Annotated in this window: 50 protein-coding genes and 1 tRNA gene (1 of these 51 cut by a window edge); 26 read left to right on the top strand and 25 right to left on the bottom strand. The window is 71.6% G+C overall.

Translation table 11 applies throughout. The features are described from left to right. On the bottom strand, window positions 1-531 hold the 5' portion of the coding sequence (locus D466_RS0109460) for a helix-turn-helix transcriptional regulator (RefSeq protein WP_026285087.1). Its footprint begins 426 nt before the window's first position; 531 of the gene's 957 nt are visible here — the first part of the coding sequence; the start codon lies at window positions 529-531; the stop codon falls past the left edge of the window. Window positions 532-608: 77 nt separating this feature from the next. Between D466_RS0109460 and D466_RS0109455 the strand changes: the two genes are divergently transcribed. From D466_RS0109455 to D466_RS0109445, 3 genes are all read left to right on the top strand, one after another. Continuing rightward, entirely contained in the window at window positions 609-1079 is a 471-nt protein-coding gene (locus D466_RS0109455) for a DUF4863 family protein (RefSeq protein WP_018913475.1), read from the top strand. 63 nt (window positions 1080-1142) lie between these two features. Continuing rightward, complete coding sequence (locus D466_RS0109450; protein WP_018913474.1) at window positions 1143-1631, top strand: DUF2844 domain-containing protein; 489 nt, start codon at window positions 1143-1145, stop codon at window positions 1629-1631. Continuing rightward, window positions 1628-2845: a DUF3443 family protein gene (locus D466_RS0109445; RefSeq protein WP_018913473.1), complete on the top strand. Its 1218-nt coding sequence runs from the start codon at window positions 1628-1630 to the stop codon at window positions 2843-2845. Before D466_RS0109450 ends, D466_RS0109445 begins: the two co-directional genes overlap by 4 nt. Here D466_RS0109445 and D466_RS22780 read toward each other — a convergent pair. Further along, entirely contained in the window at window positions 2818-3369 is a 552-nt protein-coding gene (locus tag D466_RS22780) for an SEL1-like repeat protein (protein WP_231385686.1), read from the bottom strand. The genes D466_RS0109445 and D466_RS22780 overlap by 28 nt on opposite strands. Before the next feature lie 314 nt (window positions 3370-3683). Here D466_RS22780 and D466_RS0109435 point away from each other — a divergent pair, with 314 nt between their 5' ends. Together D466_RS0109435 and D466_RS0109430 are read left to right on the top strand one after the other, a co-directional pair. Further along, window positions 3684-4127, top strand: coding sequence for a pilin (locus D466_RS0109435; protein WP_018913471.1), 444 nt, complete (start codon window positions 3684-3686; stop codon window positions 4125-4127). Window positions 4128-4218: 91 nt separating this feature from the next. Beyond that, window positions 4219-4647: a pilin gene (locus tag D466_RS0109430; RefSeq protein ID WP_018913470.1), complete on the top strand. Its 429-nt coding sequence runs from the start codon at window positions 4219-4221 to the stop codon at window positions 4645-4647. Window positions 4648-4660: 13 nt separating this feature from the next. On the opposite strand, the gene D466_RS0109425 is transcribed toward D466_RS0109430, so the two are convergent. The 3 genes from D466_RS0109425 to D466_RS21280 all read right to left on the bottom strand — a co-directional run bounded on the left by D466_RS0109425 (window position 4661) and on the right by D466_RS21280 (window position 12990). After that, window positions 4661-6490 carry a bifunctional diguanylate cyclase/phosphodiesterase gene (locus tag D466_RS0109425; protein ID WP_018913469.1) on the bottom strand — a complete coding sequence of 610 codons (1830 nt, stop codon included), beginning with the start codon at window positions 6488-6490 and terminating at the stop codon, window positions 4661-4663. Between the two features lie 31 nt (window positions 6491-6521). Next, window positions 6522-8915, bottom strand: coding sequence for an EAL domain-containing protein (locus D466_RS0109420; protein WP_018913468.1), 2394 nt, complete (start codon window positions 8913-8915; stop codon window positions 6522-6524). Between the two features lie 103 nt (window positions 8916-9018). Beyond that, window positions 9019-12990 (bottom strand): EAL domain-containing protein, encoded by a 3972-nt coding sequence (locus D466_RS21280; RefSeq protein WP_018913467.1) that lies wholly within the window; start codon window positions 12988-12990, stop codon window positions 9019-9021. 364 nt (window positions 12991-13354) lie between these two features. Between D466_RS21280 and D466_RS22775 the strand changes: the two genes are divergently transcribed. Further along, window positions 13355-15676, top strand: a complete 2322-nt coding sequence (locus D466_RS22775; protein WP_018913466.1) for a diguanylate cyclase domain-containing protein — start codon at window positions 13355-13357, stop codon at window positions 15674-15676. Window positions 15677-15706: 30 nt separating this feature from the next. Here D466_RS22775 and dinB read toward each other — a convergent pair whose 3' ends face one another. Beyond that, the gene (dinB, locus tag D466_RS0109405; protein ID WP_038165875.1) at window positions 15707-16879 is read right to left on the bottom strand and encodes a DNA polymerase IV; all 1173 of its coding nucleotides are present in this window, start codon (window positions 16877-16879) and stop codon (window positions 15707-15709) included. Window positions 16880-17153: 274 nt separating this feature from the next. Between dinB and D466_RS0109400 the strand changes: the two genes are divergently transcribed. After that, on the top strand, window positions 17154-17591 hold the full coding sequence (locus D466_RS0109400; RefSeq protein WP_018913464.1) for an organic hydroperoxide resistance protein: 438 nt from the start codon (window positions 17154-17156) through the stop codon (window positions 17589-17591). A 6-nt stretch (window positions 17592-17597) separates the two neighbouring features. Here D466_RS0109400 and D466_RS21270 read toward each other — a convergent pair whose 3' ends face one another. Continuing rightward, complete coding sequence (locus D466_RS21270; RefSeq protein WP_018913463.1) at window positions 17598-19703, bottom strand: tetratricopeptide repeat protein; 2106 nt, start codon at window positions 19701-19703, stop codon at window positions 17598-17600. Between the two features lie 16 nt (window positions 19704-19719). After that, entirely contained in the window at window positions 19720-20025 is a 306-nt protein-coding gene (locus D466_RS0109390; RefSeq protein ID WP_018913462.1) for a hypothetical protein, read from the bottom strand. A 123-nt stretch (window positions 20026-20148) separates the two neighbouring features. On the opposite strand from D466_RS0109390, the gene D466_RS0109385 reads away from it, so the two are divergent. The 4 genes from D466_RS0109385 (at window position 20149) to D466_RS0109370 (ending at window position 24862) form a co-directional block, all read left to right on the top strand. After that, window positions 20149-21252: a M14 family metallopeptidase gene (locus D466_RS0109385; RefSeq protein ID WP_018913461.1), complete on the top strand. Its 1104-nt coding sequence runs from the start codon at window positions 20149-20151 to the stop codon at window positions 21250-21252. A gap of 87 nt (window positions 21253-21339) precedes the next feature. Further along, window positions 21340-22641, top strand: coding sequence for an MFS transporter (locus tag D466_RS0109380; protein WP_018913460.1), 1302 nt, complete (start codon window positions 21340-21342; stop codon window positions 22639-22641). A gap of 38 nt (window positions 22642-22679) precedes the next feature. Continuing rightward, a complete protein-coding gene (locus D466_RS22770) occupies window positions 22680-23498 on the top strand; it encodes a hypothetical protein (RefSeq protein WP_018913459.1) in 819 nt (272 codons plus the stop codon). Between the two features lie 146 nt (window positions 23499-23644). Further along, complete coding sequence (locus D466_RS0109370; protein WP_196803457.1) at window positions 23645-24862, top strand: O-antigen ligase family protein; 1218 nt, start codon at window positions 23645-23647, stop codon at window positions 24860-24862. A gap of 99 nt (window positions 24863-24961) precedes the next feature. On the opposite strand, the gene D466_RS0109365 is transcribed toward D466_RS0109370, so the two are convergent. Then, window positions 24962-25052, bottom strand: a tRNA-Ser gene (locus D466_RS0109365). Window positions 25053-25176: 124 nt separating this feature from the next. Between D466_RS0109365 and D466_RS0109360 the strand changes: the two genes are divergently transcribed. After that, window positions 25177-26022, top strand: coding sequence for a TatD family hydrolase (locus D466_RS0109360; RefSeq protein WP_018913457.1), 846 nt, complete (start codon window positions 25177-25179; stop codon window positions 26020-26022). Between the two features lie 130 nt (window positions 26023-26152). Then, the gene (htpG, locus tag D466_RS0109355; RefSeq protein ID WP_018913456.1) at window positions 26153-28123 is read left to right on the top strand and encodes a molecular chaperone HtpG; all 1971 of its coding nucleotides are present in this window, start codon (window positions 26153-26155) and stop codon (window positions 28121-28123) included. A 42-nt stretch (window positions 28124-28165) separates the two neighbouring features. On the opposite strand, the gene D466_RS0109350 is transcribed toward htpG, so the two are convergent. From D466_RS0109350 to D466_RS0109300, 11 genes are all read right to left on the bottom strand, one after another. Further along, window positions 28166-29137 carry a CobD/CbiB family protein gene (locus D466_RS0109350; RefSeq protein ID WP_018913455.1) on the bottom strand — a complete coding sequence of 324 codons (972 nt, stop codon included), beginning with the start codon at window positions 29135-29137 and terminating at the stop codon, window positions 28166-28168. A gap of 9 nt (window positions 29138-29146) precedes the next feature. Beyond that, window positions 29147-29899: a CoA pyrophosphatase gene (locus D466_RS0109345; protein ID WP_018913454.1), complete on the bottom strand. Its 753-nt coding sequence runs from the start codon at window positions 29897-29899 to the stop codon at window positions 29147-29149. Between the two features lie 97 nt (window positions 29900-29996). Then, window positions 29997-30362, bottom strand: a complete 366-nt coding sequence (gene rplS, locus D466_RS0109340) for a 50S ribosomal protein L19 (protein ID WP_018913453.1) — start codon at window positions 30360-30362, stop codon at window positions 29997-29999. Between the two features lie 119 nt (window positions 30363-30481). Then, on the bottom strand, window positions 30482-31267 hold the full coding sequence (trmD, locus tag D466_RS0109335) for a tRNA (guanosine(37)-N1)-methyltransferase TrmD (protein ID WP_018913452.1): 786 nt from the start codon (window positions 31265-31267) through the stop codon (window positions 30482-30484). Between the two features lie 10 nt (window positions 31268-31277). Beyond that, a complete protein-coding gene (gene rimM, locus D466_RS0109330; protein WP_018913451.1) occupies window positions 31278-31904 on the bottom strand; it encodes a ribosome maturation factor RimM in 627 nt (208 codons plus the stop codon). Window positions 31905-31952: 48 nt separating this feature from the next. After that, a complete protein-coding gene (rpsP, locus tag D466_RS0109325) occupies window positions 31953-32228 on the bottom strand; it encodes a 30S ribosomal protein S16 (protein WP_018913450.1) in 276 nt (91 codons plus the stop codon). 196 nt (window positions 32229-32424) lie between these two features. After that, the gene (folK, locus tag D466_RS0109320) at window positions 32425-32958 is read right to left on the bottom strand and encodes a 2-amino-4-hydroxy-6-hydroxymethyldihydropteridine diphosphokinase (protein WP_018913449.1); all 534 of its coding nucleotides are present in this window, start codon (window positions 32956-32958) and stop codon (window positions 32425-32427) included. Further along, complete coding sequence (pcnB, locus tag D466_RS0109315) at window positions 32955-34436, bottom strand: polynucleotide adenylyltransferase PcnB (protein ID WP_018913448.1); 1482 nt, start codon at window positions 34434-34436, stop codon at window positions 32955-32957. The genes folK and pcnB overlap by 4 nt, the downstream gene beginning before the upstream one ends. Continuing rightward, the gene (locus D466_RS0109310) at window positions 34433-35110 is read right to left on the bottom strand and encodes an HAD family phosphatase (protein ID WP_018913447.1); all 678 of its coding nucleotides are present in this window, start codon (window positions 35108-35110) and stop codon (window positions 34433-34435) included. Before D466_RS0109310 ends, pcnB begins: the two co-directional genes overlap by 4 nt. 12 nt (window positions 35111-35122) lie before the next feature. After that, entirely contained in the window at window positions 35123-35896 is a 774-nt protein-coding gene (hda, locus tag D466_RS21260; protein WP_018913446.1) for a DnaA regulatory inactivator Hda, read from the bottom strand. Between the two features lie 8 nt (window positions 35897-35904). After that, entirely contained in the window at window positions 35905-36966 is a 1062-nt protein-coding gene (locus D466_RS0109300; protein ID WP_018913445.1) for an AI-2E family transporter, read from the bottom strand. A 151-nt stretch (window positions 36967-37117) separates the two neighbouring features. Here D466_RS0109300 and purM point away from each other — a divergent pair, with 151 nt between their 5' ends. Continuing rightward, window positions 37118-38170: a phosphoribosylformylglycinamidine cyclo-ligase gene (gene purM / locus D466_RS0109295; protein ID WP_018913444.1), complete on the top strand. Its 1053-nt coding sequence runs from the start codon at window positions 37118-37120 to the stop codon at window positions 38168-38170. A gap of 19 nt (window positions 38171-38189) precedes the next feature. Here the strand turns inward: purM and D466_RS21255 are convergent, their stop codons facing one another. Then, window positions 38190-38558 (bottom strand): TraR/DksA family transcriptional regulator, encoded by a 369-nt coding sequence (locus D466_RS21255; protein ID WP_018913443.1) that lies wholly within the window; start codon window positions 38556-38558, stop codon window positions 38190-38192. 105 nt (window positions 38559-38663) lie between these two features. Next, window positions 38664-40211 carry a murein biosynthesis integral membrane protein MurJ gene (gene murJ / locus D466_RS0109285; protein ID WP_018913442.1) on the bottom strand — a complete coding sequence of 516 codons (1548 nt, stop codon included), beginning with the start codon at window positions 40209-40211 and terminating at the stop codon, window positions 38664-38666. A 123-nt stretch (window positions 40212-40334) separates the two neighbouring features. Between murJ and rpsT the strand changes: the two genes are divergently transcribed. The 4 genes from rpsT (at window position 40335) to argF (ending at window position 43540) form a co-directional block, all read left to right on the top strand. After that, complete coding sequence (rpsT, locus tag D466_RS0109280) at window positions 40335-40631, top strand: 30S ribosomal protein S20 (protein WP_018913441.1); 297 nt, start codon at window positions 40335-40337, stop codon at window positions 40629-40631. Window positions 40632-41121: 490 nt separating this feature from the next. Continuing rightward, the gene (locus D466_RS24775; protein WP_018913440.1) at window positions 41122-41241 is read left to right on the top strand and encodes an EAL domain-containing protein; all 120 of its coding nucleotides are present in this window, start codon (window positions 41122-41124) and stop codon (window positions 41239-41241) included. 166 nt (window positions 41242-41407) lie between these two features. Continuing rightward, the gene (locus D466_RS0109270; protein WP_018913439.1) at window positions 41408-42586 is read left to right on the top strand and encodes an aspartate aminotransferase family protein; all 1179 of its coding nucleotides are present in this window, start codon (window positions 41408-41410) and stop codon (window positions 42584-42586) included. A gap of 12 nt (window positions 42587-42598) precedes the next feature. Further along, on the top strand, window positions 42599-43540 hold the full coding sequence (gene argF, locus D466_RS0109265; RefSeq protein WP_018913438.1) for an ornithine carbamoyltransferase: 942 nt from the start codon (window positions 42599-42601) through the stop codon (window positions 43538-43540). Between the two features lie 29 nt (window positions 43541-43569). Here the strand turns inward: argF and rsgA are convergent, their stop codons facing one another. Both rsgA and D466_RS0109255 read right to left on the bottom strand, forming a co-directional pair. Then, window positions 43570-44508: a ribosome small subunit-dependent GTPase A gene (gene rsgA / locus D466_RS0109260; RefSeq protein WP_018913437.1), complete on the bottom strand. Its 939-nt coding sequence runs from the start codon at window positions 44506-44508 to the stop codon at window positions 43570-43572. A gap of 8 nt (window positions 44509-44516) precedes the next feature. Then, window positions 44517-45803, bottom strand: a complete 1287-nt coding sequence (locus tag D466_RS0109255) for a M48 family metallopeptidase (protein ID WP_018913436.1) — start codon at window positions 45801-45803, stop codon at window positions 44517-44519. 161 nt (window positions 45804-45964) lie between these two features. On the opposite strand from D466_RS0109255, the gene orn reads away from it, so the two are divergent. Further along, window positions 45965-46570, top strand: coding sequence for an oligoribonuclease (gene orn / locus D466_RS0109250; RefSeq protein ID WP_018913435.1), 606 nt, complete (start codon window positions 45965-45967; stop codon window positions 46568-46570). Window positions 46571-46637: 67 nt separating this feature from the next. On the opposite strand, the gene trxB is transcribed toward orn, so the two are convergent. After that, window positions 46638-47588, bottom strand: a complete 951-nt coding sequence (trxB, locus tag D466_RS0109245; protein WP_018913434.1) for a thioredoxin-disulfide reductase — start codon at window positions 47586-47588, stop codon at window positions 46638-46640. A 163-nt stretch (window positions 47589-47751) separates the two neighbouring features. Between trxB and D466_RS0109240 the strand changes: the two genes are divergently transcribed. The 7 genes from D466_RS0109240 to D466_RS0109210 form a co-directional block, all read left to right on the top strand. Then, window positions 47752-48423 (top strand): Crp/Fnr family transcriptional regulator, encoded by a 672-nt coding sequence (locus tag D466_RS0109240; RefSeq protein ID WP_026285080.1) that lies wholly within the window; start codon window positions 47752-47754, stop codon window positions 48421-48423. A 43-nt stretch (window positions 48424-48466) separates the two neighbouring features. Next, the gene (locus D466_RS0109235; protein WP_018913432.1) at window positions 48467-50800 is read left to right on the top strand and encodes a DNA translocase FtsK 4TM domain-containing protein; all 2334 of its coding nucleotides are present in this window, start codon (window positions 48467-48469) and stop codon (window positions 50798-50800) included. 81 nt (window positions 50801-50881) lie between these two features. After that, complete coding sequence (gene lolA, locus D466_RS0109230) at window positions 50882-51556, top strand: outer membrane lipoprotein chaperone LolA (protein ID WP_018913431.1); 675 nt, start codon at window positions 50882-50884, stop codon at window positions 51554-51556. Between the two features lie 19 nt (window positions 51557-51575). Then, a complete protein-coding gene (locus tag D466_RS0109225) occupies window positions 51576-53018 on the top strand; it encodes a replication-associated recombination protein A (protein ID WP_018913430.1) in 1443 nt (480 codons plus the stop codon). Window positions 53019-53402: 384 nt separating this feature from the next. Further along, a complete protein-coding gene (locus D466_RS0109220) occupies window positions 53403-54332 on the top strand; it encodes a branched-chain amino acid ABC transporter permease (RefSeq protein WP_026285078.1) in 930 nt (309 codons plus the stop codon). A gap of 13 nt (window positions 54333-54345) precedes the next feature. Next, window positions 54346-55503, top strand: coding sequence for an ABC transporter ATP-binding protein (locus tag D466_RS0109215; RefSeq protein ID WP_018913428.1), 1158 nt, complete (start codon window positions 54346-54348; stop codon window positions 55501-55503). Continuing rightward, on the top strand, window positions 55500-56224 hold a 725-nt coding region (locus tag D466_RS0109210; protein WP_018913427.1), incomplete at its 3' end, for an ABC transporter ATP-binding protein. The genes D466_RS0109215 and D466_RS0109210, both read left to right, overlap by 4 nt.

The following is a 56224-nucleotide window of genomic DNA, read 5'->3' as shown; positions in this document are numbered from 1 at the left end:
GCTGAGTTCGACGAAGGCGAAACCCAGGTCCTCGGCGAGCATGCGCCCCAGCGTGGACTTGCCGGCGCCGCGCAGGCCCACCAGCGCGATGCGCGAACTGCGCGCCGCGTTGTCGCCGCCGGTGCCCAGCATCTCGCCGATGGCCGCGCGCACACGCTGCAGCGTGGCTTCGTCGCGGTGCTCCAGCAGTTCGCGGATCAGCACCCACTCGGGCGAGGATGCGGTGACGTCGCCCAGCAACTCGGCCAGCGAGCACTGCAGCGCCTGCGCCACCTGCAGCAGCACCAGCACCGAGGCATTGCCCACGCCGCTCTCCAGGTTCGCCAGGTGGCGCTCGGAGACCTCCGAGGCCTGCGCCACGGCCTTGCGCGTCAGCCCGCGGCGCGCGCGCAGCGCGCGCACCCGCTCGCCAAGCGCGACCAGGAAGGGGTTGCGCCCCGGCGCGCCAGCGCGCAGCGCGCGCGCTCCCTCGTCCGGCGCGGTCGCGCCGGCCTCGGAAACCGGAGAATCATGCAATATAGTGCTTGACATCGAGCGGGCGGAATTTTAGATTGACGGCAAGCACAATACTGCATATCGACCCGTCCCACAACCACGGAACCCGCGCGATGTCCTGCTTGTCCGATCTGCATCAAGCCGTGGCCGAATTGACCGCGGCCATTGCCAGCCAAGCCCTGGACGAGGCGCTGCAGGCGCGGCTCAACCATGAATTCCCCGCTGACAGTCCGCTGATGCAGCGCATTCGCGCGGCCTGCGACCAGGGCGTGGCCGAAGGCCTGATGTGCCAGCGCGAGGCCGGGGGCATTCGCTACGGCAGGCTGTTCAAGCCCGAAGAGGCCCTGCAGGGCTTTTCGGTGGACCTGGTCGACATGCAAGACATTGCAGGTCCGCAGCATGTGCATCCGCTGGGGGAGATCGACCTGCTCATGCCCCTGGACCCCGAGGCGAGCTTCGACGGCCACGCCACGCCCTGGGTGGTCTACGGCCCCGGCAGCGCGCACCGGCCCACGGTGCGCGGAGGGCGCGCGCGCGTGCTGTATCTGCTCCCGCAGGGCCTGATCGAGTTCGCACGCGCCTGAACGCCGCGCAGCCGCGGCTATAGTGTTTCGCGATCGGCGCAGGATGCGCCCCGGAAACACACCATGACATCGAGCTGGAAATCTTTCGCCCGCCTGGGCGCGGGCGCGTGCGCGCTGCTGGCCGCCGGCGCCGCGCCGGCGCTGGCCGCCCTGGGTGCGCCGTTGGCCGGCGCCGGGGCCGACGGCAGCGTCACCGTATCGGCGCACAGCCTGCGCGCCGGGGCCGCGCCCGGGCTGAGCCACGCCACCGTGCTCACGGCCTCGGGCGTCACCGTGCAGGAATACGCGGGCGCCGACGGCGTGGTGTTCGCGCTGAGCTGGTCGGGCCCCACGCTGCCCGACCTGCAGCGGCTCTACGGCAGCTACTTCCCCAGCTACGCCGCGGCACGCGACGCCCGCGCGCCCGGCGCCTACCGGGCCCCGGTGCGCCTGCGCGGCGCGCAACTGGTGGCCCACGCCTGGGGGCACATGCGCGACTATGCCGGTTCGGCCTACGTCCCCGCGCTGCTGCCGCCCGGCGTGGACCTGGCCTCGCTGGGGGTGCAGCCATGAGCCGCCGCGGCTGGGGCCGTGCGCTGCGCGCGGCCGGCGCGGCGCTGGGCGTCGGCTTGCTCGGGCTGCTGGACGGCTGCGGCGGGGGAGGGGGCAGTTCCGGCACGGCCCCGGTGGTGCCGGCGGTGGGGGCCAACCAGATGCTGGTGAGCATCGAGCAGAATCCGGCCCTGGCCGGTTCGGTGCCCACCGTGAACATTCCCTACGTCACGGTCACCGTGTGCGATGCCGGGGGCCGCTGCGTCGTGGTGGACCACGTGGTGCTGGACACCGGCTCCTACGGACTGCGCGTGCTGGAGTCGGCGCTGGGCGGGCTGAGCCTGCCCCCGGACACGGCCTCCGGCGGGACCCAACTGGCCGAGTGCGCGCGTTTCCTGAGCGGCTACATCTGGGGCGGGGTGAGCCACGCGAGCCTGCAACTGGGCGGCCAGGGCACGAGCGCGCTGCCCATCCAGGTCATCGGCGCCACCACGCTGCCGGCCGCCCCCAGCGGCTGCACCAACGCGGGTTCCGACATCGGCACCCTGCAGGCCCTGGGGGGCAACGGCCTGCTCGGCGTGGGGCAGTTCGTCGCCGACGGGCAGCCCTACTACGCCTGCGGCGGCGGCAGCTGTACCGAACTCACGACGCCGCCGCCGGACAGCGCGCAGGTGTCCAACCCGGTCCCCTACCTGAACAGCAGCGACACCAACGGCGTGGTGCTGCAGATGCCGGCGATCCCCACCGGGGGCGCCGGCACCACCTACGGGGTGCTCAGCCTGGGCGTGGGCACGCAGGCGGACAACGCGGTGACCGGCTACACGGCGCTGAAGGCCGACAGCGGCGGCAACATCACGGTGACGGTGCAGGGCCTGTCCTATCCGGGCTCCTTCCTGGACAGCGGATCGAACTTCAACTTCGCCTGGCTCAACGGCGTGCCCGCCGATTCCAGCGGCAACTACACGCCGGCCTCGCTGCTGAACCTGCCGATCACCCTGAGCACCTCGTCGCTCGTGACACCCCCGGGCTCGCTGAACGCCCAGATGTACGTGGGCGACTACTCGAGCATGGATTTCGCGCACGACACGGCCTTCAACGACCTTGCCGCGCAGGTGGCGTCCAGCAGCAGCCCGGTGGACCTGGGCCTGCCCTTTTTCTACGGCCGCGGCGTGGCCTACGTGATCCAGGGCATGAACAGCCCGCTGGGCTACGGCCCGATGTACGCGCTACGCTGATCCGGCGCCGCGCCGGGCGCGCGCAGCGACAGCCGGCGCAGCGCGCGCGCCTGCGCACGCGCCAGCACGTGGCCCTGCGCGGCCGCGCGGTGCAGCCACATCAGCGCCAGGTCGGGGTCGCGCGCCACGCCCAGGCCGCGCAGGTGGCAGTGGCACAGCCAGTGCATGGCGTCGGCGTGCTGCAGTTGCGCGGCCTCCTGCAGCAGGCTCACGGCGCCGGCGGCGCGGCCTTCGTGCAGCAGCTGGGTGCCCAGGCCGGCCAGCGCGTCGGCGTCGCCGGCGTCGGCGTCCAGCACCAGGCGCATCCATTCGCCGCGCGGCAACTGCGCCTCGCCGCCGCAGGGGGCCAGCGCTCCCAGGCCGTCGAGCATGTCCAGCACCTGTTCCAGCGCCACCAGCGCGCGCCCGGCGGCGTCGCTGCCCACCAGGCGCAGCGTGCCCTCGTCGCACCAGCGCCGCACCGTGCGCTCGCTCCTGCCCAGCACCACCGAGGCCATGCGCCGGCTGCATGCATTGATGTCCAAGCTCCCTCCCCCTGGCGCCGCCGCGGGCGCCGTGTCCAGCTATTTTGCCCTGACACGGCCGCCCGTGGCCAGCCCGCAGCCTGGACACGGTGCCGGCGCTGGCCGCTCGGGGGCCTGGACATCCTCCGCAAAGGCTTCGAAATGGCTCCGAAATCCCGTCCAGGGGCCTGGATCGGGCCTGGCACGCCGCTTGCTTCCTGTACATCGCCCCGGCAGGGGTTGACGTCGACCCGGCAGCGGCCGGTTTCGTACACCGGTGATGCACGCGAGGCCAGCCGCAGGCCCGGCAAGTTTCAACAACCAAGGATCCGCATATGAAAAAGCAATTGCAACAAGGCTTCACGCTGATCGAACTGATGATCGTCGTGGCGATCATCGGCATCCTGGCCGCGATCGCGATCCCCGCCTACCAGAACTACACCATCCGCGCGCAAGTGACTGAAGGCCTGTCGCTGGCCGATGCGGCGAAGACCGGCATCGCCGAGTTCTACACGGACCGAGGCCTCTACCCGACGGCGAATGGTTCCGCTGGTCTGGCGAGTGCTGGTTCGATCACCGGTAATTATGTCTCGAGCGTGGACATCGGCACGACGAAAGGCGTGATCACCATCACTTACGGCAACAAAGCCAACGCCAAGATCAGCGGCGCCACCCTCCTGCTGTCGGCGAAGACCACGGCCGGGTCGATCACCTGGACCTGCGTATCCGGTGGTACGAAGGCCATTTCGACGGTGTACCTGCCGTCCTCCTGCACCTAATCATCTCCAGAGTGTGATTCTTCAGAACCCGCCGCAAGGCGGGTTTTTTCTAGGCACGGCCAATCTCGACGTTCGTGTCCCGGAGTTCGCCATGAACAACAAGTCCCGCGGCTTCACCCTGATCGAACTGATGATCGTGGTGGCGATCATCGGCATCCTGGCCGCCATCGCCATCCCGGCCTACCAGAACTACACCATTCGCGCGCAGGTGGCCGAGGGCATTTCCCTGACCGACGGTTTCAAGCCGGCCTTGTGGGACTACTACACCACCTACGGAAAGTTTCCCGCGAGCAACCAGTCCGCCGGCCTCGCGCTGTCGGGGTCGATCCAGGGCAGCTACGTCAAGGACGTGAACCTGGCCAACGGCAAGATCACGGTGACCTACGGGAACAGGGCCAGCAGCAAGATCTCGGGGAGCACGCTGATCCTTTCCGTGTACTCCACGGCCGGGGCCTTGCTGTGGAACTGCAGCCAGGGCACCGTGCTGCCCGTCTACCGGCCCGAGTCCTGCAACTCGTGATGGCGCCTGCGCTTCAGCCGTAGCGCCGCCGGTCCACGAACAGGGCGTTTCCGGGCAGGCGCTTGGCCGCGCGCTTGAGTTCGGCCAGCACGTTGGCCACCTCGCGGTGGGAGTCGAAGTGGCCGGGGTTGACCACGAAGGCCCCGATGGACAGCGTGGGCACGGGAAAGAACATCGCGTCGCCGCGCCGGTTCTCCGACCAGTAGCCCTTCTGTTCCAGCACCGCGGGCTCGAAGAACTGCGCCACGCCGGCCTCGAAGGCCCGCAGCACCGCCTGCAACTGCGCCTCCCAGTCCCGCGAGCCGGACAGCACGACGAAATCGTCGCCCCCGATATGCGCCAGGAACTGCTCTCCCGGGGGCAGGTGGGTGCGCAGCAGGTCGGCCAGCATGAGGATGATCTCGTCGCCCATGCGGTAGCCGAACTTGTCGTTGAAGGGCTTGAAATTGTCGATGTCGGCGTAGGCCGCCGCGAACAGGCGCTCCTCGTGCAGCCAGCGGTCGATGCAGTCGTTGATCGGCACGTTGCCCGGCAGCAGGGTCAGCGGGTTGGCGTAGCGAGCCGCCTGCACCTGGAACTCGGTCACCAGGCGCAGCAGGTCGCCCACCAGCAGCAGCCCGCGGTACTGCCCGCCGTCGGTGACCAGCACGCCCTCGGTGGCGTGGCGGTAGCTGGAGTCGGCGATCAGGCTGCTGGCCTGCTGCAGGCTGCTCTTGGCGTCCAGGCGCAGCACGTCGCTGCTCATCACCAGGGTGCAGGGCTTGTTGCCGAACAGGTCGCGCACATGCGGGCGGAACAGCCGGTCGGCGACCACGTAGCGGTTGATGATGCCCAGCGCCTGGCCCAGGCCGTCGACGATGGGCACCGAGGTCAGGTCCGGGTCCTGCTCCAGCATGCGCAGCACGTGGTCCAGCTTGACCTGCGGCTGCACCGGGGTGATGGGCCGCGCCAGCCCCAGCACCGATTGCTCGATGCTGCCGCGGCTGGCCAGCGCGTGCAGCGCCGGCTGCGGGTTGCCCAGCACCTCGCGGGTGTGCGCGCCGGGCTCGGTGGCGGGGCTGCTCTGCGGGCGCGCGATGAAGTAGCCCTGGGCCATGCTCACGCCGATCTCGCGCAGGGTCAGCAGGTCGCGCTCGGACTCCACGCCCTCGGCCACCACCACCGACTGGCTGGCCTCGGCCAGCAGCAGCATGGAGCGCACGAAGGCGGCCTTGAAGGGGTCGGAGGCCAGGTCGGCGGTGTAGCTGCGGTCCACCTTCAGGTAGCGCGGACGCAGGCGTTTCCACAGCGCGAAGCGCCCGAAGCCCTGGCCCAGGTCGTCCAGCGCCAGGCCGTAGCCCAGGTCGCGCAGGAAGCGCGCCGCGGTGAAGGCCTGGGTGTCCTCGGCCAGCGAATCCGACTCCAGCAGCTCGAGCACCAGGCGCGACGGCGGCAGCCCCCGCTCCTGCAGCCAGCGCAGCGTGGGTTCCAGCGCGAACCAGCCCGAGTCGAACAGCGCCTCGGTGACGTTCAGGAACAGGTGCCCGGGCAGCGCGGCGGCGGCGAAGGCCTCGATGCCGGTCTGCACGCACAGGCGATCGAATTCGGCCACGCGCCCGCTGCGCCGCGCGCAGTCGAACAGGCGGTCGGGGCGTTCCAGCGGGCTTCCGGCGGGGCCGCGGATCAGCGCCTCGAAGCCGTGGAAGCTTCGGTTGCGCAAGTCCAGCACCGGCTGGAACACCGTGTGGACCCCTTTCCGATCCAGGATCTCATGAAAGGCCGAAAGCAGATCCGCCTCGGCGTCTACTGGGGGCAAGGGCAGGGCGATGGCGGCCATGGCGGCAAAGGGAACTTTGTCGCCCATCTTCGTACAGGTTCATGACAATGCGGTGACATCACAACAGGCGGCCGGTGGCGCGCGCGTCGGGGCCGAACATCGAGGCGAAGGGCGCGATGCCCGACAGCGCCGGCATGCGCCAGGCGCGCAGCCACCCCGGCAGGCGCCGCGGCTCCAGCGGCGGCGAGATCGCCATGCCCTGGCCGAAGTCGGCCTGCAGGTACTGCGCGTATTCCAGCAGGATCTGCGTCTCCAGGCCCTCGATGGTCACGCTCAGGTCGAGGCGCCGGGCCAGGTCGACCAGCCCGGTGACCAGCGGCACCGCGCGCGGGTTGTTGGCGACGATGCCGTGCACCAGGCCCTGGTCCACCTTGACCATGTCGATGGGAAGGCTGTTGAGCCGCAGCAGGCTGCTGTAGCCGGCGCCCAGGTCGTCCAGCGCCAGGCGCACGCCCAGCGCGCGCAGGCGGTCGGTGGTGTCGCGCATGGTGGCCTGCGTGGCCACGTCGCGGTCCTCCAGGATCTCCAGGCTGAGCCGGCGCGGGTCGATGCCGCGGCGCTCCAGTGCCGAACGCACCCAGTCCGCGCAATCGGCGTGGCGCAGCGTGGACGGAGGCAGGTTGAGCGAAAGGTCCAGTTTCAGGCCCTGGCGCTCCCAGTCGGCCAGCGCCTGCAGCGACTGGTGCAGGCCGTCGAGGAACAGCCGGTCGAGCTCGTGCTGGCCCAGCACCGGCAGGAAGCGCCCGGGCGTGAGCAGCGAGCGCTCGTCGAGCTGCAGCCGCGCCAGCGCCTCCACCCGGGTGCAGCGCTGCTCCCGCAGGTCGACGATGGGCTGCATGAACATGCGCAGCCCGCCGCCGAACAGGCGCTGGCGCCACAGCGCACGCTCGTCGGCGGCCACCGCCGGCAGCGCGATGCCCTCGCCCACGCGCGCCAGCTCCGCGGCCAGCGAGGCGCTCAGCGAGTCCAGCGCATGGCGCATCAGCTGGGTGGAGAACTGCCCGGGCAGGCGTCCGTACAGCTGCAGCACCACCAGCATGTTGCCGGCGGCGTCGAGCACCGGCACCGCCACCGAGCTGCGCACCCCCTGGCGCAGCAGTTGCCCGGCCCAGTCCTGGCCCTGGCGCGCCGCGCGCGCGATGTCCGGGCCGAGCTCGATGCCCGCGCGCAGCCAGCAGCGCGCCAGCGCGCCGCCGCGGGCCTGCGCGGTGTCGGGGTCGTGCGCCGACGGCGTGCTCCCGCCGCCCCAGGCTTCGTGGCCCGGGCTTTGCGCCTCCAGCACGAAGCCGCCGCGCGCGTCCTGCGTGTAGATGGCGCAGCAGGCCAGGTAGGGCAGGTGCTGCAGCGCCTCCACCACCATGTCCAGCAGGTCGCTGCGCCGGCGCGCCGCCTGCATGCCCGCGGCTAGCTGGCGCAGGCGCTCGATCAGTTCGTGGCGCAGCGCCTCCGCGCCCTGGTGCTGGAAGCCGATGTCGGCCTCCATGCGCCGCAGCAGCGTGCCCAGCAGCAGCGCGCGCTCGCTCAGGCGCGCGGGGATGCGGTGCGCCAGCCCCGCCACGGCCTGGTACAGCCGGCCCATCGCCCCCACCCCCACCTGCGCGGGCAGGCCCAGGGCCGCCAGCAGGCGCCCCAGGGCCTCGGCGTGTTCGCGGTGCCGGGCCTGGCGCAGTCCCGGCGCCAGCAGCAGGGGCACGTAGCCGTCCAGCTCGGGCAGCAGGCGCACGGCCTCGCGCGCCGGCAGCCCGCTGGCGCCGCCCTCGGGGGGGGCTTCGCACAGTCCGAGGCCTTCGAGGAATTCCTGGTTCAGGCGCGGCTGCTGCGGCCCCAGGAAGCGCTGCAGCCAGGCCATGGTGTCGGCGCTTTGCTCGCCGTAGGGGTCGAGGTCCTCGCTGCGCTGCTGCAGGTCGCGCTCGGCCTGGCTGAAAACGGCCGCTTCGGCCAGCCCGAGCAGGCGTGAGGCGCTGGTGGCGTCCTGCGGGAACAAGGCGCAGCCCACCGAGGCGGACAGCTTGCGCGAGCTGGCCGCGGCGACCGCGAAAGGCTCGCGCAGGCTCTTGATCATGCGCTCGACCACGCCGCGCCAGTCGTCGGCGGCGCTGCCGCGCAGCAGCACCCCGATGGAGTCCGCCCCCACCCGCGCCAGCATCTCGCTGCCGCCGAGCCCGCGCAGGCGCCGCGCCAGTTCGACCAGCACCGCGTCGCCGGCCTTCCAGCCCCAGGCCTCGTTGATGCTGCCGAAACGGTACACGTCCAGCACCAGCACCGCCAGGCGCTCGCCCGCGGCCGGGGAGGCCGCGAGCTCGGCCACGCGGCGCTCGAGGGCGACGCGGGTGGCCAGCCCGGTGAGCGCGTCGCGCGCTCCGCGGTCCCTGCGCGTCAGGGCGGCCAGCAGCCGGGCCGCCGCGAAGCGTCCGCCGTGCTCGGCGATGAATGGAAAGGGACCTGCGCTCATGCTTCCCCGCAACCAGGATGTTGCAGGCTATTCTTCTGCCGGACCCATTAAATCGGTATCAAGCTTCGAACAGTCTGGCGTGGCCTCGGCGCGCCCTGGCTTCTCACTCCCGCGCCGCCGCCGGGGCCTGCTCCGCGCGCACCCGTCCCACCAGCCAGTCGGTCAGGCGTTCGCGGGCCAGCTCGGCGGTGACGCCGTGGCCGCGGGCCTGCGCATGCCAGGTGCGCACCTCGGGCGGCGCCGAGCGCGCCAGGAAGCGCTGCAGCGCCGCCGAGACCTCGCGCCGCGGCATGCGAAGGCCCACCCAGTGCGCCGCCAGCGCGCCCAGCCAGGTGCTCACCCGGGTGGCGTCGACCCCCAGGCGGAAGCCGGCCAGCCAGCGCGGGAACTCGGCCGCGGGCATGGGGCGGGCCAGGCCGTAGCCCTGGGCGCGCGTCGCGCCCAGCGCCAGCACGGCCTCCAGCACGCCGTCGTCCTCCGCCCCCTCCACCACGATCTGGCGCTGCAGGTCGTGGCCCAGCTGGATGATCGCCCGCATCAGGCCCAGGGTCTGCAGCGGCGCGCGGCGCAGTTCCAGGGTCAGGCCCTGGTCCAGCTTGATGCTGTCGAAGGGCAGCATGGACAGGCGCTGCAGGCTGCTGTAGCCGGAGCCGAGGTCGTCCATCGCCAGGCGCACGCCCAGGGCCTTGAGCCCATGCAGCGCGGCGCTCTGGGTGCGCATGTCCACGTCCTGGTTCTCCAGCAGTTCCAGGGTCAGGCGCTGCGGCGCGATGCCGTGGCGCCGCAGCGCCTGCTCCACCCAGCGCGTGCATTCGGGGTCCAGCAGCGTGGACGGAGGCAGGTTCAGCGCGGCCTCCATGCCCAGGCCCTGCGCATCCCAGGCGCGCAGTTGCTGGCAGACCTGGTCGAGTCCCAGGCGCAGCAGCCGGTCGAGCTCGGTATCGCCCAGGATGGGCAGGAAGCGCGAGGGCGCCAGCAGCGTGCCGTCGGCCAGGCGCAGGCGCGCCAGGGCTTCCACGCGGCGACAGGACCCGTCGACCAGGTCCACCACCGGCTGCACGAACATCTCCAGGCCGCCGGAGAACAGGCGCTCGCGGCACACCTGCGCCTGCGCCTGGGCCAGGGGTTCGCAGGAACTCGCGCGCCGGCAGGATTGCCACACCCGCGCCGCATGCTGCTGCAGCGTGCGCGCGAACTGCTGCATGCCCGGGCTGGAGAACTGGTTCGGCCAGGCGCCGAAGAGGCCGAGCACGAACACCGGCTGCCCCAGCTCGCCGGGCACCGGAATGGCCAGCGCGCTGCGCACGCCGAGTTCGTCGGCCATGCCGCTCCAGTGCCGCACGCGGGGGTCCGAGGCATAGGAGTCGCAGTGGTGGATGCGCGCGCTGTGCCAGGCCTGCACCAGCAGCCCGCTGTCGTCGGAGCCGGTGTTCTCCAGGCAGGCGTTGAAGCGTGCGCGCCCCAGCCACTCGACGATGGCCGCCGAGCGCGGGCCGCTGCCGGCCTCGCGCTGGAACACGCCCTGGGTGTCCGGGCGCATCACGTGGCAGGCCAGCAGGCCCGGCAGGCGGCCGATGGGGGCGATGAGCTCGTGCACCGCGTCGCGCCACAGCGCGCGCGCCGGCAGCGCCTCCGGGGTCAGCGCCGAGAAATAGGCCGAGGCGACCTCGGCCAGCGCGCCCATCTGGGCCTGCAGGTCGTCCTCCAGGCGCTCCTCGATCAGGCGCAGCAGCTGGAAGCGCGCGCGCGCCGGCAGCCCGGAGTCCCCCAGGGCCTCGCCGGCCAGGCGGCGGTACAGACCCTGCGGGCGGATCATGTGCTCGGCGCTGACTCCCACCAGCGCGTGGACCTCGCCCAGGCGCCGCGCCTGGCGCAGCACGGCCTCGCGCGGCGTCGCCGCGTCCAGCACGAAGCGCAGATGCTCGGCGTGGCGCGCGCGCAGTCCCTGCAGCTCGCGGGGCTGCAGGGACTCGAGGATGGCCCGCGTCTGCCCGTCCCGCCCCGCGTCGTCGTAGAAGGCCTGCGCGAAGCGCTCGCTGGCCTCGGCCAGCAGCGCGCGCACCTGGCCCAGCAGCTGGGCGGCCTCCGGGCCGTAGGGGTCGAAGGCGGAGTTCTCGCCCGGCTCGGCCGCCTGGCGCACGCCGAGCTGCCACCAGCGCCGGCGCTGCTGCTTGCGCGCCTTCACCTGGTACAGCGCGGCGTCGGCCTGGCGCAGCAGGGTGTCGCCGTCGGCGCCGTCGCCGGGAAAGGCGGCCAGGCCCATGGTCATGCCCACGCTGGCCTGCACCGTCGCGCCGAGGCCGAAGGGGCGCTCCACCGCGGCGTGCAGGCGGCGCAGCAGCCGGCTGAGCTGGCGCGCCAGGTGCCGCGCCTCGAGTTCCTCGACGACCACGACGAATTCGTCGCCTCCCAGGCGCGCCAGGAAATCGCATTCGCGCAGCAGCGAACGCAGGCGCTGCGCGACCTCCTGCAGCAGGCGGTCGCCGGCGTCGTGGCCGAAACTGTCGTTGACCGGCTTGAAATCGTCCAGGTCGAGCATGCCCACCGCGACCACGCGGCCGTTGCGCCGTGCGCGCGCCAGCGCCTGCGGCAGGTATTGCTCCAGCGCGCGCCGGTTGGGCAGGTCGGTCAGCAGGTCGTGCAGCGCCTCGTGGCGCAGGCGCTGCTGCAGCCGGGCGCGTTCGGTGACGTCCTGGAAGGTCCACACCGAGGTGGCCTCGTCGTCGCGGGTCAGGCCCGCGGAGACGTCGCACAGCAGTTCCTCGCCGTCGCGGCGCAGCACGCGAACGTCCATGGCCAGCGCGCTGCCGTGCTGGCGCAGGCCCGGATACAGGTTGCCCACGCGCAGGTACTCGGCCTGCGAGGCGTAGACCATGCGCGTGGAGCGCCCGACCAGTTGCTCGGCGTCGTCGTAACCCAGCATGTGGGCGAAGCGCCGGTTGGCGCTGACGATGAAACGCCCCCGCACGACCACGATGCCGGCCAGCGTATGGTCCAGCAGCGCATGCTGCAGGCCGGTCAGTTCCCGTTCGCGGCGCGCGGCGTCCAGGCGATCGAGGCCGCGCGAGATGTTGTGCGCCAGTTCGGTGAGCAGGGTCTGCAACTGCTCGTCGAAGGCGTCCTCGTCGCCGTGCATGACCGTGAACACCCCCCACATACCCCCGCCGCGGCGGATGGGCAGCGTGGCCGTGGCGCGCATGCCGCAGCGCGCGGCGCGCTCGCGCCAGGGCTCGAGCATCGGCGAGCGCGCGAAGGAAGCCAGGAAATACGCGCGCTGCTCGCGCCAGGCGCGCCCCGCCGCGCCACGCCCCTCGGGGCGCTCGGGGCGGATGGACAGGCGCAGTCCCTCCAGGTAGTCGCGCTCGCCGGCGGTGGCCAGGTAGCGCAGCTCACCCTCGTCGTCGGGGCGCCCCACCCAGGCCAGGCGCAGGCCTCCGTCGGATACGGTCATGTCGCAGATGTCCTGCAGCATGAGCTGTTCGTCGGCCGCCTGCGCGATCAGCTGGTTGGAGCGGGCCAGTACCGCGGTGAAATCCGCGCGGCGCTGCAGGCGCCGCCGCTCGCGGCTCAGGTGCTGCGCGGCACGCCGGGCCTGCAGCAGATCCAGGGCCTGGCGCGCGATGCCGCGCAGCAGTTCGCGCTGGCGCGGGCTGGGCGAACGCGCCTCGGGGTCTCCGATCCACAGCGCGGCGAGTTCGCGGCCCTGCGCATCGCACAGGGTCTCGAGCTCGCACAGACCGAGCCGCGGCGGCTGCGGCGAGCAGGGGCCGGCTTCGGCGCCGGGCGCGCTGGCCGCGTCGAGCCCCTCGACGCGCGGCGCGGGCAGGCCCTGCGCGGCTCGCAGCAAGGCCCGGCAGGTTTCGGCGTCCCCGTGCAGCCCCTGCAGCCATTCCTGGTCGTCGTCGCGCAGGCGCGACAGGGCGGCCCTCACGTCCAGGGCCTGCGCGGCCAGTGCGGCGGCCTGGTCGAGCCAGGCGGCGTCGGGCTCGGCCGCCTCGTCCGCGGGCTGCCAGGCCGCTTCGGCGGCCGCCGGCGTGCGCCGAGGCGGGGCTTGCTGCGCGGTCTGCGGTTTCATCGCGGGTCGGGGCGTCGGGCGAGGTCTGCGGAGGCATCGGCCCGCAGGATCCGGCCGCACGCAGGCATGAGCTCCACCCCGGGGAGGGTCCAGGCGCGAACGGCAGGCCATTGTCGGATGCATCGCCGCCACGCATGCGTGAACAATGTCACGAAAACCCGGGCCCATTGCGGTTTTGCGAGCCGCGCCCGATGCCATGGCCGCGCCGAGGACGCAAAATCCCTCTCACGCAGACGAGGGCGCGACTTCGGGGTCGGCCCGTCCGCAGGACTTCGAAGCGTAGTTCCCAGCAACCGACCAGGGCCGCAACAAGGTGCAGCACGAGCATTCATCGCAGGCCGCGACGCCGTCCCCGTCTCCGGGCATGCCGCTTGGCGCGGAGCAGGAGGCCCGTCTGCGGGCCTCGCTGGGCCTGGTGGCCCTCGCGCAGGCGGCCGCCTGCGCGGCCTGCGCATGGTTGTTCGCTCCCGCGGCGGGCGAGCTGGCGGTGACGGCCTGGGCGCTGCTGGTGCTGGCCTCGCAATCCCCGGCGCTGCTGCTGTCCCGGCGCGCGTCGCGGCCCTGGCGGCCCGCGCGCATGCACCGCCTGCTGCGCGTGGCCGCCGCACTCAACGGCCTGCTGTGGGGACTCGCGCCGTGGTGGATCGCGCCGCGCGCGGGGCTGGCGGCGGGCCTGGCCGCCTTCGTCGTCGCCTGCGTGGCCGGAGGCGTCGCGCTGGCGCTGGCCTTCGATGCCGTCGCCGCCCTGGGTTTCGCGGCCGGCGCGCTGTTGCCCCTGGTGCTCTGGCTGAGCCTGATCGATGCCCCGGCCGCGCACGGGGCGGCCGTGCTGGCCGCGGGTTACCTGTTGTTCGTGGTGCTGGCGGTGCGCGGGGCGCAGCAGCGCTTCGCGCGCGGCCAGGCCTGGCGCCTGCGGGCCCAGCAGGAATTGCAATTGCGCGAGCACCAATCGCTGCGCGCGCACCGTCTGGCGCGCCTGAACGCCCTGCTCGCGGAACTGGGCCAGCTCGGCGCGCAGGCCGAGGACCTGGAGAACTACCTCCACACCGTGTGCCGGGTGGCGGTGCAGCGCGGCGGCCTGAGCCAGGCCTGGATCGCCCGTGCGAGCGAGCCCGTGGAAGACCGCCCCCAGGGCCGGGCCGCGTCCGGCGCGCCCGCCCAGGGGCTCGAGAACGCTTGGGGCGGCCCCGCGGTTTCCCGGGATCTGACCGTGCTGGCCAGCTTCGCGGCGCGCGAGGGCTCGCGGACCCTGCCCGGGCGTGAGCAGGCGCTGCGGGCCTGCGATGCGGCCCAGCCCTGCTTCTGCGGCCTGGAGGCGCCGCGGGATCCTGCACGGACGCCGGCCGGAGGCGGCGCGGGCCTGCCCGGCGCGTCGGTGGCCGCGTTGCCGCTGCGCGGCGACGGACCCGGGCGCGCGGGGGGCAGCCTGGTGCTGGTCTTGTGCCTGGACGAAGCCGAGGCCCTCGATGCGGCCACCGCGGACGTGCTGGTCAACGCGGGCCTGGCGGTGCAGCGCGCCTTGCAGGGCCTGGAGCAGCGCCGGCGCATGGAGCAACTGCAAAGCCTGTACCGCGCGCTGATGCGCGAGGTCGACGTGCTGTTGCAGGCGCGCAGCGTGCCCGACATGCTGCTGCGCACTTGCCAGACCCTCACCGAGGGCACGCAGTTCCACGCCGCGTGGATGGCGCGCCCGGACGAGGCCGGGCGCATCGAGGTGATCGCGCGCGCCGGCAGCGGGGCCGATCAGCTCGACGCGCTGCGCATCAGCCTGCACGACGCCGACAAGTCCCCGCTGGTGATCCGGGTGTGGAACAGCCATCGCAACGTCTGCTGCAACGACCTGCTGGGCGATGCCAGCCTGGCGCCGTGGCGCGGGTCGATGCGGCGCCACGAATGGCGCGCTGCGCTGGCCGCGCCGGTGTTCCGCGGCGCCTCCATCTGGGCGGTGCTGGTGTTCGTGTCCCCGCAGCCCGAGGCCTTCGACGACGCGACCACGGAGCTGTGCCAGCGCGTGGCCGAACTGCTGGGCCACGGGCTGGACGAGCTGGACACCAAGCGCCGGCTCAACGACCTGCAACTGGAGGAATCGCACCGCGCGCGCCATGACCTGCTGACCGGCCTGCCCAACCGCTTCGCGCTCAACCAGTACCTTCCGCAGGCACTGGCGGCGGCGCGGCGCGACGGCACCGTGCTGGCGGTGGGCATGCTCGACCTGGACGATTTCAAGCCGGTCAATGACACCTGGGGCCACGATGTGGGCGACGTGCTGCTGCGCGAGATCGGGCAGCGCCTGCGCGGCGCGATCCGCAAGTTCGACGTGCTGGCGCGCCTGGGCGGCGACGAGTTCGTCGTGGTCATCGAACAGATCGACTCCGCCCAGGTGCTGGCCCAGCTGAGCGACGTGCTGGGCCGCCTGCACGCGGCGGTCGAACAGCCCTTCGAGCTGGCGCCGGGATGCCGCGCCAGCGTGGGCATGTCCATGGGCCTGGCCCTGTTCCCGCTGGATGCGCAGGACCCCGAGGGCCTGCTGCGCCAGGCCGATGCGGCGATGTACCAGGCCAAGCTGCACAAGGGCGACCGCGCGCGCTGGTGGCAACTGGCACCCGCGTCGGTCGCCCGGCTGGAGGCCACCGGCCCGCGCGCCGTGCCGCCATGGCAGATGGTGTCCCCGTCGCGCGCATCCTGAGGCGCGGCGGGCCCGGCCGACCCGGGGCCCCTACGGGTCCAGCAGGCTCAGCTGCATCGACGCCGGGTCGCTGCCGAGCCCGGCGGCGTCCTGCAGCGCGGCCGCGCGCACGCCCAGCAGGCGCAGCCTGCGGTCGAGTTCGACGCGGCGCAGGCACTGCCCGGCCGCGTCGCGGATGGCGCGCGCGTCGGCCACCGGCCGCGGCAGCGACAGGTCGCGCGTGACCGTGCGGAAGTCCTCGAAGCGCAGTTTGATGCCGATGGTGCGCGCCGCGCAGCCCTTGCGCCGCAGGTCCTCGGCCAGCTGGGAGCACAGCTCGGTGAACAGGCGCGACAGCTCGGCACGGTCGCGCCGCGGATGCAGATCGTGCTCGAAGGTGGTCTCCCGGCTCACCGACTTGGGCTCCGAATGGGTCTGCACCGGGCGGTCGTCGCGGCCGTGCGCGACCGCGTGCAGCCAGGCCGCGTAGCCGCGGCCGAAGTGCTCCTGCAGCCGTTCGGGCGGCGCGGCGGCGAGTTCGCCGACGGTGACGATGCCCAGCCCGCGCAGGCGTTCGGCCGCCTTGGGCCCGATTCCGTTGACCCGCGCCGCCGGCAGGGGCCAGATGCGCTCGGCCAGCTCGTGCATGTGCAGCACCGTGACGCCGCCGGGCTTGCGCAGTTCGGAGGCGATCTTGGACAGCAGCTTGTTCGGGCTCACGCCGATGGAGCAGCTCAGGCCGGTGGCCTCGCGAACGGCGGCCTGGATGTCGCGGGCCAGCGTCTCGGTATCGCTTTGCGCATGCCCGCTCAGGTCGATGTAGATCTCGTCGATGCCGCGGTCCTCGATGCGCGGCGCGATGGCCGCCACCGCGGCCTTGAAGCGCCGGGAATACTCGCGGTAGGCCTCGAAGCGGGCCGGCAGCAGGATCGCGTCGGGGGCCAGCCGGGCCGCCTTCATCATGCCCATGGCGGAGAACACGCCGAGCGCGCGCGCCTCGTAGGTGGAGGTGGTGACCACGCCGCGCCCGCTGTAGTCGCGCAGGCGGGCGAAGCGCCAGGACCCGTCGGCCAGGCGTTGCGGCTGCCAGCGGTGGCGTCCTCCCACCACCACCGGCAGGCCGCGCAACTCGGGATAGCGCAGCAATTCGACCGACGCGAAGAAGGCGTCCATGTCGAGATGGGCGATGCGCCGGGGCGGGGTCTGGGCGGGGGCGGAGTCCATGCGGGAAGGCTGCGGCTGCGGCACCGCGGGACTGATCATATCCACAGTATGGCGGAGCATCCACCGCGGCCTTCTGGGGGCCCCCAGGGCCGGGCCATGCCCGGCCCGCCCCCCGTGGGGGTCAAGGAATCTTGGGGCGGCCCTGCGATTCCTTGAGAGCCCGCCTCCTGAAAATTGCGCCGGACCGCCCTAGACTGCGGCTGGGGTTGCGTCCGTGGCTCGCGGAGCCGCGCCGGCGAAACCGTGTTCCATCACCCCCCAGGAGATCCCAGCCATGGACAGCATCCAGGTCGTGTACACCACCAGCGCCACCGCCACCGGCGGACGCAACGGACACACCCGTTCGCAGGACGGTCAGGTCAGCGTGGACCTGTCCGTGCCCAAGGCCATGGGCGGACCGGGGCGTCCGGCCACGACCACTCCGGAAGACCTGTTCGCGGCCGGCTACGCCGCCTGCTTCGGCGGCGCGCTGGACTTCGTGGCCAAGCAGCACAAGAAGAACGCCTCCGGCGCCACCGTGACCTGTTCGGTGTCCATCGGCCCGCGCGCCGAGGGGGGCTTCGGACTGGCGGTGAAACTGCACGTGGAGGACCGCTCGCTGCCCCAGCAGGAACTCCAGGCCCTGGCCATGGAGGCGCACGAGAAGGTCTGCCCCTATTCGCACGCCACGCGCAACAACGTGGACGTGCAGGTGGAGGTGCAGGGCGCCTGAGGCGCCTCAGGCTTGCGCGGCGCTCCAGGCCCGCAGGGCCTGGGCGACGCGCCCGACCACCGCGTCCCAGGGCTCGCCCGGGGCCTGGCGGAACAGGCGCATCACCCCGGGATACCAGGGCGAGTCCTCGCGCTCCAGCATCCAGCGCCAGTCGCAGCCCACCGCGGGCAGCAGCACCCAGCAGGGCCGGCCCAGCGCGCCCGCGACGTGCGCGGCGGAGGTGTCCACGCAGATCAGCAGGTCCAGTTGCGCGAGGATGGCCGCGGTGTCGCCGAAATCGGAAACCCCCGGCGCCAGATCGGTGATGGGCTGCGCGTCCCCGGCGCGCGCGGCCTCGTCCTCGCCCTGGCCCTTTTGCAGGCTGACGAAGGCCGTGTCGGGGCAGGACCACAGCGGCGCCAGCACCTGCAGGCCCGGCAGCGAACGGTTCAGGTCGTTGCCGTGGCCGGCGGCGCCTTTCCAGACCAGGCCGACGCGGCGGCGGGCAACCGGAAGCCGGGGCGCCCAGGCCGCGATGCGCAACGGGTCGGCAGCCAGGTAGGGGAGTTGCGCAGGAATCGTATCCAGCGTGGTGCCGAGCAATCCCGGCAGGCTGAACGCCAGTACCCAGTAATCGTGTGTCGGGAAGACCTCCTCATCGCCGAATACCGCGTCGACGCCCGGTGCCGAGGCCAGAAGGTTCTTCAATGCAGTCCTGCATTGCAGCGAAACAAGCGCCGCACCCCGTTCCTTGAGAACTTGTGCGTAGCGCGCAAGCTGGATCTGATCGCCGAATCCCTGCTCGCCCACTACGATCACTGATCGCCCAGCCAGGGATTCGCCGCGCCACACCGGAAATGACAGCGCGGGAACGTAGGTCAGTGGTCTCGGAAGCGCAGGGTCATAGCGGGCTTCGTGAAACGGCCATGCTTCCCGCAGACGCCCCAGGCGCAGCAGTAACACGCTCAAATTCCAGCGGCTTGTCGGGTTGGTGGGCTCCAAACGTAGCGCCTCGCGGTATGCGGCTTCGGCTTCGCGTGGCCGATCCAACTCAAGCAACGCTCCTAGATTGTTGTAGGCGTCGAAGAAGTTCGGCTGTATTGCCAGAGCTTCGCGATAAGCGGCCTCGGCGTCGTTGATGCGTCCCTGCCGCTGGAGCAGATTTCCCGTGACCATGAGGCGGCGCGTGCTGTCTCCATCCAAGGCATACGCGCGGTCAAAGCACTCCCTGGCGCGCTCGAACCAGTGCCGATGCACGGCCAACTCGCCCAGCGCATACCAGCTCTCCGCATCATCGGGACGAGATTTCAGCGCAATTTCGAACGCTGCGGCAGCCTCCTCGAAACGCGCCAGAAGCTGAAGAGCGTGTCCTAGATGGAATTGAGCCTCTGCGAGCTCGGAGTCGATTTCGGTCGCGCGCTTCAACGCGTCGGCAGCTTCCTGCGCCTCGTGGAGCTTGAGCAGCGTGCGCCCCAGGTTCACGTGGGCCTGCGCGAAATCCGGCGCGGCCTGCAGCGCGCGCCGGTAGGCCGCCGCCGCGCCGCGGTAGTCGCGCTGCTCGAACAGCAGGTTGCCCAGGTAGAAGTTCAGCATGGCCGATTCCGGCGCGGCGTGCAGGCCGTTGCGGGCCGATTGCAGCGCCTGTGCCGCGTCGCCGGCCTGGAACTGCAGCCGGCACAGCTCCTGCCAGGCGAAGGCGAAGTCCGGCTTGCGCCGCAGCGCCTCGCGCAGGCGGCGCACGGCCGTGGCGGCGTCGCCGCGCAGCTCGGCGATCTGGCCCAGGAACAGATAGGGCTCCTCGCGCCCCGGGTCCAGTTCCACGGCCTTGTCCAGCCAGGACGCCGCTTCGTCCAGGCGCCCCAGTTGCTTCAGCGCGAAACCCAGGTTGGAGCAGGCGACGACGTGGCGCGGGTCCAGCGCCAGCGCCTGTTCGTAGCAGGCCACAGCTTCCTGCAGCCGCCCCTCGGCCACGCAGCGGTTGCCGCGCGTGGCATGGTTCGCGGCCTCGGCGAGCCGGGCCTCGTCGCGCCCATCGGCGGCCGCTGCCGGCGCGGTCTCGGCGGCGGCATTCGGCGCGTCGGGGGTCTCGTGTCGCGGCGCCTGGCCCAGCAGTCGGCGAATCGAACGCAGCATGGCGGCTCCCGGGGCTTCAGCGGGCCAGGGCCAGCACGATTTCCTTGACCAGCAGGTCGACGAAATCGTCCTCGTGCCCCAGGTCCTTCAGGGTCCACTTCAGGCGGTTGCTCAACTTGGCCTTCTTGTAGGTGTTGAGCGGATGGGCGGCCGCGAAATCGCGCGCGCGTTGCAACACCCTGGCGAGCAGCTTGCGGCGCTTGTCCTCGCGCTTGCCGGGGCTGGCCGCCGCGATGGCGCGCAGTTCGGAATCGCAATACCGGGCGAGTTCCTCGCCGAACGCACTCGCCTGAGCGGCGTCGAACCATCGCAGCAGCACCATCGCTCCCCATTCGCGTTGTCCGGCCGGCGGGCCGTCCGCCTGCCTGGATCCCATTATTGCTGAATGGTCTTGAGGGGTTCCAGGTTCGCGCGCCGCGCGTGCGCCTGACTTAAGCTAGGGGGCATGCCATCGCCCGACACCTCCGTTTCGCGCAATTTCTCCCTTCACTACGAGCAGGCGCGCGAGCGCTTCCTGGAGGCGGCCGCGGCGCGCGGCGCCCTGCTGGACTCGGCCGTGCTGCCCGGGCTGCGCGGAGCGCGCGGCGAGGAACTGGCGATCGACACCGCGGTGATCGGCGGCCGCGGCTCGCGCAAGGTGCTGGTGGTGAGCTCCGGCACCCACGGGCCGGAGGGTTTCGCCGGGTCGGCGGCGCAGCTCGCGCTGCTGGAGGACACGGAGCTGCTGGAGCGCGCGCAGCGCGCCGAGGTGGCGCTGCTGCTGGTGCACGGGGTCAACCCCTACGGCTTCTCGCATCTGCAGCGCACCAACGAGGACAACGTCGACCTCAACCGCAACCACATCGACTTCAGCCGTCCGCTGCCCTCCAATCCCGTGTACGCGGAGCTGGAGCCGCTGCTGATTCCGGCGCAGTGGCCGCCGGGCCCGGCCGAGCGGCAGGCCCTGCAACAGTGGATCGAGAGCCACGGCATGCCGGCCTACCGCAAGGCCGTCACGGCGGGCCAGTACGGTTCGCCGGACGGCGTGTTCTACGGCGGCACCGGACCGACCTGGAGCAATCGCAGCCTGCGCGCGATGCTGCGCCGCCACGCCGGCGCGGCCACGCACCTGGGCTGGGTGGACATCCACACCGGGCTGGGCCCCTGGGGCCATGGCGAGAAGATCTACGCCGGCCGCCCGCTGGAGCAGGACCACGCGATGGCCCGGGCCTGGTGGGGCGCCGACCTGTTCGCGCCCTTCGCGGGAGACTCGGTCTCGGCCGACGTGTCCGGCCCGGTGGTCACCGCCGCCTGCGACGAATGCCCGGGAGCCCGCCTGGCGCTGATGGGCCTGGAGTTCGGCACCGTCGAGCAGGAGGAGGTGCTGGGCTGCCTGCGCGCCCAGGCCTGGCTGCGGCGCCACCCCGAGGCGCCCCAGGCGCTGCGCGAGCAGATCGGGCAGCGCACGCTCGATGCCTTCTGCTGCGACAGCCAGGCATGGCGGGGCATGGTGCTGGGCCAGACGCGGGTGGCGTTGCTGCAGGCCGTGCAGGGCCTGCGGACCGCCTGAGGCCGGGCCCGCTCGCAGCCCGATCGCGCACGCCGGAGGCCTTCGATCCGCGCCGCCACGGCAAGCTTCCACGGAGGAGACGACACCATGCATTCGACCATCCCGAAAACCGATCCGGAAGCCGCCCGGGGCGCGCAGGCCGCGGGCCTGCTGGCGGCCGCGCCGCGCCGCGTGGTGGCCGCGGCCGTGGCGGGCAACGCGCTGGAGTTCTACGACTTTCTCAGCTACGCCTTTTTCGCGGTGTACATCGGCAAGACCTTCTTCCCGGTGCACAGCAGCTACATGAGCCTGCTGCTGTCGCTGGCGGTGTTCGGCTTCGGCTTTTTCGCGCGCCCCGTGGGCGGCGTGGTGTTCGGGCTGATGGGCGACCGCGTCGGGCGCCGCGCCAGCCTGATCCTGACCCTGGCGCTGATGACCCTGGGCACGCTGGGCGTGGCGCTGACGCCCTCGTATGCCAGCATCGGCGTGGCCGCGCCGGTCATCGTGGTGCTGGCGCGCCTGGTGCAGGGCTTCGCGCTGGGCGGCGAGATCGGCCCGTCCAGCGCCTTCCTGATCGAGGCGGCGCCGCGCGACAGGCGCGGCCTGTACGCCAGTTGGCAGTTCGCCAGCCAGGGGGCCGGCATCCTGGTCGCCGGCCTCATGGGCGTGCTGTTCGGCCGCCTGCTCGGGCACGAGGCCATGCTGGCCTGGGGCTGGCGCGCGGCCTTCCTGCTGGGCCTGCTGGTGGTGCCGCTGGCGCTGTACCTGCGCCGCTCCATGCCCGAGACCCTGCACGCCCGCGCCGCGGAACCGTCGCCGCGTGCCCGGCGCGCGCCGGTGCGCTACGTGCTGATCGCCGTGGGCGTGATCCTCGGCGGCACCGTGTCGGCCTATGTCGGCAGCTACATGACCACCTATGCCATCGCCACGCTCGGGATGCCCCCCACCGCGGCCATGGCCGCGACCGTGGCGCTGGGCCTGTTCACGCTGGTGTTCTCGGTGCTGGGCGGGCTGCTCTGCGACCGCTTCGGGCGCAAGCCGGCGATGCTGTGGCCGCGCGTGATCTCCGCCCTGGCCACGGTGCCGGCCTTCATGCTGCTGGACGCGTCGCCGGGAGCGTGGACCCTGGTGGCGGTCACCTCGGTGCTGGCGGCGATCAACGCCATCACGGGAGCGGCCACGCTGGTGGCCGTGCCCGAGGTGTTCGAGCGAAGGCACCGCGCCGTCGGCCTGGGCGTGGCCTATGCGATCGGCGTGTCGATCTTCGGCGGCACCACCCAGTTCATCGTCACCTGGCTGATCCACGCCACGGGCAACCCGATCGCGCCGGCCTGGTACGCCACGGCGGCCAGCGTGGTGGCCATCGGCGCCATGCTGATGATGCCCGAGACCCGCGACCAGGCCGCCTGAGCCTGGCCGCCCCGCAAGCTCCTGCCCGCGCACGAACCATGCAATTCACCAAGATGCTGCGCTCGCGCCTGCTCGAACTGCGCGACCTGCGGCGCCTGGACGCGCGCGCCGCCGCGCGCCGCGGCGACGACAGCCCGCTGGTCACGCTGTCGACCACGCCGGGGCGCATCGCCGGGCTGCGGCCCACGCTGGTCAGCCTGCTGCTCCAGGACCTGGCCCCGCGGGAAATCCACGTCAACATCGGCCTGGACCTGTTCGGCCAGCAGCCGGTTCCCGCCTTCCTGGAGGGCTTGCGGGTGGTCCAGGTGCAGCGGGTCGCGCGCGACCTGGGGCCGGCGACCAAGCTGATTCCCACGCTGGAGCGCCTGCGCGGCACGCGCCAGCGCATCGTCGTGGTGGACGACGACATGTACTACCACCGCGCCCTGCTGGGCCAGCTGGTCGATGCCGAGGCCGGCGGCAGCGGCCGCGAGTGCTTCTGCGCCAACGGCCTGCTGCTGCCGCGCAGCCTGCGCGCGCAGGACTGCCGCGGCGACCGCGCGCTCAGGAGCGGGAGCCGCCGCGTGGCCGTCATGCAGGGCGCCGGCGGCTACTGCCTGCGCGCCGACCTGCTGGATGCGGAGGCCTTGCTGGACCTGCGCGGCGCGCCCGCGCGCGCCTGGTTCGATGACGACGTCTGGTTCAGCGGACACCTGAGCCGCAACGGCGTGGTGAAGACCCAGGTCGCAACCGGGCGCCGCAAGAGCCTGGCCAACACGCTCGAATCCGCCATTTCCGGCGACCGTGTGGGGCTGATGAGCGAGTTGCTGGAGTTTTTCCGCAAGGACTGGGATCCGGCGGAATTCGCCGAGGCCTGATTCGGCCCGCGAGTCGCCGGGAGGGCCGGGTGCCGGGTATCGGCAGCCTGCTAGCATCCATGGCCAGAAGCACAAGACGCGCAGACCGCATGCGCGCCCGCGGCGAGCCAGACGGTTCCGGGGGGCCTGCGTTTTCTCCAGATTCCATGTCCACAGACCTCTTCGTCGCCCGGGCCCGACCGCCGCGCATGAGCATCCTGGGCCCGGCGGCCGTGCTGCTGGCCTTCACCCTCAGCCTTCCCACCGCGACCGGCTCGGCCGCGGCGCTGCTGTTCCTGGTCGCCTGGCTGCTGGGCGGGGGTTGGGCCTGGCAGTGGCGGCGCTTGCGCGCCAGCCCCACGGCGCTGTGGGCCACGGCGCTGTTGCTCATGTTCGTGCTGGGCATGGTCTACGGCAGCGGCACCCGTGCCCAGCAGATGGAGGTGATGGGCAAATACGCCAAGCTGCTGCTGGTGCCGGTGCTCATCGTCAGCGTGGGCGACGGCCCCTGGCGCCGGCGCGCGCTGCAGGCCTTCCTGTGGGGTGCGGTGCTGGCCTCGGCGCTGTCCTACGCGCGCTTTTTCGGGCTGGTTCCCGGGCGATGGTCCGACAGCATCGTGCAGGGCCACATCCACTTCGGCACCATCGAGGCCTTCGCGGCCTATGCCTTCGCGCGCATGGCCTTCGAGCCGGGCAGGCGGCGCGCGCTGTGGGTGCTGCTGGCGGCCTTGCTGGCCTTCGACGTGGTCTACGTCGGCATCGCGCGCACCGGCTACGTGATCGTGCTTGCCCTGATCGTGCTGCTGGGCGCGCAACGCCTGGGTGCCAGGGGCCTGCTGGCCGGCGGAGGCCTCGCGCTGCTGCTGGCCGCGGTGGCCTTCAGCGCCTTTCCGGTGGCGCGCATGCGCATGGAGCAGGGCGTGCAGAACCTGCGTCAGTACCAGCGCGCCGAGGCGGACCACGACCAGAACCAGGTCAACACCTCCTGGGGCCTGCGCCTGCAGTTCTGGAGCAATACCCTGCGCATCATCGCGCAGCACCCGCTGGTCGGCAGCGGCACCGGCAGCATGGACGTGCAATACGCGCGCGTCGCCCCGCATGACCTGCACACCTCGAATCCCCACAACGAATACCTGAACAGCGCCGAGCAACTCGGTGCTGTGGGCCTGCTGCTGCTGCTGGGCATGGCCGCGGCGGCTTGGCGCGATGCCCGTGGCCTGGATCGCATGGAGCGCGATTTCGCGCACGGCGTGCTCGTGACCATCGGCGTGGGCAGCCTGTTCAATTCGCTGCTGATGGACGTCAACGAAGGGCGCTTCCTGGTGGTCATGCTGGGGCTGCTGCTCGCCGCTGCGCTCGGCACGGGAAGGCGCGCCGGGGGCTGAGCCCGGCGCGCGCGGTTGCCGGTCGATACGCCGCGCAGTGCCGTCAGCGCTACGCCCATGAAAAAGCCCGAGTCCTTCGCAGGACTCGGGCTTCATGTCTGGCGGAGACGGAGGGATTCGAACCCTCGATGCGCTTTTGGCACATACTCCCTTAGCAGGGGAGCACCTTCGGCCACTCGGTCACGTCTCCTTGTGCTGCGCGGACAGCGCACGGGCAGCAGGACCCAGCTGGTTCCCGCGTGCCGTGCCCAGGCTTCTGGCCTGCCGCACAATACAGCCATCCATTATTGCATATCCGGCCGAGCTTCCTGCCCATGTGGATCGACACCCATGCCCATCTCGACGCCGCCGAGTTCGACGCGGGGCGCGCGGCCGTGCTGGAACGCGCTGCGCGCGCGGGGGTCGGCTGCGTGGTGGTGCCGGCGGTGGAACCCTCGAATTTCGCCGCGGTGCGCGAACTGGCCCATGCGCACGGCCACGCCTACGCGCTGGGCGTGCACCCGCTGTACGTGGCGCGGCTGCGCCGCGAGGACCTGCGGCTGCTGCGCGAGGAACTGCAGTGCCGCGCCGGCGACCCGCGCCTGGTGGCCGTGGGCGAGGTCGGGCTGGACCATTTCGTCGAGCAGGATCCGGCCGGGCGCGCCGAACAGGCCTGGTGGCTGGAGGCGCAGCTGGAACTGGCGGCCGAGTTCGCGCTGCCGGTGCTGCTGCACGTGCGCCGCGCGCAGGACGCTGTGGCCGCGGCCCTGCGGCGCCGCGCCTGGGGCGCGCAAGGGCGGGGCGGTATCGCCCATGCCTTCAACGGCAGCGAGCAGCAGGCGCGGGCCTTCCTGGCCCAGGGTTTGTGCCTGGGCTTCGGCGGCACCTTGAGCTTCGAGCGCTCGCGCAACATCCGCCGGCTCGCGCAGGGCCTGCCCGAGGAGGCGATGGTGCTGGAGACCGATGCCCCCGACATGGCCCCGCAGTGGATCGCCCATGGCCCGGAGCCCCGCCCCAACGAGCCGGCCGAACTGCCGCGCATCGGTGCCGTGCTGGCCGGGCTGCGCGGCTGGACCCCGCAACGCACCGCCGCGCTGACCGCCGCCAACGCGCTGCGCGTGCTGCCGCGCCTGGCCGCGCTGCTTGCCGGTGCCGGCGCGGCGCCGCCCGCGCGGGCTTGAAAAGCGCCCGGGCACCCCCATCTTTCGCGCAACGAGGGCGCGCTGCGGTGCACGCCGCGCGCCCGGGTTCCCGGCCGCCTCCGGCGGCCTCCCTGGCCTTGGCCCTTTTTCCGTTCCTGACCCGCCCACCATGAGCACAAGCACCTCGAATCCTCCGCAGGCCGGCGCGCCGCACACCCATGCCTTCCAGGCCGAGGTGCGGCAACTGCTGCATCTGGTCGCGCATTCCCTGTATTCCAACCGGGACATCTTCCTGCGCGAGCTCGTATCCAACGCCTCGGACGCCTGCGACAAGCTGCGCTACCTGGCCATCGACGACAGCGCGCTGTGGGAAGGCGACTCGGAACTGCGCATCCGCATCGATTTCGACCCCCAGGCGCGCACCATCACGGTCAGCGACAACGGCATCGGCCTGTCCATGGAGGACGCGATCGAGCACCTGGGCACCATCGCCAAATCGGGCACGCGCGAATTCATGCAGCGCCTGGGCGAGGACCGCAAGGGCGACGCCAACCTGATCGGCCAGTTCGGCGTGGGCTTCTACTCGGGCTTCATCGTCGCCGAGCGCATCGTCGTGGAGAGCCGCCGCGCCGGGCTGCCGGCCGCGCAGGGGGTGCGCTGGTCCTCCGACGGAAGCGGCGAATTCAGCGTCGAGGCCCTCGAGCGCCCGGTGCGCGGCACCGACGTGATCCTGCACCTGCGCGCCGACGCAGAGGAGCAGCAATTCGGGGACCTGCTGGCGCAGTGGAAGCTCAAGAGCATCATCGGGCGCTACTCCGACCACATCTCCCTGCCCATCGAGATGCGCAAGCGCGAGTGGGACGACGAGAGCAAGCAGGACGTCGTGCGCGACGAATGGGAGCAGGTCAACAAGGCCGCGGCCCTGTGGGCGCGGCCCAGGTCCGAGCTCGACGAGCAGCAGTACGTGGACTTCTACAAGCAGATCGCCCACGACGACGTGGCGCCGCTGGCCTGGACCCACAACCGCGTGGAGGGCCGCAGCGAATACACCCAGCTGCTGTACGTGCCGGCCAAGGCCCCTTTCGACCTGTACAACCGCGACCACCACGAAGGGGTCAAGCTGTACGTCAAGCGCGTGTTCATCCTGGACGACGCCAGCAGCCTGCTGCCCGGCTACCTGCGCTTCGTGCGCGGGGTCATCGACAGTGCCGACCTGCCGCTGAACGTGTCGCGCGAGCTGTTGCAGGAAAGCCGCGACATGCGCGCCATCCGCGACGGCAGCACGCGCCGCGTGCTGCAGATGCTCGAGGACATGGCCGGCAGCGAGGACGCCGCCCAGCGCGACAAGTACTCCCGCTTCTGGAGCGAGTTCGGCCAGGTGCTCAAGGAAGGCGTGGGAGAGGACTTCGCCAACCGCGAGCGCCTCGCCGGGCTGCTGCGCTTCGCCTCCACCCACCAGGAGGGCGACGCCCAGGACGTGTCGCTGGCCGACTACGTGGCGCGCATGAAGCCGGAGCAGACGGCCATCTACTACATCACCGCCGACAATGCGCGCGCCGCGCGCTCCAGCCCGCAGCTGGAGATGTTCCGCCGCAAGGGCGTCGAGGTGCTGCTGCTGACCGACCGCGTGGACGAATGGATGCTCGGCTCGCTGCACGAGTTCGGCGGCAAGCCGCTGCAATCGGTGGCGCGAGGCGGCGCCGACCTGGGCGCGCTGCAGGACGAGCAGGACAAGCGCCAGGCCGAGGAGGCCGCGCAGACCCACAAGGAACTGCTGGAGCGCATGAAGGCGGCGCTGCAGGGCCTGGCGAAGGACGTGCGCATCAGCTCGCGCCTGGTGGAGTCGCCCGCCTGCCTGGTGGCCGACGAGGGCGAGCTGAGCTCGCATCTGGCGCGCCTGCTGCGCCAGGCCGGACAGGAGGCGCCGCGCGCCCAGCCGATCCTGGAGATCAACCCCGAGCATGAACTGGTCAAGCGCCTGCAGGGGCAGGCGGCGGCCGGGGAGGCGCAGGCCGAGGCCTTCGGCGAGCTCAGCCGCATCCTGTTCGACCAGGCGCTGCTGGCCGAGGGCGGCATGCCGGAGGATCCCTCCGCCTACGTGCAGCGGGTCAACCGCTGGCTGCTGCGGGCCGTGGGCTGAGCGAGGGGGGCATGGGCGCCGGCACCCGGGCAGGGCCGGCGCTCAGGACACCCACATGGTGATGGTGACGACGGCCAGCAGCAGCATCCACAGCAGCACCGAGCGCCACACCAGGCCGACCACGCTGCGCAGGTGCCCGGACTGGGGCACCGCCCCGGGCATCTGCGGGGCCATCAGGGGTTCGGCGTCGATCGCCTCGCCCCAACTGTGTTCTCCCGGCTCCGGCCCTTCCGCGGGCACCGGGTTGGCGGTGGCGCCCAGGCGGATGCCCACCGCGCCTGCGGCCGAGGCCAGCATGGCGCCGGTATTGCTGTCGGGCCACAGGCGCGCGTAGTTGCGCCACATATCGGCCGCTTCCTCGAAATTGCCCACCACCGCGTAGCCCACCGCGGTCAGCCGGGCCGGCAGCCAGTCGAGCACGAAAAAGGCGCGGCTGGCGAATTCGCGCAACCAGGGGCTGGCCTCGGAGCCGCTGGAGTTCCACTTGCCGGCGGTGAACTCGGCCATGCGGTAGAGCACCGCGCCGGCCGGGCCCAGCGGCAGCAGGAACCAGAAGAACACCCCCAGCACGTAGCGCTGCGCGGCCACCAGCGCATGCTCGATGGTCTGCTGCACCACGTCGTCGGCCGACATCTCCAGCGTGTCCAGGGACTTCCACTGGCGCAGGATGGCGCGCGCGCCGGGAACGTCGCCGCGGTTCAACGCATCGCTGATGTCGGTGAAATAGTGGGAGAACTGCCGGAAGCCCAGCGTGAAGTACAGCACCGCGACGTTCCAGGCGAAGGCCAGCAACAGGTTCACGCGCAGCGCGGCCCAGTACACCCCCAGGGTCAGCAGGGCCGGCAGCACCACCGCGATGAACCAGGCGGCCAGCCCGTGGCGACGCTCGCCGGCGTCGAAATTGCGCGACGCGAAGTCGGCGACCCAGGTGCGCAACGTATAGACCAGGCTCAGGCGCCCGAGGGGCTTGACCTGTTCCAGCAGCAACGAAAGCAGGACGGAGAAGAACGCCATGTGCGCATGCTAAGCGATGAGCAGCCGGTACAGGTTGCGGATCATCGCGGCGGTGGCGCCCCAGATGAAGTAGCTGCGGCCGCTGTGCGCGTCCTGCCAGGGCATGGCGAAGAACACGCGCCGCCCCGGGCCGGCGCCGGGAACCGCGGCGGCGGCCTCCGGGCTGTCCCAGCCGCGCAGTTCGTGGTGCCGGGGGTCCATCAGGAACTCCAGCGGCACCTCGAACACCTCGGCGACCTCGCTTTGCTGCAGGCGCCAGCGGGCGCGCGCGTCGACCAGCGCCACCACCGGGGTGACGGCGAAGCCGGTGACCGTGGTGTACAACGGCATGCAGCCCAGGGTCTCCGCCAGCGCCGGGTCCAGTCCGATCTCCTCCTCGGCTTCGCGCAAGGCGGTGTGCACCGCGTCGCGGTCGCCGGGGTCGCGTCCGCCGCCGGGGAAGCTGATCTGCCCGGCATGCACGGAAAGCCGTGCGTCGCGCCGGGTGAGCAGCAGTTGCGGCCCCTGTTCGCGCAGCACCAGGGGCACCAGCACCGAGGCCTGGCGCGCCGCGCGGCGCTCGTGGGCTGCCAGGTCGCCGGCGTGCTCGGGCAGCCAGGCCGCGGCGCTTCCGGGCGCGCCGGCGCCGCGCCAGCGCGCGAAGGTCTCGCGCAGCGCCTGCGGCTGCAGGCGCCGGGGCGGCACCGCGGGCAAGTGCCCGTGGCGCTCCAGCACCGGGGCCTGTTCGGCCTGCGTGGTGGGCAGGGGACCGGGTGCGGTCATCGAAGTGCGGGCCTCGCCGGCCGTCCAAAAGCAAACAGCCGACCCTCGGGTCGGCTGCGCATCGGGCGGGATGCCTGGGGCATCGGCGCGACGATGGTCAGGCCAGCTTTTCCTTGATGCGGGCCGACTTGCCGGTGCGCCCGCGCAGGTAGTACAGCTTGGCGCGGCGCACGTCGCCGCGGCGCTTGACCTGGATGGAGGCGATCATCGGCGAGTACAGCTGGAAGGTGCGCTCGACACCTTCGCCGGAGGAGATCTTGCGCACGATGAAGCTGGAGTTCAGCCCGCGGTTGCTGCGCGCGATCACCACGCCTTCGTAGGCCTGGGCGCGCTTGCGCGAGCCTTCGACCACGTTGACGCTGACCACCACGGTGTCGCCGGGGGCGAAATCGGGGATCGGCTTGCCCTGGGTCAGGCGCTGGATTTCTTCCTGCTCGAGTTGCTGGATCAGGTGGGTGCTCATCAAAGACTCCTGGGATCTTGCGCCGCGCGGGTTGTAGGAACTGGTTCTAGGAACTCTTGTGCCGGGCAGAGGATCGCGAAAAACGCTCAAGTATACCCCAAGGCCCCGCCCGACCCGCCTCAGGCGCCGGCCGTGGGGTCCTGGGCGTCCTGCGCGCGCAACAGCTGCAGCAGGCGCAGGTCATGCCGGTCGAGGCGCCCGGCGCGCTCGAGCTCGAGCACCAGCTCGGGACGCCGGCGCCAGCTCAGCTCGAGCATGCGGTCGCGGCGCCAGCGCGCGATGCGCGCGTGGTCGCCGCCGAGCAGCACCGGCGGCACCTCGACCTCCTCGAACACCGGCGGGCGCGTGTAGTGGGGGCAGTCCAGCAGCCCGTCGGAGAAGCTGTCCTGCAGCGCCGACTGCTCGTCGCCGAGCACCCCGGGCTGCAGCCGGGCCACCGCGTCGAGCAGGGCCATGGCCGGGATCTCGCCGCCGGACAGCACGAAATCCCCCAGGCTCACTTCCTGGTCCACGTAGCGGTCGACGAAGCGCTGGTCCACGCCCTCGTAGCGCCCGCACACCAGCACGGCCCCCTCGGAGCCGGCCAGGCGCTGCACCTCGGCCTGGCGCAGCACGCGCCCGGCCGGGCTGAACAACAGCACGGGAGCCTCGCGCAGCCCGGCGGCGGCTCGTGCCGCCTGCGCCGCGCGCAGCGCTCCCAGCAGCGGTTCGGCCAGCATCACCATGCCGGGGCCGCCGCCGTAGGGGCGGTCGTCCACGCTGCGGTGCGCTCCGCTGGCATGGTCGCGCGGATTCCACGCATGCAGTTGCAGCGCGCCGCTGTCGAAGGCGCGGCGGCAGATGCCCTGGCTGCGCAGCGGCTCGAAGTAGCCCGCGAACAGCGTGAGAACGTCGAAGCGGGGCATCGACGGCGCTTCAGTCGTAGTCGGGTTGCCAGTCGGCGACGATGCGCCGCGCGTCCAGCTCGACCGAGACGATGTAGGCGCCGACGAAGGGAATCAACCGCTCAGCCGCCTGCGCGCCGTTCCCGGCCTCGGGGCGCCGGATGCGCAGCACCGATTGCGCGCCGCTGTCGAGCAGGCCGATCACGCGGCCCAGGGCCGCGCCCTCGCGGTTGCAGACCTCGCAGCCGATCAGGTCGACCCAGTAGAACTCGTCGCCCTCCGGGGGCGGGAAGTCCTCGCGGCGCAGATGGATGCTCCAGCCCTTGAGGGCCTCGGCCTGGTCGCGTCCGGGGATGCCCTCGAGCAGGGCCACCACGCTCTGGGCGTGGCGCCGGGCCAGGCGCCGCGGCAGTTCCAGGCGCCGCGACGCGCCGCGTGCGGCGGGACTTTGCAGCCACCAGGTGGGAGCCTTGAGCAGCGCGGCCGGATCGGCCGCGTCGGGCGCGACCTTGATCCAGCCGCGCGTGCCCCAGGCGTCGAGCACGTGGCCCACCTCGATCAGCCCTTCGGGCCAATGCACGGCGGCCGGCGTCTCGGCGGCCGGCGCGGTCGCCACGGGCGCGGCCGGCCGGGAAGTCTTGCGCGGGGCTGGGCTCATCGCGCCTTGCCCGGCCGCGGCCGGGCCGAACCGGGCATCAGGCGGGCATCAGGCCGCGGCGGCGGCCGGTTCCTGGGGCGTCTGCTTGGCCTGCTGCTTGACCAGGCGCTGCACGGTGTCGGACAGCTGGGCACCGACGCCGGCCCAGTACTGCAGGCGTTCCAGCGACAGGCGCAGGCCTTGCTCCTGGCCGCGGGCCACCGGGTTGTAGAAACCCAGGCGCTCGATGTAGCGGCCGTCGCGGCGGTTGCGCGAGTCGGTGGCGACGATGTGGTAGAAGGGGCGGCCCTTGGCGCCGGCGCGGGACAGACGAATGACGACCATGATCGGAATTCCTGCGATTGCTTCGAATCGGTTGCTGCGAGAAATCGGTAGCCCCGGTGGCCGGCTTCGGCCAGCTCGTTCGGGCAACCACAATCCACGGACTCTCGCGCCTGGCATGCAGGCGTGGGTCGCCGGGAAACATTTCATTATAGCCCCAAAAGGAGGCGATTCCGGCTTTCCGCCCGGCGGCGGGGGTTCAGGGACGCAGCGGGCCGATGCGCCGCAGCTGCTGGCCGCCGGCCCTCAGGCGTGCCAGCGCCTCGGCGATGGCCTCGCCGTCCGGCAGGCGCCACTGCGGGCGCAGCTCGGCCAGCGGGCCGAGCACGAAGGCGCGCTGGTGCATGCGGGGGTGCGGCAGGCCGAGCTCCGGGGTGTCCAGCCGGCGATCGCCGAAGCACAGCAGATCCAGGTCGAGGCTGCGGGGGGCGTTGCGCACGCCGTCCGGGCGCAGGCGCCCGTGGCGTTGCTCGATGCGCTGCAGCTGCCGCAGCAGTTCGTGGGGCTCGCAGGCGCAGCGCAATTGCGCGACCGCGTTGCAGAAGTCCGGGCCTTCGGCGTCGACCGGGGCGCTGCTCCACAGGCTCGAGCAGCCCAGCAGGGTGCAACCGGGGCAAGCGGCCAGCTCGCGCAGCGCGGCGCGCAGCGTGGCCTGGGCGTCGCCCAGGTTGGCGCCCAGGCCGACCAGGGCGATCTCGCCCGCACCCGCCGGCCGCGGGGCTTGCGCCGTCATGCGTGGTCCGGCCGCCCGTCGTGCGGCGCGGCATCGCGGTCGTCGCCATCTCCGCCGTCGCCATCTTCACGTGGCGCCGCGCCGTCCCCCGCCTCGCCCGCGGGCTTGCGCCGGCGGCGCCGGCGCTTTTTCGGGGCTTCCGCGGGAGACCCGCGGGCCGCCTGCTCCAGAAGCTCGGCGCGTCCGGCTTCGTCGGCGTCCTGGAAATCCTGCCACCATTGAGCCAGCTCGGGCGCCGCTTCGCCGGTGCGCGCGCGCAGCAGCAGGAAGTCGAAGCCGGCGCGGAAACGCGGATGCTCCAGCGCACCGTAGGCGTAGCGCGAACTGCGCCGCGCCAGGCGCGGCTGCAGCGCCCAGATCTCGCGCATGTCCACGCTGATGCGGCGCTGAATGGCCAGGCGTTCGGCCTGGGCCGCCAGCACCTCGTCGGCCGCCTGGTCCAGCGCCGCGATCAGCGGCACGCCCTCGACCTGCAGTTGCGCCCAGCGCTGTCCCACCTGGGGCCACAGCAGGCAGGCGAACAGGAAGGCCGGGCTGGCCGTCTTGCCGGCGGCGATGCGCGCGTCGGTGTCACCCAGGGCAGCCATCACGAAGGCCTCGCCGCGCGGCTGGCTCAGCGCCAGGTCGATCAGCGGCAGCAGCCCCTTGTGCAGTCCCAGGCGGCGCAGGTTGTCCAGCGAGGCCAGCGCATGGCCGGTCTGCAGCAGCTTGATGGTCTCGTCGAACAGCCGGGCCGAAGGCACGTTGCGCAGCAGTTCGGCCTGCGAGGCGATGGGGTGCAGCGTGCCCGGCGCGATCTCGAAGCCCAGCTTGGCGGCGAAGCGCGCCACGCGCAGCAGGCGCACCGGATCCTCGCGGTAGCGCCGCGAGGGCTCGCCGATCATGCGCAGGGTGCGCGCCTTGAGGTCGCGCAGGCCGTGGTGGTAGTCCACCACCAGGTCGCGCGAGGGGTCGTAGTACAGCGCATTGACGGTGAAGTCGCGCCGGGCCGCGTCCTCTTCCTGGCTGCCCCAGACGTTGTCGCGCAGCACGCGCCCGCTGGTGTCCACCGCGTGGTGGCGCCCGGCCAGCTTGCGGCCGTCGCGTTCGTCGCCGTCGACCGCCGCCGCCGGCTCGTCCGGATTGGAGCGGAAGGTGGACACCTCGATGACCTCGCGCCCGAACATCACGTGCACGATGCGGAAGCGCCGGCCGATGAGCAGGGCGCGGCGGAACAGCGGCTTGACCTGCTCCGGCGTGGCGTTGGTGGCCACGTCGAAGTCCTTGGGCTTGAGCCCCAGCAGCATGTCGCGCACCGCGCCGCCGACGATGTAGGCCTCGAAGCCGCCCTGCTGCAGCGAGCGCACCACGGTGAGCGCGGAGTTGGGCAGGCGCGAGGGGTCGATGCCCAGGCTGGCGCCCGGCGTCTCCATGCGTCTGCCCTGCGTGCCGGCGGACTTCTTGGGGGAAAACAGGCGGTCGATGAGTTTGCGGATCATGGGAAAAGGCTCAGGACGGGCCAGCCGCGTTGCGTGGCCAGCTCGGACAGCAGCGGGTCGGGATGCACCGCTACGGGGTGGCTGACGTGCTCGAGCAGCGGCCGGTCGTTGATCGAATCCGAGTAGAACCACGATTGGTCGATGTCGCCCCACTGCAGCGACTGCTGGCGCAGCCACTCGGTGGTGCGTTGCACCTTGCCTTCGCGGAAGGAGGGCACGCCCACCCAGCCGCCGGTGTAGCGGCCCAGCGCATCGCGCTCGGTGCGTACCGCGATCAGGTGCTGCACGCCGAAGGCGCGGGCGATCGGCCCGGTGACGAAATCGTTGGTCGCGGTGACGATGGCGCACAGGTCGCCCTGGGCCTGGTGCCTGCGCACCAGGTCCAGCGCCGCCGGGCGCAGCTGCGGAAGCACGATCTCGCGCATGAATTCCGCGTGGGCCCCTTCGAGTTCCGCCGGCGAGCGTCCGACCAGCGGCGCCAGCGAGAATCGCAGGTAGGCCTCCAGGTCCAGCGTGCCCGCGCGGTATTCGGCGTAGAAGCGGTCGTTGGCCTCGCAGTGCTGCTCGCCGTCCACCCAGCCCAGGCGCACGCAGAATTCGCCCCAGGCATGGTCCGAGTCGAAGGGCAGCAGGGTGTTGTCGAGATCGAACAGGGCCAGGTTGCGGTGCGGCATGCGCGCGAGGTATCAGGGTTGGGCCGGGCAGGGCCGCGGCAGGGCCCCGGAATCGGCGGCCGTCTCGTTCAGCATCGACTTGAGCAGCGGAATGCTGGCGGCACGGCCGTGGCGCAGCGCGTAGGTGTCGAGCCGGCGCAGCAGCTCCACCAGCGAGGCCATGTCCCGGGCGTGATGATCGAGAATATAGCGGCTCAGCTCGTCGCGCAGCTGCAGGCCGTGTGCCGCGGCGATGCGAGCCAGCACTCTTTGCTTGGCGGCGTCGTCCAGCGGCTGCAGGCGCAGGCCCAGGCCCCAGGCCATGCGGGTGCGCAGGTCCTCGCGCAGCGCCAGTTCCGCCGGCGCCCGGTCGCCCGCGGCGAGGAAGCCGCAGCCGAGCTGGCGGGCGGCGTTGTACAGGCCGAACAGCCAGTCCTGCTGCCAGTCGTTGAAGTCCTGCACATCGTCCACCGCCAGCAGCGCCAGGCGGCTCGCCTGCGCCACCTGGTCCAGCGAGGGCCAGTGCGAAGGCGGGATGTGCGGCCCCAGAAGCCAGGCCGCATGGCCCTGCCCCTGTACCGCCGCGCAGGCCGCGCGCAGCAGGTGGGTCTTGCCGCTGGCCGCGCCGCCCCACAGGTACAGCGCGCGGCCGGCCGCGGCCGCGGCCTCGCCCGCCAGCAGCGCGCGCAGGGCCTGCAGCGCCATGGCGTTGGCGCCGGGCTCGAAATTGTCCAGCGTGGGCTCGTCGATCCACTGCAGTTCCAGCAGCAGTTGGCGCGCCGGGGAAAGCGAGGCGGAAGGGCTCACCGCGGGGGTCAGGGCAGGTACAGGGCGCTGCCGCGGTACCAGTGCACCAGGTGCCGGGCCACCACCAGCATCAAGGCTCCCGCCGGCAGTGCCAGCAGCACGCCGAGGAAGCCGAACAGGTCGCCGAAGGCCAGCAGCAGGAAAATGACGAACAGCGGATGCAGGCCGATGCGCCGGCCGAGCAGGCGCGGCGTCAGGTAGGAACTCTCCAGCACCTGGCCCAGGCCGTAGACCACGGCCACCGCGCCCAGCGCATACAGGCTCTGGAACTGCAGTGCGCCGGCCAGCAAGGCCAGCAGCAGCCCGATGCCGAAGCCGATGAAGGGCACGGCCACCGCCAGCCCGGTGAACACGCCGATGGGCACCGCGAGCTGGAAGCCGGCCAGGCTCAGGCCCACGGCATAGAAGGCGGCCAGCAGCAGCATCACCGTGATCTGGCCGCGCAGGTAGCGTCCCAGCACCTCGTCGCATTCGTCGAGCAGCCCGCCCAGGCGCTCCCGGTGGCGCGGCGGCACGAGCCCTGTCGCGCGCTGCATGAGTTCGCGCCAGTCCAGCAGCAGGTACAGCGTGAGCACGGGCACCAGCACGGCGTTGCCCAGCACGCTCAGCAGCGTGCTGCCCCCGGTGCGGGCCGAGCTCAGCACCTGCATCGCCCAGCGCTGCGGGTCGCCCGAGATGCTGCGGCTCAGCGCCGTGCCCAGCGTGGCGAGGTCGAAATGGCTCTGCAGGCCCATGCGCGCGGCCACGGCGCCCAGCCAGTCGGTGAGCTTGCTCAGCAGCCCGGGCACCTGGCGCTGCAACTGCGGCAGCGTGGTGTCCAGCACCGACACGATCAGGCTGCCCAGGGCGACCAGCGCCACGGCCAGCAGCACCAGCGCCACGCTGGCGCCGAGCAGCCGGGGGATATGCCAGCGAGCCATGCGCTCGACCGCCGGGTGCAGCGCGTAGGCCACGGTGAGGGCCAGCAGGAAGGGCATCAGCACCGCGCCGAGCAGCCAGCCGGTGCCCAGCAGGGCCGCGAGCAGCAGCAGCCAGGCGATGCGGATACGGACGGATGGGGAAATGGGCACGGACGGCGGCGGGGGGAGCGCGGGTGGCGAGGAAAGCGCAGGTGGCGAGGAAAGCGGGCGCATCGGCGGCGTGGCGCGCACCCTACAATGCCAGGCTATTTTAGGCGTCACGGCCCGCCGGGCCTGCAGGCGCGGCCAAGACCACCCCGACATGTCCTCCCACAACGAATCCTCCCGCACCGGCCTGAGCTATCGCGACGCCGGGGTCGACATCGATGCCGGCGACGCGCTGGTCGATGCCATCAAGCCCTTGGCGGCTCGCACCATGCGCGAAGGCGTGCTGGCCGGCATCGGCGGCTTCGGCGCGCTGTTCGAGGTGCCGCGGCGCTACCGCGAGCCGGTGCTGGTGTCCGGCACCGACGGCGTGGGCACCAAGCTGCGCCTGGCCTTCGCCTGGCAGCGCCATGACAGCGTGGGCATCGACCTCGTGGCCATGAGCGTCAACGACGTGCTGGTGCAGGGAGCGGAGCCTCTGTTCTTCCTCGACTATTTCGCCTGCGGCAAGCTGGAGGTGGGGGTCGCCGCGCGCGTGGTCGGCGGCATCGCCCGCGGCTGCGAGATCGCCGGCTGCGCGCTGATCGGCGGCGAGACCGCCGAGATGCCCGGCATGTACCCGGACGGCGAATACGACCTGGCGGGCTTTTGCGTGGGGGCCGCCGAGAAGTCGCGCCTGATCTCGGGCCGCAGCACCCGCGCCGGCGACGTGGTGCTGGGCCTGGCCTCCAGCGGCGTGCACTCCAACGGCTACTCGCTGGTGCGCAAGATCATCGAGCGCGCCGGTCCGAGCCTGCCCGAGCGCCTGGACGGCATGGATTTCCGCGACGCCGTGATGATGCCCACGCGCATCTACTGCCGCCCGGTGCTGGCGCTGCTGGCCGACACCGAGGTGCGCGCCATGGCCCACATCACCGGCGGCGGACTGCTGGAGAACATTCCCCGGGTGCTTCCCGAGGACCTGCAATGCGTGCTCGACCCGGGTTCGTGGCGCCGTCCCGAGGTGTTCGACTGGCTGCAGCGCGAGGGCGGCATCGACGAGCAGGAAATGCTGCGCACTTTCAATTGCGGCATCGGCTACGTGCTGGTGCTGGCGCCCGAACTCGCCGACGCCGCGCAACAGGCGCTGCAGGCCGCAGGCGAGACCTGCACGCGCATCGGCCACATCGCCGTGCGCCCCGAAGGGCAGGCAGCGGTGGTGGCGCGCTGAGCCGGGCTTCGGGCCGGGCTCAGCTCCCGGCGTGGCTGCGTTCGAAGCGCTGCTGGCAGTCGGCGCAGCGCAGCGCGGCGGGCTGCGCGAGCAGGCGCTGCGCGTCGATGGCCTCACCGCAGTCGGGGCATCGCCCGTAGCTGCCGTCGCGCAGGCGCTCCAGCGCGGCGTCGATGGCCTGGATCTCCCCGGCGTCGCGCAGGCTTTGCGCCAGGTCCACCGCCTCCATCTCGAAATCCACGCCGCGGTCGCTTTCGCCGCGGTGGCTGGGCAGGCTGAGCAGGCCGTCCTCGTCGCGGGTCTCGCGCCGCAATTCCTCGACCACGGCGGCGCGCCGCTCGCGAAGTGCGCCTTCGATGCTTTGCAGGTCTTCAGGACTGAGCGACATGGTGTTCTCCGCCGACGGCGATGACCGTCCTGAGGCGCATTGTGGCCGCTGCGCGTCCCGCGGGCCTTGATCCGCGGCAAGCGCGGTGCCGGGCTTCGGCCCGCCTCACTCCGCGTGGCGGAAGTGTCCGGGACGCAGGCCCAGCAGCGCCAGGGTCGCGAAATACGCGATGGCCGCCGCCGCGAGCAGCCCGAAGGCGGCGCCCAGGCGCAGCAGGTGGGCGTGGGGCCCGGGCCAGTCCAGCCAGGGCAGGCGGGCGGCGCCCCAGCCGAGCACCAGTCCCAGCGGAAGCTGCGCCAGCAGCACCCGGGAGCCGAAGCCGGCCCAGCCGGCTTGGGCGCGGTAGCTGCCGCGGCGCCACAGGCCGTGCAGCAGCAGCCCGGCGTTGAGCAGCGCCCCGCAGGAAATGGCCAGCGCCAGCCCCGCGTGCGCCAGGCGGGGCACGAACACGATGTTGAGCAACTGGGTGCACACCAGCACGACCAGGGCCATTTTCACCGGGGTGCGGATGTCGCGCCGGGCGTAGAAGCCCGGTGCCAGGATCTTCACGCCGATCAGCCCGAGCAGGCCGAGGCCGTAGGCGCGCAGCGCGCGCGTGGTCTGCTCCACGTCGGCGGCGTTGAAATGTCCGTACTGGAACAGGATGGCCACCAGCGGCGTGGCGAACACCCCCAGCGCGATCGCCGCCGGCAGCGCCAGCAGCAGCGCCAGGCGCAACCCCCAGTCCAGCAGCGAGCTGTAGCGCAGGGTATCGCCGGCCGCGTGCGCGCGCGACAGGCTGGGCAGCAGCACCGAGCCCAGGGCCACGCCCAGCAGCGCGGTGGGAAATTCCATCAGGCGGTCGGCATAGGCCAGCCACGACACGCTGCCCGGGCGCAGGTGCGAGGCGATCTGGGTGTTGATGACCAGCGACACCTGCGCCACCGACACCGACAGGCTGGCCGGAAGCATCTGCTGGACCACGCGGCGCACCCCGGGCGAGCGCCAGGCCGCCCGGAAGTTCAGGTGCAGGCGCGGCAGCACCGCATAGCGCCGCAGCGCCGGCACCTGCACGGCCAGTTGCACGACGCCCCCGACCATCACCCCCAGCGCCAGCGCGTACACCGGCGGGTGCATGACGCCGTGCAGCAGCACGGCGGCGGCGATCACGCTCAGGTTGAGCAGCGCCGGCGTCAGTGACGAGACCGTGAAGTGCTTCCAGGTGTTGAGGATCCCGGCCGACAGCGCCACCAGCGAAATGATGCCGGCGTAGGGGAACATCAGCCGGGTCATCCAGGCGGCGGCGTCGAAGGCGGCCGGGTGCAGCCCGGAGGCGGTGAGCAGCACCAGCAGGGGCGCGGCGATCACGCCGACCACGCTGACCGCGGCCAGGATCCAGGCCAGCGCCGTGGCCACGTCGTCGATCAGCCGGCGGTTGGCTTCCGCGCTGTCGTTCTCGCGCGACGCCGCCAGGATGGGAATGAAAGCCTGCGAGAAGGCGCCTTCCGCGAACAGCCGGCGCAACAGGTTGGGCAGCCGGAAGGCGACGTTGAAGGCGTCGGTCCACGCGGTGGCGCCGAAGTAGCGTGCGATCAGCACCTCGCGCGCCAGGCCCGTGATGCGCGACACCAGGGTCATCAGCGAGACGGTGTAGGCGGCGCGCAGCAGGTTCACGGGGACGGATTATAGGGGCGAAGTCCGGCCTTTCCCGCGGCTTGGCGGCGGCCGGCCTTGGCGCAAGGGGCGCTTGACGCTATACTTGACACTTTTCCCGGAATTTTTTCGAGGACCATTTCCATGGCGACATCCGCGCAAGCGAAAAAGAAGAGCGCCCGCACGCCCTCCGGGCGCAAGCGCGCGCGTCAGGACATCAAGCTCAATGCCGCGAACTCGGCGATGCGTTCGCGCTTTCGCACCGCGGTCAAGTCGGTGCGCAAGGCCATCGCCGCCGGCGACAAGGAGCGTGCCGCGGAAGCCTTCAAGGCGGCCGTGCCGGTGCTGGACTCCATCGCCCGCAAGGGCCTGTTCCACCCCAACAAGGCCGCTCGCGACAAGAGCCGCCTGAACGCCGCGCTGAAGTCGATGGGGGCCTGAGGCCTTTCCATGCACGGCAGCCCGCCTCGCGCGGGCCAGGTACCGGGAAGCCCGCCTCGCGCGGGCTTTTTGCTGCGCGTCGCTTCCTTGGCGGTCCGAGCGCCGCGGGCACCTCCATCGTGCTGGAGAGGGGACATGCCGGGCAGCAGGATGTGGGCCGAGGGGCTGAACGCCACCGTGCTCGGCAGCTGGCACGACGAGGCGCATGCCTTCGATGCCGCGGCGGGCCCCGATTGGCAGGGCCTGCGGGGCGACTGCCTGCTGTGGCAGACCCTCGGGCGCCATGAGAGCCCCAGGGCCGGGCTGCGCCCAGCCCGCCCCCCGAGGGGGTCAAGAAAACTTGGGGCGGCCCGGCGTTTTCTTGAGAGGATCATGCCCGCACGGGCGATGGCGCGGAGCGCTGGATCGAGGCCTCGGCCATGCTGCGCCGCGATGCCGCAGGCGAGCCGGTGGGTATCTGGGAAGTGGTGCGCGACATCACCGAGCGCAAGTGCGCTGGAGCCGCGACGACGGCAGCCTGGTGCCGCCTTCGAGTTTCGTGGCGGTGGCCGAGGGCTGCGGCCTGATCGGCGAGCTCACCGCGTGGGTGCGCGAGCGCCGCTTCCTATAATCGACGCTTGCGCGCGAGTTCGCGGGCGGCAGCAAGGCGGCGTGCCCGGAGCGGGCGAGCCGCGGCGCCGCTGCCGCGATGCGCGTTCCCTGCAACGCAGGCCAGCGCAGGCCGGTGCCCGCCCGCCGCCGGCCCCTGCCCATGGCCCATCATCGAGGAACAGCCCATGCCCGGCCACCTGATGCAGAACTATTCCCGCCAGCCGCTGGCGCTCAGCCACGGCGAGGGCGTCTGGGTGTGGGATACGCAGGGCCGGCGCTACCTGGACGGACTCAGCGGCATCGCGGTCAACACCGTCGGGCACGCGCACCCGCGCCTGGTGGCCGCCCTGCGCGACCAGGTGGGCAAGCTGATCCACTGCTCCAACGTCTACGAGATCGAGTTGCAGGACCAGCTGGCAGACCGCCTGTGCGCGCTGTCCGGCGCCGATGCGGCGTTTTTCTGCAATTCCGGCCTCGAGGCCAACGAGGCGGCGATCAAGCTGGCGCGCCTTTGGGGCCATCGCCGCGGCCATGCGTTGCCGCAGATCCTGGTGTTCGAAGGCGCCTTCCACGGCCGTTCGCTGGCCACCTTGTCGGCCACCGGCAATCCCAAGGTGCAAAAGGGTTTCGAACCGCTGGTCGAAGGCTTCGTGCGCGTCGAACTCAACGACGAGGCGGCGGTGGAAGCCGCCGCGCGCGACAACCCGGGCTTAAGCGCGGTGTTCATCGAGGCCATCCAGGGCGAAGGGGGCATCCGTCCCGCGCAGCTGGAATTCCTGCGCTTCCTGCGCCGCATCTGCGACCGCCACGGCTGGCTGCTGATGATCGACGAAGTGCAGTGCGGCATGGGCCGCACCGGCAAGTGGCTGGCCCACCAGTGGGCCGAGCTGCGGCCCGACGTGGTGGCGATGGCCAAGGGACTGGCCTCGGGCGTGCCCATCGGAGCGCTGCTGGGCTACGGCGAGGCGGCACGCGTATTCGGCCCCGGCCAGCATGGCAGCACCTTCGGCGGCAACCCGCTGGCCTGCCGCGCCGCGCTGGAAACCCTGTCCATCATCGAGGACGAGGGCCTGCTGGACAGCGCCGCCCGCGTGGGCGGCTGGATGATGGCGCAGCTGCGCGAGCGCCTGGGAGGCCTGCCGGGGGTGCGCGATGTGCGCGGCAGCGGCCTGATGATCGGCATCGAGCTCGACCGTGCCTGCGGCGAACTCGTGGCGCAGGCGCGCGAGGCCGGGTTGCTGATCAATGTCACGCACGACACCGTGATCCGGTTGCTGCCGGCGCTGGTGCTGCGGCGCGAGGAGGCCGAGCAGCTGCTGGCGCTGCTGGTGCCGCTGGTGCAGCGTTTCGTCGCCGCCGCCTGAGGAGCCCACGCGATGAGCCGTCAAGCGCCCCGCCATTACCTGCAGTTCAGCGACCTCGACCGCGAGGAATACGCCTACCTGTTCCGCCGCAGTTCGCTGATCAAGGCCCGTTTCAAGCGCTACGAGATGCACCAGCCGCTGGTGGACCGCACGCTGGCGATGATTTTCGAGAAGCACTCCACGCGCACCCGGCTGAGTTTCGAGGCCGGCATGCACCAGCTCGGCGGCGCCGCCATCTACATCAACACCCGGGACAGCCAGCTCGGGCGCGGCGAGCCCATCGAGGATGCCGCGCAGGTGTTCTCGCGCATGGTCGACCTGGTGATGATCCGCACCTACGGCCACGACATCGTCGAGCGCTTCGCGGCCCATTCGCGCGTGCCGGTGATCAACGGCCTGACCAACGAATTCCACCCCTGCCAGGTGCTGGCCGACGTATTCACCTACATCGAGCACCGCGGGGACATCGCCGGCAAGGTCGTGGCCTGGGTGGGAGACGCCAACAACATGCTCTACACCTGGCTGCAGGCCGCGGCCATCCTGGGCTTCCGCGTGCACTTCAGCGGCCCCGCCGGCTACGGCGTGGACCTGCAGCGCGCCGGCTACCCGGTGACCGAGGCCGAACGCGCCTGCCTGGGCTGTTTCGACGATCCCCTTCAGGCCTGCGAGGGCGCCCACCTGGTGACCACCGACGTGTGGACCAGCATGGGCTACGAGGCCGAGAACGCGCAGCGCATGCGGGCTTTCCAGGGCTTCATGGTCGACACCCGCATGATGGCGCGCGCCGACCCCCAGGCCCTGTTCATGCATTGCCTGCCCGCGCATCGCGGCGAGGAAGTGCAGGGCGAGGTCATCGACGGCCCGCAAAGCGTGGTGTGGGACGAAGCCGAGAACCGGCTGCACGTGCAGAAGGCGCTGATGGAGTTCATGCTCCTGGGCCAGCTGCCCGACTGAGGCAGGGCCGCGCCCTGGCGCGCGGCCTCTCAGTGCCGCGGCGCCAGCAGTTCTTCCAGCACCCGCAGATACAGCGCGTAGCGCTCGGGGTCGATGCCGCCCGCCTGCACGGCTTCCCGCACCACGCAGCCGGGTTCCTGGCGGTGGGTGCAGTTCTGGAACCGGCACTGCCCGAGGCGGGCCGCCAGTTCCGGCAGCGCGTGCTGCAACTGGGTGACGCTCAGGTGATGCAGGCCGAAGGCCTGGAAGCCGGGGGAATCCAGCAGCGCGCTGCCTTCGGGCATCCCCGGTAGTTTCCACAGCCGCGTGCTGGTCGTCGTGTGTCGCCCGGCGTTGAGCGCCTCGCTCAAGGCCTGGGTCTGCGCCTGCAGGCCCGGCACCAGCGCGTTGGCCAGCGTGGACTTGCCCACGCCGGAGGCGCCGATCAGCATGCAGGTACGCGAGGCCAGCCAGGGGCGCAACCGCTCCAGCGCCTGCTGCGGCTGCTGGCGCGCCGACAGCTCCAGCAGCGCCTGCCCGCAGGACTCCAGCGGGCGCAGGCGCTGGCGCAGCGCGGCGCCGCTGGGCAGTTCGCATTTGTTCAGCAGCACGAGGGTCTCGATGCCCTCGGCGCGCGCCGCGATCAGCGCGCGTCCCACCAGGTCCAGGTTGGGCGACGGCTCCGGTGCGGTGACCACCAGCAACAGGTCCAGGTTGGCCGCGAACACCTTGCTGCGCCACGCGTCCTCGCGCCACAGCACGTTGCGCCTGGGAAGAACCTGCAGGATCAGCGCCGGGTCGCCGGGCTGCAGCAGCACCTCGTCTCCGCAGACCACATCGCTGCGCTTGCCGCGCGCCACGCAGGGGAACGCCGGTCCGGCGCCGCTGTCGGCCAGGTAGTTGCGCCCGAAGGCGCCGACGATGCGCGCACGCACGCCCTGCGCGGACGCCGGGGCCGCGGTCGAGCGCTGGATCGGCGGGGGCCGCACGCGCGCGCTCAGGCGGTCGCGGGCGCTGCCGCGGGCAGGCCCAGGCGGGCCAGGCGCTGCAGCGCCGGCGGGTGGCTGTAGTAGAAGCGCACGAACCAGGGGTCCGGCGTGAGCGTGGAGGCGTTGTCGCGGTACATGCGCAGCAGCGCGCTGCCCAGCGCGCGTGCGTCGCTGTGCTCGGCCGCGTAGGCGTCGGCCTCGAACTCGTGCCGGCGCGACCAGCCGGAGCCCAGCGGCGTCAGGAACACCCCGAACACCGGCAGCGCCAGGCTGAACAGGATCAGCGCCGCGGCGGCGTTGCTGCCCAGCAGGTCGGGCTCAAAACCCAGCCCGGAGTAGAACCAGCTGCGCGAGGCCAGCCACCCCAGCAGCGCGAAGCCGCCCAGGCTCATCGCCAGGGTCAGCAGCAGGCGCTGCTGGATGTGGCGCCGCTTGTAGTGGCCGACCTCGTGCGCCAGCACGGCCTCGATCTGCTGCGCGTCGAGCTGGCCCAGCAGGGTGTCGAACAGCACCACGCGGCGGGCCGAGCCGATGCCGGTGAAATAGGCGTTGGCATGCGCGCTGCGGCGCGAGCCGTCCATCACGTACAGGCCCTGCAGCGCGAAGCCGCAGCGCTGCATCAGCGCCTGCGCGCGGGTCTTCACTTCGCCGTCCGGCAGGGGCTCGAAGCGGTTGAACCAGGGCGCGATCCAGGTGGGGAAGATCACCATCATCGCCAGGCTGAAGCCGGCGAAACCGGCCCAGGCCCACAGCCACCACAGCGGGCCGAGGCGCATCAGCCACAGCACCAGCAGCGCCAGCGGCGCCATCAGCGCCGCGCCGAGCAGCAGGCCCTTGAGCTGGTCCGCCGCGAACAGCGCGGGGGTGCTGCGGTTGAAGCCGAAGCGCGACTCCAGCCCGAAGGTGCGCCAGATGTCCCAGGGTAGATCGAGCAGGGCGCCGAGCAGCCCGAATTCGGCCAGCAGCAGCAACTGCGCGCCCACGCCGCCGCCGAACCATGCCGCGTTCAGTCCCGCCAGCAGCTGCAGCCCGCCCAGCAGGGTCCAGGCCAGCACCACCGCGGCGGAGAACAGCGCATGCCACAGATCCTGGCGCTGGCGCGCGCTGGTGTAGTCGGCCGCCTTGCGGTGGGCCTCCACCCCGATGACTCCGGCGAAGGCCTGGGGTACGTGCTCGCGATGCAGCCGCACATGGCGGATCTGGCGCAGGCCCAGCCACAGGCGCAGCGCCGTGGCCAGCAGCAAGGCGGCGGCGAAACCCGCGCTGCACAGCAGGGACAGGTGCAAGGCGTTCATGAATGCATGCGGGCGGCGGGGCGCGGTGCGGGGAAAGGGCTCATGCGAGAATGCGGATCCAAGGCGCCGCGCGGGCTCGCGCGGTGCGCCCATTATCCCATCCGCGTGGTGCCGACGCGCGGCCGCGGCTCGCGGCACGGTCGGCCCCGCGCCCCGCGCGCATGAGCACCCTCCTGAACTCCTCCGATCTGCCTTTGCACGAATCCAACCTCCTGTGGGTCGACATGGAGATGACCGGCCTGGATCCGCTGAACGACCGCATCATCGAGGTCGCATTGGTGGTCACCGATGCCCAGGTCACGCGCCGGGTCGAGGGCCCGGTGGTGGCGGTGCACCAGCCGGCCGAGGTGATGGCCGCGATGGACGCGTGGAACCAGGGCACCCATGGGCGCTCCGGGCTGACCGCGCGGGTCGCCGCCAGCACCGTGGACGAGGCCCGGGCGGAACAGGCGATGATCGAATTCGCGTCCCGCTACGTACCGGCGGGCAAGAGCCCCATGTGCGGCAACAGCATCTGCCAGGACCGGCGCTTCATGGCGCGCTGCATGCCCCGGCTGGAAGCCTTTTTCCACTACCGCAACCTGGACGTCAGCACCCTCAAGGAACTGGCCCGGCGCTGGCGCCCGGAAGTGGCGGCATCGTTCAAGAAGCGCCAGGAGCACACCGCGCTGGCCGACATCCACGAGTCCATCGACGAGCTGCTGCACTACCGCGCGAACTGGCTCGACGCGGCGCCGCCCGCGCCCGAAGCTGCCGGGGCGCCGTAGCTGGCGTCGCGGCCGACCGCGGCCCCTCGGGAGGCAGCGAGCGCAGCGAGCGTGGGGGCTGATGTCCTCAAGCCTCGTTTTCGAGGTAGCGCTGCGCGTCCAGCGCGGCCATGCAGCCGGTGCCGGCGCTGGTGATGGCCTGGCGGTAGACGTGGTCCTGCACGTCGCCGGCCGCGAACACGCCGGGCACGCTGGTGGCGGTGGCCATGCCCTCCAGGCCGCTGCGGGTGACGATGTAGCCGTCCTTCATCGCCAGCTGGCCCTCGAAGATGGCGGTATTCGGCTGGTGCCCGATGGCGACGAAACAGCCCGACAGCGCGAGCTCGCTGGTCTGGCCGCTGCGGTTGTCCCGCAGGCGCACGCCGGTGACCCCGCTGGCGTCGCCCAGCACCTCGTCCAGCTCGCTCCACAGGCGCAGCTCGGCCTTGCCCTCGGCCACGCGCTGCATCAGGCGGTCGATCAGGATGGGCTCGGCGCGGAAGCGGTCGCGCCGGTGGATCACCGTGACCTTGCGCGCGATGCCGGTCAGGTACAGCGCCTCCTCCACCGCGGTGTTGCCGCCGCCCACCACGCAGACGTCCTGATCGCGGTAGAAAAAGCCGTCGCAGGTGGCGCAGCCCGAGACCCCGCGCCCCATGAAGGCCTGCTCGCTGGGCAGCCCCAGGTACTTGGCCGAGGCACCCGTGGCGATGATCAGCGCGTCGCAGGTGTAGGTGGCGCTGTCGCCCTGCAGCACGAAGGGGCGGGATTTCAGATCCACCGTATGGATGTGGTCGAACACGATTTCGGTGTCGAAGCGCCGCGCATGCGCCTCGAAGCGGGCCATCAGGTCGGGGCCCTGCACCCCGTCCACGTCGGCGGGCCAGTTGTCGACCTCGGTGGTCGTCATCAGCTGGCCACCCTGCGCCATGCCGGTGACCAGCAGGGGCTTGAGGTTGGCGCGCGCGGCGTACACCGCGGCCGAATAGCCGGCCGGGCCGGAGCCGAGGATGAGGACTTTGGCGTGTCGGGTGCTCATGAAAATCCCGTGAATGGTTGATGGAAACGCCGGGGCGGAGGGGGCGTGCCGGGCGCGCTCCCGGGAATCCGGAATTCTAGGGCGCGGCCCCGGCGCGCGCCGGGGCGTTCGGGCGGCCCCGCGCTGGGTTAGCATGCGCAAGGGCCACAGCGGCGGACACGACATGGTTGCGATCTCGAATATCGATCTGGTGCGGCGCGTGCCGATGTTCTCGGTGCTCACCGAGGCGCAAGCCTGGACGCTGTCGCAGTCCATCGTGAAAAAGCGCTACAAGCGCGGCGAATGCCTGGTCGAACAGGGCGGGCGCTCGAACGCGCTGTTCATCATCCTGGCCGGACGGGCGCGGGTGATCAGCGTGGATTCGCGCGGGCGCGAGGTCATCCTGGCGGTGCTGCATCCCGGCGACCACGTCGGCGAGATGAGCCTGATCGACGGCCAGCCCCATTCCGCCTCGGTCATCGCCGAGGTGCAGACCGACGTGCTGATGCTCGGGCGCGTGGCCTTCCTGCAGAGCCTGCCCGAGAACACCAGCATGAGTTTCTCGATCATGCGCGGGCTGGTGCACCGCCTGCGCGGCGCCGATCGCAAGATCGAGTCGCTGGCCCTGCTGGATGTCTACGGGCGGGTTGCGCGCGCGCTGCTGGAAATGAGCGAGCCCGACGGCGCCGAACGCATCGTGCGCAACAAGCCCTCGCGCCAGGACCTGGCCAAGATGGTCGGCGCGTCGCGCGAGATGGTCAGCCGCGTGATGAAGGATTTCGAACAACAGTCGCTGGTGCTCGACCGCGACGACGGCTCGCTGGTGGTGCGCGATCGCATCGCCAACATGACCTGAGCCGCGCGGGCGAGCACCGGCCGCGTACTACTCCGTTGCAACCTTGAGTCGTTTTTCCCTGCCCTGGATCGGTCCGCGCAACGAGCCGCGCCGTCCCGCCGCGCGCAAGAGCCGCCTGCTCGCCGAACTCCGCCTGGCCAGCGGCGCCATCGCCTGGCTGCTGCTGCTGCTGGCCTTGCTCAGCTACCACCGCGACGACCCCTCCTGGTCGACCTCCGGCACCGCCGCCCATGCCACCGCGAACCTGGTGGGCGCGGCCGGCGCCTGGGTCGCCGACATCCTGTACTTCCTGCTCGGCTTCTCGGCCCTGTGGATCCTGCCCATGGGCCTGTACGCGCTGCTGCGGGCCTGGCGCCACGCCCACCCGGCCGCGCTGGAGCCCGCCGAAGAGGCCGAAGCCGCGCCTTGGTGGCGCCGCCTGGGTTTCGCGGCCGGGCTCGCGCTGCTCCCGCTGTCCAGCGCGGCGCTGGAAGCCACGCGCCTGTGGCACCTGGGCGCGCTGCTGCCGGGCCAGGCCGGCGGGGTGGTCGGCTCCTGGCTGGGTGTTGCCCTGCAGCATCTGCTGGGATTCACCGGCAGCGCCATCGTGCTGCTGGCCATGTTCCTGTTGTCGCTGTCCTGGTTCGCCCGCTTCAGCTGGGTGGACGCCGCGGAGCGCACCGGCGCGGGCATCGAATGGGCCTGGACCCGCCTGCGTGCGCGCCGCGCGCTGCGCCAGGACCGCGAGGCCGGCCAGCAGGCGCTGCGCGAGCGCGAGGCCGACGTGCAGGACCAGGCGGCGCGCGAGGCCGAGGAGGTGTTCGCCCCCGTGTTCATCGAGCCGGCGGTGGTGCAGGTGGCGCAGTCGCCGCGGGTGCAGCGCGAACGCCAGAAGCCGCTGTTCCAGGAAATGCCCAACTCGGCCCTGCCCACGCTGGATCTGCTGGATCAGGCGCAGGCCGCGCGCGACGCGGTGTCGGCCGAGACCCTGGAGTTCACCTCCCGCCTGATCGAGAAGAAGCTCAAGGACTTCGGCGTGTCGGTGCGCGTGGTCGCGGCGCTGCCCGGCCCGGTGATCACCCGCTACGAGGTCGAGCCCGAGCCCGGCGTGAAGGGCTCCCAGGTGGTGACGCTGTCGCGCGACCTGGCGCGCGCGCTGTCGCTGGTGAGCATCCGCGTGGTGGAGACCATCCCCGGCAAGAACACCATGGCGCTGGAACTGCCCAACGCCAAGCGCCAGACCATCGGGCTGGGCGAGATCCTGGGCTCGCAGGTCTACAACGACGCGCAGTCCATGCTCACCATGGGCCTGGGCAAGGACATCGTGGGCAAGCCGGTGGTCGCCGACCTGGCGCGCATGCCGCACCTGTTGGTGGCGGGCACGACCGGCTCGGGCAAGTCGGTGGGCATCAACGCGATGATCCTCAGCCTGCTGTACAAGGCCGAGGCGCGCCAGGTGCGCCTGATCATGATCGACCCGAAGATGCTCGAGCTGAGCGTCTACGAGGGCATCCCTCACCTGCTGGCTCCGGTGGTCACCGACATGAAGCAGGCGGCGCACGCGCTGAACTGGTGCGTGGGCGAGATGGACCGGCGCTACAAGGTCATGAGCAAGCTGGGCGTGCGCAACCTGGCCAGCTACAACGCGCGCATCGCCGAGGCGGCGCAGCGCGGCGAGCACGTGCCCAACCCGCTGTCGCTGACCCCGGAGAGCCCGGAGCCGCTGCAGCACATGCCCTTCATCGTGGTGGTCATCGACGAACTGGCCGACCTGATGATGGTGGTGGGCAAGAAGATCGAGGAACTCATCGCGCGCCTGGCGCAGAAGGCGCGCGCCGCGGGCATCCACCTGATCCTGGCCACGCAGCGCCCCAGCGTGGACGTGATCACCGGGCTGATCAAGGCCAACATTCCCACGCGCATCGCCTTTCAGGTGTCGAGCAAGGTCGACTCGCGCACCATTCTCGACCAGATGGGCGCGGAAAGCCTGCTGGGCATGGGCGACATGCTGTACCTGCCGCCCGGCTCCGGCGCGCCGCAGCGCGTGCACGGCGCCTTCGTCTCCGACTCCGAGGTGCACCGCGTGGTCGAGCAGCTCAAGACCCAGGGCGAGCCCGACTACGTGCCCGGCCTGCTCGAGCCCGAGCTCGGTGCCGACGGCGAGGCCGGCGGATTCGAGGGCGGCGGCGACGCCGAGAGCGACCCGCTGTACGACCAGGCGGTGCAGATCGTGCTGCAGAACCGCAAGGCCTCGATCTCGCTGGTGCAGCGCCATCTGCGCATCGGCTACAACCGCTCGGCGCGCCTGCTGGACCAGATGGAGAAGGCCGGCCTGGTCTCGCCGCTGTCGAGCAACGGCAACCGCGACATCCTGGTGCCGGCGCGCGGCGAGCCCTGAGTCCCGGGCCCCGCGCGGGGCGCGCCGCCGCGACCGGCTTCCTGGTTCCAAGACATTTTCCCATCTCCGAGGCACCCGCCGATGTCCCGCATCCCCGCATTCCTTCCCGCCCGCCGGCGCCTGCTGGCGGGCCTGGCCCTGTTCGGCGCGGCCCTGCCGCTGGCCGCCTCCGCGGCGCCGCCCGACGGACTGGCGCTGCTGCAGCAGTGGCTGCGCGACACCCACGGCGCGCAGGCCGACTTCACGCAAAGCGTGGCCACCGCCAACGGCGGCACGCCGCAAGTGTCCTCCGGCAGCTTCTCCTTCGAGCGCCCGGGACGCTTCCGCTGGGTGTACCTCAAGCCCTACCGGCAGGACATCGTCAGCGACGGCAGCACCATCTGGACCTACGACCACGACCTGGACCAGGTGACCGTCAGCAGCCAGTCCCAGGCCCTGGGCGGCACGCCGGCGGCCTTGCTGGCCGGCGCCGACGTGCAGCGGGTGTTCCGGCTGCAGGCGCTGCCCGCGCAGGGCGGGCTGCAATGGGTGCAGGCCACGCCGCGCAGTGCCGACGGTTCCTTTGTCTGGGTGCGCCTGGGCCTGCGCGAGGGCGCGCGGGGGCCGCAGCTGGAGCAGATGGTGCTGCGCGATGCCTTCCGCCGCACCTCGACCATCCGCTTCAGTGCGCAGCGGGACAACCCGAGCTTTCCCGCCGGGACCTTCGAATTCACCCCGCCGCCCGGGGCCGCGGTGATCCGCCCCGGCGGCGCCTGAAGCCTCGCGCGCTCCGCCCATGGTCCGCAGCGCCGACCTGTTCGATCCCGACCCGAGCGAGCCCGCGAGGCCGCAAGGCCCGGGCCCGGCCGACGCGGGTGCCGAGGCGCCGCTGGCCGAGCGCCTGCGCCCGCGCGGCATCGACGAGGTGATCGGGCAGACCCACCTGCTGGCCCCCGGCAGGCCGCTGCGCCTGGCCTTCGACACCAGGCGCCTGCATTCGATGATCCTGTGGGGCCCGCCCGGGGTGGGCAAGACCACGCTGGCCCGGCTCATCGCGCAGCGCTTCGGCGCCCATTTCATCGCCATTTCCGCGGTGCTCGCCGGGGTCAAGGAAATCCGCGAGGCGGTGGTGCAGGCGCAGGCGGCGCGCGCCGGGGGCCAGCCCACGCTGGTGTTCGTCGACGAGGTGCACCGCTTCAACAAGAGCCAGCAGGACGCCTTCCTGCCGCACGTCGAATCGGGCCTGTTCACCTTCATCGGCGCGACCACCGAGAACCCCTCCTTCGAGGTCAACAGCGCGCTGCTGTCGCGTGCCACCGTGTACGTGCTGCAGCCGCTGCAGCCCCCCGAGCTCGAGTTGCTCGCGCGCCGCGGCCTGCAGGCCAGCGGCGTTGCGGACATCGAGCCCGACGCGCTGCGCCTGCTGGCCGAGCACGCCGACGGCGACGGCCGGCGCCTGCTCAACGCGGTCGAGGCGGTGGCCGCCACGGCGCGCGCCGCGGGCAGCGCCAGCGTGGACATGGCGCTGCTGCAATCGGCGCTGGCCGAGACCCTGAGGCGCTACGACAAGGGCGGCGATCAGTTCTACGACGTCATCTCGGCCTTGCACAAATCGGTGCGCGGCAGCGATCCCGACGCCTCGCTGTACTGGTTCACGCGCATGGTCGACGGCGGCGTGGACGCGGCCTACATCGGCCGGCGCCTGATCCGCATGGCCAGCGAGGACATCGGGCTGGCCGATCCGCGCGCGCTGTCGCTGAGCCTGGACGCGATGGCCGCCTACGAGCGCCTGGGCAGCCCCGAGGGCGAACTGGCGCTGGCGCAGGCCGTGCTGTACCTGGCGCTGGCGCCGAAGTCCAACGCCGCCTACGTGGCCGCCGGCGAGGCGCGCGAACTGGTGCGCCGGCACGGCAGCGCGCCGGTGCCCATGCACCTGCGCAATGCACCGACGCGCCTGATGCGCGAAATTGGTGCGGGCGCGGCGTACCGCTATGCCCACGACGAACCGGGCGCCTTCGCCGCCGGCGAGCGCTACTTCCCGCAGAGCATGCCGGAAGCGCGCCTGTACCGCCCCACGCCCCGCGGTCTGGAGGCGCGCCTGGGCGAGCGCCTGGCCGAGTTGCGGCGCCTGAACCGCCAGGCCCGCGCGGGCCTGCCCGGCGCGGCCGCCGGGGAGGACGCGAGCGGCGATGCGGCCGGCGATCGGGCCGACGATCCGGGCGGCGGTCCCAGCGATTGAGCGCCGCGGGCTCGCGCCGCCGCGCCGTGCGCACTCGCATTGTGCGTCGCAGCATTCAGGCATGCATCTTGCTGCTGCTTCCGCAGGCGCGCGCAAGCGAGCACAGCTCGGGAACATCGCGCAACAAGTTTTGCCCCCGGCCTGTGGGGGAGGCGGGTTAATCCCCGTGGTTATCATTACCGGTTAAACCTACAAAGTCGGCAAGATCACGGGTGCGCCTGTGTGGTCTGCCACCAGGAGACTCATCGGCATGCCGGAGTCCTGTCCGAGCCCACCAGGCACGGGCGGAGCCCCGGCGGGGGAAGCGCGGAATCACCTTCCGCGAGACCCCGAGGTCGCATGGGTAGCCGCATCGCGTGCACCGTACCCACAAGGACTTTCGGGATGCAAACACTTATTCAACAGTTGGTGAACGGCCTGGTGCTGGGCAGCATGTATGCCCTAGTCGCCCTGGGCTACACGATGGTCTACGGGATCGTCAACCTGATCAACTTCGCCCATGGCGACGTGATGATGGTGGGGGCGCTGACGTCGTACAGCATGTTCCGGTTCCTGCACGCGGTGACGCCGGGGATGCCCTGGCCGCTGGTGCTGGCGATCGCGCTGGTGGCGGCGATGGCGGTGTGCGGGACGCTGAACTTTTTCATCGAGCGCCTGGCGTACCGGCGGCTGCGCAACGCGCCCAAGCTGGCGCCGCTGGTGACGGCCATCGGCATGTCGATCCTGCTGGAGACGCTGGCGATGGTGGTGTGGGGGCGCGACTACAAGGTGTTCCCGGAGATGTTCCCGAACCGCGTGATCAACATGGACGGGGTGGTGATCACGCAGGTGCAGATTGCCATTCTGGTGGTCACGGTGGTGCTGCTGGTGGGGCTGACGGTGCTGATCAACCACACCAAGCTGGGGCGCGCGATGCGGGCGACGGCGGAGAACCCGCGGGTGGCCTCGCTGATGGGGGTGAACCCGAACCTGGTGATTTCGGCGGCCTTCGTGATCGGCGCGGTGCTGGCGGCGATCGCGGGGGTGATGTGGTACGCGAACTTCTCGACGGCGAACTTCTACATGGGCTTCACGCCGGGGCTGAAGGCCTTCACGGCGGCGGTGCTGGGAGGCATCGGCAACATGGGCGGGGCGATGGTGGGGGGGGTTCTGCTGGGGGTGATCGAGGTGCTGGGGGCGGGCTACATCGGCACCTTCACGCACGGGATGTTCGGCAGCAACTACCAGGACATCTTCGCGTTCATCGTGCTGATCCTGGTGCTCACGCTGCGCCCGCAGGGGCTGCTGGGCGAGCGCGTGGCCGATCGCGCCTGAGCGGGAGACGAGCATGCAATCGACCAATACGAGTAACACCAAGTTCCTGGGCTTCCTCATTGCCGCGGGCGTCATGCTGGTGATGCCGCTGGGGCTGCAGAGCTTCGGAGACGCGTGGGTGCGCATCGCGGCGTTTTCGATGCTGTACGTGATGCTGGCGCTGGGGCTGAACATCGTGGTGGGTCTGGCGGGGCTGCTGGACCTGGGCTACATCGCCTTCTACGCGGTGGGGGCGTACATGTTCGCGCTGCTGTCGTCGACGCAGCTGACGGACAACTTCGACACGCTGGGGAGGTTGTGGCCGCACGGCTTCAACGTGTCGATCTGGCTGGTGATTCCGCTGGGGGCGGGGCTGGCGGCGCTGTTCGGCATTTTGCTGGGCACGCCGGTGCTCAAGCTGCGGGGGGACTACCTGGCCATCGTGACCCTGGGCTTCGGGGAGATCATCCGCATATTCATGAACAACCTGAACGCGCCGGTGGACATCACCAACGGGCCGCAGGGGATCTCGGGGATCCACGGGGTGAGCATGTTCGGGTGGCACCTGAACCAGAGCATCCACATCGGCAGCTACACGATCAACTCGGTGACCGAGTACTACTGGCTGTTCCTGGCGCTGGCGGCGATCACGGTGTTCATCTGCTACCGGCTGCAGGACTCGCGCATCGGGCGGGCGTGGATGGCCATGCGCGAGGACGAGATCGCGGCCAAGGCGATGGGGGTGAACACGCGCAACATGAAGCTGCTGGCCTTCTCGATGGGGGCGACCTTCGGGGGCGTGGCGGGGGTGATGTTCGCGGCCTTCCAGGGTTTCGTGTCGCCGGAGTCGTTCTCGCTGATGGAATCGGTGAACGTGCTGGCGATGGTGGTGATCGGGGGCATGGGCAACATTCCGGGGGTGATCCTGGGGGCGATCCTGCTGTCGGTGCTGCCGGAGGCGCTGCGCTATACGGGCTTCATCTCGGACTGGCAGCAGGCGGCGTTCAACCATGTGTACATCGACAGCGGGATCCTGCGCCAGCTGATCTACTCGCTGGCGATGATCCTGATCATGCTGGTGCGTCCGAAGGGGCTGTGGCCCGCGCCCGAGCACGGCAAGTCGGTGGCCTCGCTGGGCATCGGCAACGGCGCGCGCAAATCGGCCGCGGTGGCGGGGGAGGTGCAATCATGAGCGCGCAACTCGACGTGATCGAGGAGCAGCCGCCGGCGGCTGGCGGTGGCGTGCCGACGCTGAAGGTCTCGGGCGCTTCCAAGCGCTTCGGCGGCCTGCAGGCGCTGTCGGAGGTGGGCCTGGAGATCCACCGGGGCCAGATCTACGGCCTGATCGGCCCCAACGGGGCGGGCAAGACCACCTTTTTCAACGTGATCACCGGCATGTACAAGCCCGACGGGGGCGAGTTCCTGCTGGAAGGGCGCGCCTACAAGCCCGAGGCGGTGCACCAGGTGGCGCACGAGGGCATCGCGCGCACCTTCCAGAACATCCGCCTGTTCCCGGACATGACGGCGCTGGAGAACGTGATGGTGGGGCGCCACACGCGCACGAAGAGCGCGGTGCTGGGGGCGGTGCTGCGCACGCCGCGCTTTCGCCAGGAGGAGCGCGCCATCCGCGAGCGCGCCTACGAGTTGCTGCAGTACGTGGGCATCGAGCAGTACGCCGACTACCGCGCGCGCACGCTGTCCTACGGCGACCAGCGGCGTCTGGAGATCGCGCGCGCGCTGGCCACCGAGCCCAAGCTGCTGGCGCTGGACGAGCCGGCCGCCGGCATGAACGCCACCGAGAAGCTGCAGTTGCGCGAGTTGCTGGTGACCATTCGCCAGGACGGGCGCACGATCCTGCTGATCGAGCACGACGTCAAGCTGGTCATGGGGCTGTGCGATCGCGTCACGGTGCT

Source organism: Thiomonas sp. FB-6, assembly GCF_000377645.1.
Classification (GTDB): Bacteria; Pseudomonadota; Gammaproteobacteria; order Burkholderiales; family Burkholderiaceae_C; genus Thiomonas_A.
This window is presented reverse-complemented; position numbering and strand designations above follow the sequence as displayed.

Bases quoted from the DNA above. Each gene is read 5' to 3' on its own strand.
- D466_RS0109385 (WP_018913461.1), top strand. From the start codon at position 20,149: ATGCCATCGCCCGACACCTCCGTTTCGCGCAATTTCTCCCTTCACTAC.
- D466_RS0109435 (WP_018913471.1), top strand. From the start codon at position 3,684: ATGAAAAAGCAATTGCAACAAGGCTTCACGCTGATCGAACTGATGATC.
- D466_RS22770 (WP_018913459.1), top strand. From the start codon at position 22,680: ATGCAATTCACCAAGATGCTGCGCTCGCGCCTGCTCGAACTGCGCGAC.
- D466_RS21270 (WP_018913463.1), bottom strand. From the start codon at position 19,703: ATGCTGCGTTCGATTCGCCGACTGCTGGGCCAGGCGCCGCGACACGAG.
- argF (WP_018913438.1), top strand. From the start codon at position 42,599: ATGAGCCGTCAAGCGCCCCGCCATTACCTGCAGTTCAGCGACCTCGAC.
- purM (WP_018913444.1), top strand. From the start codon at position 37,118: ATGTCCTCCCACAACGAATCCTCCCGCACCGGCCTGAGCTATCGCGAC.
- D466_RS0109360 (WP_018913457.1), top strand. From the start codon at position 25,177: ATGTGGATCGACACCCATGCCCATCTCGACGCCGCCGAGTTCGACGCG.
- D466_RS0109255 (WP_018913436.1), bottom strand. From the start codon at position 45,803: ATGAACGCCTTGCACCTGTCCCTGCTGTGCAGCGCGGGTTTCGCCGCC.
- pcnB (WP_018913448.1), bottom strand. From the start codon at position 34,436: ATGATCCGCAAACTCATCGACCGCCTGTTTTCCCCCAAGAAGTCCGCC.
- D466_RS0109220 (WP_026285078.1), top strand. From the start codon at position 53,403: ATGCAAACACTTATTCAACAGTTGGTGAACGGCCTGGTGCTGGGCAGC.
- htpG (WP_018913456.1), top strand. From the start codon at position 26,153: ATGAGCACAAGCACCTCGAATCCTCCGCAGGCCGGCGCGCCGCACACC.
- D466_RS0109380 (WP_018913460.1), top strand. From the start codon at position 21,340: ATGCATTCGACCATCCCGAAAACCGATCCGGAAGCCGCCCGGGGCGCG.
- D466_RS0109270 (WP_018913439.1), top strand. From the start codon at position 41,408: ATGCCCGGCCACCTGATGCAGAACTATTCCCGCCAGCCGCTGGCGCTC.
- D466_RS21280 (WP_018913467.1), bottom strand. From the start codon at position 12,990: ATGAAACCGCAGACCGCGCAGCAAGCCCCGCCTCGGCGCACGCCGGCG.
- rpsT (WP_018913441.1), top strand. From the start codon at position 40,335: ATGGCGACATCCGCGCAAGCGAAAAAGAAGAGCGCCCGCACGCCCTCC.
- D466_RS0109240 (WP_026285080.1), top strand. From the start codon at position 47,752: ATGGTTGCGATCTCGAATATCGATCTGGTGCGGCGCGTGCCGATGTTC.
- orn (WP_018913435.1), top strand. From the start codon at position 45,965: ATGAGCACCCTCCTGAACTCCTCCGATCTGCCTTTGCACGAATCCAAC.
- D466_RS0109310 (WP_018913447.1), bottom strand. From the start codon at position 35,110: ATGCCGCACCGCAACCTGGCCCTGTTCGATCTCGACAACACCCTGCTG.
- D466_RS0109430 (WP_018913470.1), top strand. From the start codon at position 4,219: ATGAACAACAAGTCCCGCGGCTTCACCCTGATCGAACTGATGATCGTG.
- D466_RS0109370 (WP_196803457.1), top strand. From the start codon at position 23,645: ATGTCCACAGACCTCTTCGTCGCCCGGGCCCGACCGCCGCGCATGAGC.
- folK (WP_018913449.1), bottom strand. From the start codon at position 32,958: ATGACGGCGCAAGCCCCGCGGCCGGCGGGTGCGGGCGAGATCGCCCTG.
- rpsP (WP_018913450.1), bottom strand. From the start codon at position 32,228: ATGGTCGTCATTCGTCTGTCCCGCGCCGGCGCCAAGGGCCGCCCCTTC.
- D466_RS21255 (WP_018913443.1), bottom strand. From the start codon at position 38,558: ATGTCGCTCAGTCCTGAAGACCTGCAAAGCATCGAAGGCGCACTTCGC.
- lolA (WP_018913431.1), top strand. From the start codon at position 50,882: ATGTCCCGCATCCCCGCATTCCTTCCCGCCCGCCGGCGCCTGCTGGCG.
- D466_RS0109425 (WP_018913469.1), bottom strand. From the start codon at position 6,490: ATGGGCGACAAAGTTCCCTTTGCCGCCATGGCCGCCATCGCCCTGCCC.
- trxB (WP_018913434.1), bottom strand. From the start codon at position 47,588: ATGAGCACCCGACACGCCAAAGTCCTCATCCTCGGCTCCGGCCCGGCC.
- D466_RS0109445 (WP_018913473.1), top strand. From the start codon at position 1,628: ATGAGCCGCCGCGGCTGGGGCCGTGCGCTGCGCGCGGCCGGCGCGGCG.
- trmD (WP_018913452.1), bottom strand. From the start codon at position 31,267: ATGCCCCGCTTCGACGTTCTCACGCTGTTCGCGGGCTACTTCGAGCCG.
- D466_RS0109400 (WP_018913464.1), top strand. From the start codon at position 17,154: ATGGACAGCATCCAGGTCGTGTACACCACCAGCGCCACCGCCACCGGC.
- D466_RS0109215 (WP_018913428.1), top strand. From the start codon at position 54,346: ATGCAATCGACCAATACGAGTAACACCAAGTTCCTGGGCTTCCTCATT.
- D466_RS0109225 (WP_018913430.1), top strand. From the start codon at position 51,576: ATGGTCCGCAGCGCCGACCTGTTCGATCCCGACCCGAGCGAGCCCGCG.
- D466_RS0109455 (WP_018913475.1), top strand. From the start codon at position 609: ATGTCCTGCTTGTCCGATCTGCATCAAGCCGTGGCCGAATTGACCGCG.
- D466_RS0109390 (WP_018913462.1), bottom strand. From the start codon at position 20,025: ATGGTGCTGCTGCGATGGTTCGACGCCGCTCAGGCGAGTGCGTTCGGC.
- D466_RS0109420 (WP_018913468.1), bottom strand. From the start codon at position 8,915: ATGAGCGCAGGTCCCTTTCCATTCATCGCCGAGCACGGCGGACGCTTC.
- rimM (WP_018913451.1), bottom strand. From the start codon at position 31,904: ATGAGCCCAGCCCCGCGCAAGACTTCCCGGCCGGCCGCGCCCGTGGCG.
- D466_RS0109350 (WP_018913455.1), bottom strand. From the start codon at position 29,137: ATGGCGTTCTTCTCCGTCCTGCTTTCGTTGCTGCTGGAACAGGTCAAG.
- dinB (WP_038165875.1), bottom strand. From the start codon at position 16,879: ATGGACTCCGCCCCCGCCCAGACCCCGCCCCGGCGCATCGCCCATCTC.
- D466_RS22775 (WP_018913466.1), top strand. From the start codon at position 13,355: ATGCCGCTTGGCGCGGAGCAGGAGGCCCGTCTGCGGGCCTCGCTGGGC.
- D466_RS0109450 (WP_018913474.1), top strand. From the start codon at position 1,143: ATGACATCGAGCTGGAAATCTTTCGCCCGCCTGGGCGCGGGCGCGTGC.
- rplS (WP_018913453.1), bottom strand. From the start codon at position 30,362: ATGAGCACCCACCTGATCCAGCAACTCGAGCAGGAAGAAATCCAGCGC.
- D466_RS0109345 (WP_018913454.1), bottom strand. From the start codon at position 29,899: ATGACCGCACCCGGTCCCCTGCCCACCACGCAGGCCGAACAGGCCCCG.